Consider the following 55,801-nt stretch of genomic DNA (forward strand, 5'->3'; position numbering starts at 1 on the left):
CGCTCCGCGGCGGCCATAAAAGAACCGTCCATCTTCGTTCCGGCGCGGCCCTTCAGCCAAAGCAGCCATGTTCTCGTAGAGGTGCGTGCTGGCGCGCCAGACCGGCGGGTTAACAACGGGACCGGTCCACTCCGGCCTGCGTCCGGCGGCTACGATCCGGGTCGCGGACGCCAGCCCCAGGTCTTCGACTTTCCGGTCCTTCAAATTCCGCTCCGTGGGTGCCTCTTGCACGAGAGACTAGCCGTGCGCTCGCACAGGGTCGAGCGCGAAGCCGCGTGCTGCCTCGATCTCACGCGCGTCGAGCTCACGCAGGTTCCGAGGACCGGCATCCAGACGTACCGAAGCGAGAGCCCCGGAGCCGTTCGGATTGTGCTGGCCCACTGTGAAGACACGTCGGACGGCCTCCCCTTCGGGAGAGCAAAAGCAAAATCTCGCGAGGGGCACGAAAAACTGCGCATTGCCTTTCATCAACCGCCGGATCTGTTGCAAGGGGATGCGAATCTCGCCTTTCAGATGCATAGTCTCGCCAACAGGGAGAGCAGGCACGGTATGCTTAACTTCGAGCTGTCCCGGCGATGGGGCGAGCTGCTCGCGCGTGTCGATGGAAGCATGCGCGGAGGAAAGGTCGGCGTGGACCTGCAACTCCGGCAAGCGCTCGGCACCTGAATTGACTACTTCCAGCTCGTACTGAAGCGTGGCGTAGACGAGCGAGAGGCGAATAGCCTGCGGGGCGAAAGCCATGGAGAGCGACAGGGGCTCTTCCGGCGAGAATGTCGTGGTGGCCGGCGCGGGGGGCGGCGGCGGCGCAGGTGAGGGCTTCTGTGCGGCCGCTTTGGGCGGCACGGCGCCACCCGCGCGGGTGCGTGCGGGCGGCGAGGGTTGCGGCTGCGCATCCTGGGGTAGGCTGGCGGAGATTTCCGCTGCCTCTTGCTCTCCTGAGGCAACGGCCCGGCGTCGGCGCAGAAGCAGCAACGCGCCTGCGGCGATCGCAGCGGCCAAGACTCCGCCGATCAGCCAGAGGTTCGTTCCCGGGCTGTCTTGTGTCGAAGTCAACGGCGTGGTCGGCGCAGTGGCGTCTACAGCTGGCGCGCTTTCGGCTGCCGGCGGCGAGGGCGCGAGGAAAGGCTCGGGCGCCGGCGTTGCGGTGCTTGCCGGAGCCGCAGTGGTTGCAGCGGGAGTGGGCGAGGCGGTGGTTGGCACGCTCGGTGCGGGCGTTTCGCGGCGAGGAGTTGCTCGTGGCGTGGCTGCAGGCGCTGGAGTTGGAGCAGGAAGCGTGACGCGCGGTGCTGCGGTCGGCGTAGGTGCAGGCGACCGGGTCTCCCGCTGCTCGCTCGTCGGGGAGGAGGGCGCAACCCAGGGATTGTCCGGATCGACGGGGCCTTGCGTCTGCGGCCGTGCAGGTTGATTCGGCTCCGGCAGGCGGTAGTCGCTCACCGACCCGGTATCTTGCGCCAGCGCGGGATACGCCACGGCGAGAGCGGCCGTAAGCGCGACTGATGACTTCAACGATGCCTTGCCGAATGCCGCTCGCATGTGCCTATTCCCCGTGCCAGCGGGCCGCTGCCCGGCTGCGACTGAACACCGACTTAATTTCCCGAACGTACACGGCAGGTTGCTTGCCCGCCGGGTTGGCGGCATTGGCACATGCATGAGTGAATCTCCAGCGTCTCCGCCAACCGCCTCTCCGCCTTCTACTGCGCCGCTGCACCTCGGTCAGCAGAGCGCGTTGCCGAGCTCACCCGAACAGGCGCAGCTCGACTATGTCCCGAATCCCCGCAAAGGCGCCCTTTACCTCGTGCGCTTCGCGGCTCCTGAATTCACCTCGCTTTGCCCGGTAACGGGGCAGCCCGACTTTGCGCACATCGTGATCGATTATGCGCCGGGTGAAACAATTGTCGAATCGAAGAGCCTCAAGCTCTTCCTCGGCTCGTTCCGGAACCACTGTGGGTTTCACGAAGATGTGACGGTCGGAATTGGAGAGCGGCTGTTCGCCGAGATGGCGCCGAGCTGGTTGCGGATTGGCGGCTATTGGTATCCACGGGGCGGGATCCCGATCGACGTGTTCTGGCAGTCCGCTTCAGCACCTGAAGGGTTGTGGGTGCCTGATCAAGGCGTAGCTTCATACCGCGGCCGCGGCTGACATCTTTTGCCTTGACTGGCCTCTCGAGGCGTTGAACTTAGTAGCCCGCAGCGGCGAAGGCGACGCCCACCTTGCGCAAGTCGACCGAGTTTTTGCCAAGCTGCGTCAGCTGGGTCTTCGTCATGCAATGCGCAAAGACGCTCGGGTGATCGGCTGAGGACGCAACGCGGCTATCTAGCGCTTTAGGCTGCGATGCCATGCACTCGACACGGCTTTCGTAAGTCTGCTCGGGAGCTGCCAGGCGTTCGCACGCGGAGCCGTCATCGGAGCAGCCAAACAGTGCGAGGGCAAACAACATTCCACTCATTCGCAATCACCTTTCAGGGACTTAACGCATTAGGGGGTAAAGGTATCCCGCCATCTGTGCAGTTTGTGGGATGAGCGGAAAATTTGCTTGAGCGTGCCGCCCAGCGGGGCCGGCATGAAGCCGTGCCTTTCGGGCCAGTCGAGGGAGCCGAGCGCGGCGCTGGTGCTGTCGTTTCCCCACGCTCGGCGGACGTTTTCGCGGCACGTAGAACTCGATGGTCTCTCCAGGCGCATCCCCTCCCAGCTCCGCCAGCCGCGCAACATCGTCAGACGCGAGTGCAGCGTTGGATGCGCGCGCAAGACGAATCACACGGATCATGTCTGCTCCCGACTCCCCGGCCAGTGTCCGAGAGAGTTGGTGGTTGCCGCCTTTGCGCCGGGCCGCTCCAAGCTGCCTCCTAGCGCTTGGATGCGCGACAGCGCCTGTTATGGGGACGGCATGATCTTCGATGGCGCCTTTCCGATCCGATGCGGAGACCGGATGATTGGAGTGAGTGCGTCAGCCACGGAACCCTGCTGCGCGCTCGCCATTGTCTCCCTCAGGGGGAGCATCGCTTTGTGAGACGTCTTAAGGCTCTGCAATTGCCGCCGGCTGGCATTCGGCCGCCGTCGCACGCGGATCTCGATACGCGCGGGACGGCGCTTGGTCGTGAGGTCGAAAGTCGCGGACCGCAAGGCGTGGGGCTCACCGGCCATAAGCTGCTGAGCGAGGGTAAGGACGCGTTCGCTGCCCGGGTCCTGCTGGCGCGCTCGGCGGAGCGCACTCTCGATGTGCAATACTACATCTGGCACGACGATCTCTCCGGATCGCTGTTGCTGGACGAACTGGAGGCAGCCGCCCAACGAGGCGTGCGTGTTCGGTTGTTGCTGGATGATGTTGGCACCAGCCGTCTCGATGCGCGGCTGGCCTGCCTTGCCGAGCAGCCCAACTTCGAAGTGCGACTCTACAACCCCTGCGTGATCCGCTTTCCCAAGACGATCAATTACCTCTTCGACTTTCCTCGCCTGAACCGCCGTATGCATGCGAAGAGCTTCACGGTGGACAGCCAGGCTACGATCCTTGGGGGGCGCAATATCGGCGACGAGTACTTCGCTGCTCGCAGGAGCGGGCTGTTCGTCGATCTGGACGTTCTTGCGGTGGGCGCGATCGTGGTGGAAGTGTCGAAGGCGTTCGACAAGTGCTGGAATGGGCCGGATGTTCGCTCTGTCGAGAGCCTCATCGGCAAGGTGCCCAAGTGGCGGCGTCGCAGGATGGAGCGAGCGCGGGTCAGCCTCGCGACAAGCGAGCGGGCAGAGCGGTTTCGCGAGGCCGTACGCTCACGACGCCTGTTTGGCGAGTTGATCGACGGCACGATGAGCATGGTCTGGGCGCCTGCACGCCTCGTCAGCCACGACTACTCTGACGGGGACGGCCGGGAGGAGCAGACCGATTTGCCCACTCTCCTGCCTGGCGATCTCTATTTGCCGGAAGAGCGGCTCGACCTGATCTCCGGTTACTTCGTCCCGACCCAGCAGGGTGCGGCCGATCTGATTGCCCTTGCGCAGAAGGGCGTGCGCGTACGGGTGCTCACGAATTCGTATGCGGCGACCGACGTCGGTTTCGTCCACGCCGGCTACGTGCCGTGGCGCCGCGCACTCCTCGCCGCTGGGGTGCAGCTTTTCGAGATGCCAGCTCCCGACGACAAACCCAAGACTGCGCGCAAGTTCGTTCGCACCAGTTCGGCGCGTTCGCGTACATTCCGAGGTGAAGGCCGCAGCCTTCACGCCAAAGTGTTCGGAGTTGATGAGCGGGAGATCTATGTCGGTTCCGCGAATTTCGATCCGCGCTCTGCCCATCTCAACACCGAACTCGGTCTGATTATCGAGGCGCCGCAACTCGCATCTGATCTTGCTGAGACCTTCGATCAGGATATCGCAGCAAGCGTATACCGCCTGGGCCTTTCAGAAGACGGACGCATGTACTGGATCGATGCGCGCGACGATTACCCTGTTCGCGAGTTCGTCGAGCCGGGCACCGGGCTGTTCAGCCGCGCCTTGGTGGCTTTGCTGTCCCGCCTCCCCATCGAGCGACAACTTTGAAATCCTGAGTTCGCCGCATTCATGACAAGGCCGGCTGTGGCGGTTGCCCAGCCGGCCTTTGACCTGCCTACGCTCCAGGCGTTCAGGCGTTCGGCTTCAGCTTTTGCACCATTTGCAGATGGTTCTCGATCTTGGGGGCGATCTCGCCAGCCAAAGTCTTCAAGGCCGGATTATCGCCATCCTGAGCAAAGCCCCGGTGAAGCTTCAGGGCTTCCTCGTGCGCGGCAGTCTGCTGCTCAAGGTAGGCCTTGTCGAACTCCGCACCCGAAAGCCCCTTCAGGTTGTCCAACATGCCCTGGCGACGAGAGTCGAGCGTCGTCGGCGGCGTCAGATTGAGGTTGGCCGACGCGATGGTCGATTTCAGCTGCTCGGTCGTCGCTGTGTGATCATCAATCATCTTCTGGGCGAATGTCTTCACCTCAGCCGACTGCGCCTTTTCCAGCGCGAGTTGGCTCGATTGGACCTCATACATATCGCTGATGGCGGCATTGGTGACATAGCCGTCAGCCGTGTTCACCATGGGCGCGGTGACTGCGCCAACCGCACCCGCCGCAGTATCCTGCACTTCATTGACGGCCGAATTCGCAGTCTCGCCTACATCGCCAGCGGTCTCGTTGTTGCCGCAGGCAGCAAGGGCCAGCGTAGATGCAGCGATCAGAATGAGTTTCTTCATGGCACTTTCTCCGTGTGGTGCTTTGGACAGGGTTGTTCGAGCGCTAGTGCCGACACCCTGCTTCCGCATGCGGTCTCTGAACGGGAAGGGATCGTAATTGTTTCGGGGGATTGCGCCGCTCGGCGCGCAGGATTGCTCCTAAGGGCGTTTCGCGTCTTCGTCGGGCTAAACGACCCGCGCGCTTCAAAGTTCCACGCGTGTCGTGCGGGGAAGCGTTTTTCATTCTGCTTGAGCCGGAGCGAAGCAGCCAAAGGATTAAATTGGATAAGCGTGTGTTGCCTGTCTTGCCACCTTCCGCGATGCCGTGAATTGCGGATTGAACGCAGGCCCGTCGATCAATTAGGAGCTTCTCCATCTCGCACCCTCTCTCACCCATCCTGGACGAGTACAGCGCCTACATTGGCCTCGTGCTGCTGGTGGGATTGCTGATCGCCTTTGCGCTCGAACGCCTTCCTCCGGTGGTGATCGCGATCGTTGCCGGCGTCTTGATGATGGTTCTGGGATTCCTCCCACCAGCGGAGCTACTGCAGGTTTTCAGCAATACCGCGCCTATCACCATTGGCGCCATGTTCGTGCTGTCGGGCGCACTCTTGCGAACGGGTGTGCTGGAGGAAATCTCCGGCTGGGTGCTGCGGCGTTCCTTGCGCCGGCCGCGGCTGGCAATGGCGGAGATTGGCGTAGGCACGTTCACCGCATCCGCTTTCATGAACAACACCCCGGTCGTGATCGTGATGATCCCCATCATCAAACGCCTTGCCAAAGTGATGGGGACGCGCGCGACGCGCCTGCTGATGCCGCTCTCCTATGTGACGGTCCTTGGCGGCACGCTGACTCTAATCGGCACGTCAACCAATCTACTGGTAAACGGTGTGGCGCAAGAGCAGGGACAGCCTGGTTTCGGCATGTTCGAGATCACGGGCGTCGGGCTGGTCACGGCGGTGGCCGGCATCGCATTCCTGGGTCTGATCGGCCCGTGGCTACTGCCCGATCGCGAGGAGCTTTCAGGGGGCGAGCACGGCGAAAGCGATAACTTCCTTTCCCACCTGGTCCTGCTCGCGAGCAGTCGTCTGGTCGGGCAGGAACTGGCCGCAACGGGTCTCAGTCGCCGACAAGGCGTGCAAGTCACCGCGATCCGCCGTGGCACCACCACTTTGCGTAAAAGGCTCGAGGAGGTCGAGTTGCAGGCGGGCGACCAGCTCATCGTGGCAGCGAGCCCGGCCGAACTGGCGTCCCTTGCTGAAGAGCTGGACTTCCGCGTGGGGCTGACCGGCATCGGCGGGGGAATTCCCACCGCAGGATCCGACCGGCCCGAGGATGCTCGCCTGGTGGAGGCGGTTATCTCGCCATCGCATCCCGTGATCGGGCGCCGTCTTGCGGATATCCCGATGCTGTCTCGGTTACGCGTCAGAGTGCTCGGCATATCACGCCCGCGGCACTTGCCAGGGCCGGACCTTGCGAACGTCCGGGTGCGGGCAGCGGACCGCCTGCTCATCGCAGCAGGGGAGGACGCTGCAACCGCGCTTTCAAGCAACATCGGTCTGGCGCAAGTCGCCGAAGCGCCGGCGCGAGCGTTCAAGCGGCAGAAGGCGCCGATTGCTGCGGCCGTGCTCGGTTTCGTGGTGGTGGGCGCAGCCTTGTTCAACTTACCCATCGAAGCGATGGCTCTGGTGGGCGTGGCGGTGGTGCTGATTACGCGCTGTATTGAACCGGAGGAAGCCTGGAGCGCGATCGACGGTAATACGCTCGTGCTCATCTTCGGCATGCTTGCCTTCGGCGCCGGGTTGCAAGCGGCGGGCACGGTTCAGCTCATCGTGGATGCGATGCGGCCAGCGCTGGCTTACGCCTCGCCGCTGGTTCTGTTGTTCGCGATATACGCGCTGACGAGCGCATTGACAGAGACTGTGACGAACAACGCGGTGGCCGTGATCATGACTCCGCTGGTGGTGGGGCTCAGCGAGGCGATGGGGTCCGACCCAAGGCCGCTGATCGTCGCCATCATGTTCGGCGCAAGCGCAAGCTTCGCAACCCCCATCGGCTATCAGACGAACACCCTGGTCTACGGCGCGGCGAATTATCGCTTTACCGACTTCGTGAAGGTTGGTCTGCCCATGAACATCGTCGTGGGGGTCGCAGCCTGCCTGGCGATCAACTGGATGTTCTAGGATGCCTGCCCGCGGGCCTTGTACCCGCGGGCAACGGCACCAAGGTGTGGCTCCGGCGTTTCTTGCGCGAACGGGGCGCACCCGTACCATCGAACAAGGAGAGAACCATGCCGCTCAGAGCCATCGCGCTGAACTGCACGCTGAAAGCCGACACCAGCGAGGCGTCGTCGACCGATGCGATGGTCGCAGTGCTGGAGGACGCCTTCGCCAAACATGGGGTTGAGGTGACAGAGACCGTGCGTGTAGCTGCGCTCGACATCAAGCCCGGCGTAACATCCGATGAAGGGCTGGGCGACGATTGGCCCGCCTTGCGGGAAAAGATACTGGCGCACGACATCCTGATCTTTGGCGGGCCGATCTGGCTGGGTCAGCTTGGTAGCGTCGCCAAGCGCGTGCTGGAGCGGATGGACGCCTTCATCTCCGAAACCGACGACCAAGGGCGCATGCCCAGTTACGGCAAGGTTGCAGTTACCGCGATCGTTGGCAATGAGGATGGAGCGCACGTCTCTTCGGCGCAGCTGTTCCAGGCGCTGAATGATGTTGGCTGGACCATCCCTGCCGTCGCTGCGTGCTACTGGGTGGGCGAAGCTATGAGCTCGACCGACTTCAAGGATCTGCCCAGCACGCCCGACAAGGTGACGAAGACCGCCGGGATGGTCGCATCGAATGCGGCGCACCTTGCAGGTCTGCTGAAGGCAGCACCTTATCCCGGCTAACCGGCAACGCGCCGGGGCCGCTCCGGCGATCTAAGTTGTCGTACACTGACGGGAATTGCGGTGCGGTCGAGAGACAGCACCGGTGGCTGCGTAGCCTACTCCGGCTCGCCCACCCGCAGGCTGATGGGCGCCAGACCATCGATCCCGCTTTCCAGCAGGTCTTTGGGCGCAATGGGGCCTACCCCGGCGGGAGTGCCGGTGTAGATGAGGTCTCCTGGCGCCAGATGGTACATGCCTGAGAGATCGGCGACCAGTTCAGCCACGCTCCAGATCATGTCCGAAAGCACCGCGTCCTGCCTGATCGTGCCATTCTGCTTGAGCCAGATCCGCTGGGCCGCGGGTATGCCGAAGTCGGCTGCTCGGGTGATGGGGCCGATCACTGCGGCATTCTCGAAGTCCTTGCCGGTGTCCCAGGGGAAGCCCTTTGCCTTGGCGGCATTCTGAAGATCGCGCCGTGTAAGGTCGAGCCCGCAAGCATATCCGAAGACTAGCGCCATGGCGTCAGCCGCATCCACGCGGAAGCCGGAGCCGGCGATCGCCACCACGAACTCCATTTCATAGTGGCAGTTCCGTGTGCCCGGGGGGTAAGGGATCATTCCACCGGCAGCGCAGAGTGCGGCGGGTGACTTGGTGAACCAGATCGGCGCTTCGCGTTCCGGTGCGAAGCCCATCTCCCGTGCGTGGGCCTCATAGTTGCGGCCGACGCAGAAGATGCGGCGGACCGGGAAGAGGCTGTCTCCCCGGATCACGGGCACGGCAGGGGTGGCGGGCGGATCGAACAGCATGGTCATGCGGCGGCAATCTCCGTAAAGGGCGAGCCGGCATAAGCTGCGCTTCCGACAGAGAAAACCCTCGATGTGCGATGGCGGCGAGCGGAGCCGTCTTCCCGCCCGGCCGCCTTGCTCTGCGCCCACAATGGCCTACATTCGCGCGGTGACAGAGGAACTTTACCTGTCGGGAAGACTGCTGCTTGCAATGCCAGGCATGTTCGACCCGCGCTTTGAACGATCAGTCAACGTCATCTGCGTGCATGACCAGCATGGGGCGCTGGGGATTGGCATCGGTCATGTGCGCGAGGGGGTGCGCTTTCACGAGGTGCTGGAGGAAGTCGGCATTGATCCCGGTGACGCTCCTGACCGCGAGGTTCTGCATGGCGGCCCCGTGGAGCCCGGCCGCGGCTTTGTGCTCCATTCGACCGACTGGGGCGGCCAGGACACGATCGCGGTCGACCCGCTCTGCGCCTTGTCGGCCTCGTTGGACGTTCTGCGCGCGATTGCCGAGGGAAGAGGGCCCAAGCAGTGGCTGATCGCGCTCGGCTATGCGGGTTGGGGGAGCGGGCAGCTTGAGGGAGAAATGCGCCAGCATGGCTGGTATGCGGCCACCGGGCATCGCAGCGTCGTGTTCGATACTCCGGCCGAGGGGCGCTGGGCCGCGACATGGCGAGCGGAGGGCATCGACCCCTCGTTTCTGGCCAATACGACCGGGCGGGCCTGACCAGCAGCCTCAAGCTACGACATCGTGCAACTTGATTTCGATATCGGCAATGATCGGCTTGAGCGTGGCTAGCGACGTCTGCAGGCTGGCGCTGCTGATGTGGCGATCCATGGCAGCGCGGTCAGCGTAGGCTTCGATAATGCGGTAGATATTCTCTTCCTCGCGGCACCGGCCCGCATGATAGAAGAGAATGCCGGGGTTCGCCGCGCGTACTTTCGGCATGATGTCGGCCAGTGCCGCTTCGTACTCGACGTGAAGGCGGGGCACGACGCGAACCGTCGCGATGACCAGGATCATCGCAGTCAGTAGGTGCGCTCAAGGATTTTGTTGTCGCTCGACGCGCCGCCTTCGAAGTAGCCGAGGCCGTAGTCGCCCTTGATCGTGGTGCGCTGCATGCGGCGACTGTACTGCGGATCGTGACCGCTGACGGCGTGGAGCACTCGCCAGTTATCCCAGATCAACATGTCGGTCGGCTTCCATGCATGCCAGTAGGATAGCGCTTTGGCACGCGCGAAGACCTCGCGGCTGACCTCCTCAAGAAGAGCATTCCCTTCTGGCGTTTCATCGCCCTCGATACCCTCGGCCATCCAGGGCGACACATGGAGCACCTTTTCTCCGCTTTCGCGCGTCCACACGGCGGGGTGGACGGCGCGGGGTACGTCGCGCGCTGCCTCCATCACTGCATGCGTGTGCGGGTTTTCAGCCAAGCACTTGTAGCTGTCAGGCGCGCCGAAGTGGAAGTCCTTCATGATCACGTTCATGCGGTAGAGGATGTTGCGCCCCTCGATCTGCTTACGCAGTTTGGGGGAGAGCGTCTCGTACAGCTCGATTCCGTCGACGAAGCCAGTCAGCCCACCCTCAGGCGGAATGTCTAGTGCGCGCAGAACGCCGGCGCGGTTGAGCTCGTTGTTGTAGGCATGATCGAAATGCCAGGGCAGCCACTGCGTGACTTCCTTCCCCTCGATCTCGATGCGCCCCTCGGGATAGGGCTTGCAGGTCATGTCGATGACGCCGGGCATCGTATCCTGGTCGACGCGGGGCACTGCCTTGCTCGGATGATCCTTCATGGGCCCGAAGATATCCGAAAGCGCCACGTGCATCCGCGCGGATGCCTCGACATCTTCGAACATGATCATGCCGTGCCGCTCGAACAGCGCATTCACCTGTGTGCGGATTTCGGGATCGCTGGTCTGTTCGAATGTGATGCCGCTTAGGCGTACGCCAAAGTCGCGACCTTCGATGAGCGGACGGATGTTCAGGTCACTCATGGATGCATCCTCTGGTTATTCTTCTTATTTTTCGATCTCAAGCAGCATCGCGCCATGCGGATTCGCTCCCGGCGTCCCGTGATCGCGGTGCCACTGATCCGCTGCATCATAGCATGCTTCCACAACGCCAGAATAGGTGCGTCGGAATTGCTCGCGCTGATCGGGATGATCGAACACGAACGCGCGATCGTGCCGCACAGCATCGAGCACCATCGGGGCGATTGCGTCGGGTGTGTAGAAGTCGTGGGCGTGCGCCACGGCCGAGGCTTCGCTCACGTGCACCATACCCTCGGTGGGACCACCGAACCGCAGCGGGCGATAGCGCGAGTTGTTGGCCTTCATCCCGGTGGCGACCCCGCCGGGGCAGTAGGAGGTGGTGTGGATGTTGTACTCGGTCAGTTCGAGGGACAGGTTCATCATCAGTCCGATGATGCCCGCCTTCGCAGCCGAATAGGGAGCATGCTCGGGTATCCAGCCCGGCAGCAGTCCCGCCATCGAGGCCGTGGCGCAGACGTGCCCCTCGCGCGCCGCTATCATGTCGGGCAGGAAGGCGCGGGTCGTGTTCATGACGCCGTGCAGGTTGACCTGCAGGATCCAGTCCACGTCTTCGTCAGACATCTCCATCAGCTGGTCGAATGACGTCGCCCCGGCATTGGCGAAAAGGAGTTGTACGGGGCCGTAAGCCGCGTGCACCGCATCGCGCATGGCGCCGATGGCCGAGCGCTCGCACACGTCGCAGTCGACGGCGATGGCCTCACCGCCCTGGGACCGGATCCCGTCAACGACCTTTTGCGCGTTGCTGGGCATGATGTCGGCAACGGCGACGCGCGCACCTTCACGTGCAAGAGCTTTGGCGAGGCCCATGCCGATGCCGCTGCCTCCGCCGGTGACCACTGCGGTGCGGCCCGAGATCTCCGTCATGCTCTCCCTCCAGTTCGTTGTTTTCTGTGGTCCCGTGTCAACTTCGCGGGCCGGGCTGCTCCTCAGGCCGGTACCGGCTCTTCAGCCTTGAGCCGGGGCATGACCTTGTCGGCAAAAAGTTTCATCTGCTCGTAGACGTCCTCGTAAGGCATTCCGCCGAAGCTGAAGTTGGCGATAATCTCGTAATCGCCGACCATCGACTTGCGCATGAGATGCTTGTCGTAAAGCTCCTCGGGTGTGCCGATCAGGTTGCCGTCGACATAGTCTTTGTAGGCCTTGTCAGGCCCGCCGCGGGCGGCCGCCATGTCACCCATGTAGGCGTAAGTGGCGTAGCTCGGCAGTTCCTTGAAGTGCGAGCTCATGAACTCGTAGTGGTTGGCGACCTGCAGGAACTGCGCGGCAAAGTACTTGTCGGTGTAAGCGGTTACCTTCGCTCTGTCCGCGAAGCAGACTATGAAATCAGAGATGATGAAGGGCGGCGCGGCTTTGCCGTGTTTCTCGCGGAACGTGGTGCGGTATTTATCGATCTCGGGCATCGCCTTCGACCAGTCGCCTTGGCTGAAGCGCAGCGCTTTCAGGCCATAGTCCGCCGCCACTTCGCACGACGAAGGCGACATGGACACCATCACGCAGCGCTCGCGGCTCCACCCTTGCGGCCTCGGCCGGATTTCAGCGCGAGGCTGCTTGTACCATTTGGTGTCCGCCTCGACATACCCGCGCTCGAGGCCGTCCATGATGATGACCGCCGCTTCGTCGAACATTTCGCGTGAGTCGTGTAGGGAGACGCCGAACTTGTCGAACTCGCGCCTCGCGGCTCCTCGGCCCATTCCCAGGTAGAGGCGCCCCTCGCACAAGGCGTCCAGCATCGCCGTCTTCTCGACCACGCGCAGCGGATCGTTCCAGGGCAGGATAACGGCGGCTGGCATCAGCTTGATCGTCTTGGTCTTGGCTGCCACGTAGCTCAGCGCCTGCAACGGATCGGGGCATGCGGCATAATCTGTGAAGTGATGCTCGACCATGGCCGCAAAGTCGAAGCCCATGGCTTCCGCCTCGACCGCCAGTTGCGTTTCCTTGCGGAAGAACTCGTAGTCGGGAAGGCCGTGCAGGTTCTGGTAGCCCAGGTGAACGCCCACTTGCATATGTCTCTCCTCTCGCGGAACCCGGTGTCAGGCGCTCTCGGCCTGTTGACGGGTCAATTGGCCTGCAGGTGCGGTGATTGGCTCTTCGCCGTTCAGGGTGCAGCGGTGGAATTCGCGCCTGCTGCCCTCCTCGAAGGGCATGGCACGATGCATGACGCCGGTATTGTCCCAGATCGCCAGGTCGCCTTCGCGCCACTTGTGGCGATAGGTGTACTTGTCCTGCGTCGTGTGGATCATGAGGCGCTGGAGCAGATCGTGGCTCTCTGCCGCGTGCATGCCCTCGACGTATGCTGCCGAGGTGCTGAGCACGAGCGAATTGCGACCGGACTTGTGCTGCCAGACAAGTGGGTGCGAGCGCTGCGGGTAGCTCGACCACACCGCGAACTCTTCGGGAGTGCAGTTGCGCTTGGCGGGAAACAGGGCCGCTTGCATCGTGTGGACCACGCGCAACGTGTCGAGATAAGCCTGCTCGTCTGTCGGCAGATCCTCGTAGGCGGCGTACGTGCTGGCGAACATAGTGTCTCCGCCTTGCGCCGAGAGGCGATGAGGCGTGAACAGCGTAGCGAATGGCGGCACCGGCTCATACGTGCCGTCCATGTGCCAGAGCAGATTGCCGAACAGGAAGCGCGCGTAGTCGGGGTTCACCTTCGGGTCGAGGCTGACCTTGAGCACGCCGCCATCGCCCTCGTTCAGAACCTTGCCGTCCGCGCCTCGCTTGGCCGAGCCGATACGCAGATCGCCAAGGGTGCGGGCCGCTTCTCGCAATTCTTCATCTTCGAGATACAGGCCACGGATCACGAGCGCGCCACGTTCTACCAAAAGCGTCCGGATGTCTTCGGCATAGGCGCCGCCAAGAAGCTCCACCTTACCAATCTTCAGCTCCGATCCGACTCGCGGAGCGAGTGGTGTCGTGTTCAGTGCCATCCTCGCGTTCTCCCGACTTGAGGTGGTGATCTATCCGACCACATTCTGCCGCAATTGTCACCTTGACCGTTTCAATATCACTGCGACCCGGTTATGTCACTCAGCAAAAGCGGCTAATGAACCATGATTTCCACCGAAAGCGTTTCAAACGTGTTTGCCCCCTTCGAGGGTATCGGCTAGCCTGCCCGATACGATGGCGCATGTTGTTGAGAACAGTCTGGCGGTAGAGTGCTGGGGAGACCTGAAGGATCAAACCGCGCTAAAGCAGTCGAGGCGACGACGCCCTGGACGTCCTTCACTCAGCAACGAGGCGCTGCTCGATAAAGCACTCGATCTGTTTCTCGAGAAGGGCTTCGAGGGGACGAGTATCGAAGCCATCACCGCGTCGGCCGGCATGGCGAAACGCACCGTGTACGCCCGCTACGGGGACAAGACTCGCCTGTTCAAGGCCGCGCTGTCGCGCGCCATCGACGAGTGGATCGTGCCGGTGGAGCGACTTCGGGCACTGGAAGAAGTGGATCTTGAGCGAACCCTGGTGGGGATAGGCGACGCACTGGTTGCCAATGTGCTCAGCCCCGCCGGCTTGCGACTCTTGCGGCTTACGAACGCGGAATCGGTCCGCACGCCGGAGATCAGCGTCGAGAACGTGCGACTGGGGACCGCGCCGACCCTCGAGTATTTGGCGGACTTGTTTGCCCGCCGCATAAATCTCGATCCATCACGAGCGGAGGAGGCTGCGCAGGCATTCCTGAACCTGATCGTTGCTGGTCCCGCGAACAGCGCCGCGTGGGGTGCGACCCTCGATATGGGAGCTGTACAGCGTCAAACCCGCTTCGGCGTGCGCCTGTTCCTGCACGGCACCCTCGGCGGCGATGAGCCGCGCGAGGACCAGTTGCGCGAGGCCATTGCCGATGCTCGCGGACACCTCGACGAAGCGTGCGACCGCCTGAGGGCTCTTGAAGCGCTTGCTGCACGCGAGTGAGTGCCGCTCCAGATCCAGCGTCCGCCGTTGGTCCTTGGCGCACGGTCTCGTTCTATTCGCGTTCCCGACCATGGCTCGCCAGCCAACCGAGATCATCGGGGCGGTCCACGTCCAGATGAACAAGCGGATCTGGACAGTCCTCAAATACTACGTCGTCCCTCCCGCGCAGCAGCTTGCCAGCGCCGGCATCGCCTTTGAGCTTGAGCACGTCGGCAAACGCGCGCTGCGACAGCAGCACGGGATGGCCTGGCCGTCCATCATGGCTTGGCATGACGGCGTAGTGATCGCCCAGCCGCTCGGCCAAGCGCCCGGCGATATCGTGCGGTACTAGCGGCATATCGCCGAGGAAGACGAAGAGCCCATCCACATCGCCACTGGCACACACCCCGGCGCGAAGTGAATCGGAGAGGGCGCTGCTCGCAAGGCGGATAACTTCGGTGCAGGGCTTATCTGGCCATGATCCGAGGTCGAGCGCCGGGTGAGCTACAACGATCACTCGTCCCACCGGAGCGGCGCGAGCAGCCCGGATTGCATGGAAGACTAGCGGTTCATGCTGGAACGATGCGGAAAGCTTGTCGCTGCCGAAGCGCCGCCCCGAGCCGGCAGCGAGTACCACCGCAGCCAGCCTCATGCCCGCTCACGCGCCGGATTGAGGCTTTGCATTACTTCCGCGAGAATGCCTGTCGCAACCTCCCATGGTGCTTTGCCCAGGCCCGGAATGCCCGGCGAAAGCCGCAGGCGCTCCAGTTCTTCGCTGGTCGCACCGGCCGCTTCGAGTGCAGCCAACCGGCCATGCGCGCGCGACCTGGCGCCGATCATTGCGACGTAGCCGGCCCTGCCACGCAGCGCCGCGAGGCAGCCGCCGAGATCGTGCTCGTCCTCATGCGTGGCTCCAACGTAAGCGGTCCAGCGATCGAGTCCGAGTTGTTCCAGAGCGGCATTGACCGGTTCGCGCAGGTACTGTGCGACCGGGAAAGGGGGAGGGGTGTGCGGGCCGCCGGGGCGGACCAGAACCGTCTCGAAGCCGGCTTCGCTCGCCAGTCGAGCCAAGGCAAGTGCGCCGGGGTCCCCACCTGTTACGATGAGACGCCGTGACGGATCGTAGCGCCGGGAAAGGCTGAAAGGCTCTTCCGAGAACGAGAGCAAGGGCGCCTCACCCCCAATCACGTCTTGCGCCCGGCCGTCGCTGCGCCATGTGCAGACCTGCCTTGCCTGCGCCTTCGCGATCAGGTCTGTCGCCGCTGCGGTGCCTGGAAGCACGCGTTCCACCAACACGTGCAACGCGCCTCCGCAGCGCAAACGGATATCGATCCACGGGCTGCCCATGCCGTAGTGCAGCCGCTGCGGTTGACCATCGGCGAGCACTTGCCGTGCATGGCCGGCGACGTCTCCTTCGATGCAATCGCCCGAGAAGTAGCCACTGGCCGAGTTGCCGACGAACAGCATCTGTGCGCCGGGCCCCCGCGGCGCGCTGCCTTCGACTTTGTAGAGTGTCGCCAGCGCGGCCGGTCTGTTCGCCGCCACTGCAAGGGCGAGGGCAGGGCGCACATCGTCGGCCCAGCCGAACGTCGGCCAGTCGGCGCCGGACAGAAGACTATCGTCCTCTTGAGGAGCATTATCGTGCAGCATCGGCTACGACATAGGCCGGATCAAGGCGGCCAACCTGCCGCCGCCTGAGCTCGCGTATAGCGCGAAACCGCTCAGGACCGCACCTTGGAGTCTCCCACGAGAGGAGCGATGATCAGGCGGTGGGCGATCCCCGCGAACTCCTCGGACGAATACGCGTCCCCCACGGTAAGCCACCACGCGAGCGCGTCGATCAGGGAGCCGGTGCCATGGACAACCCCTAGATCATGCGGCAGCCAGCCGACCGGGCGCTGCAGCTCGCTGGGTAGCGCACGCGCCTGGCGGATGAATTCGTTCCGCACGATTCCGGCCGCTCCACCTGCAAGCAGTGCAGACCACAGCTTGCGGTGCTCACCGACGTAGCGGCACAGCGCCAGCGTGGACTCATAGCTGTTGGCCTCGCGCAGGATCGGCACTGACATCGCCAGCAAGCCTGCGATTTCCTCCGAAGCGACATCGCCCAGCAGCGCTTCCTTGGTTTCGTAGTGGCGGAAGAACGTGGCGTAGCCGGTGCCCGCACGGCCGCTGATCTCGCGGATGGTGAGTTGGTCGAACGCCTTCTCTTCCAGCAGCGCCAGCAAAGCCCCGTGCAGGGACTTTCGCGACCGTACTTGACGCGCGTCCGTAGGTTCGGCCAGCTTGGCCCCGCTCAGTGATGATCCCATGTCTGCTGCGTAACACCGGCTTAAGGCGGTGTCGATGCCGTCAGCGGTGCGACACCTCAGGCAACACGGTCGGCGAAAAGCAGGCGGCCGCCGGACAAGTGCCACAGAGCTTCTCTGAAGTCGGGCTGGCTCATGGCGAAACAGCCTTCACTCCTGCCGATCTTGCCCCACTTGTCGATCATTGCAGTGTCCACGTACCATGCGGAGTGCATGACGATCGCGCGTTGCAGCGCGGTTGCGTTGTCTTGATCGAGGCCGACGAGGCGGATCGAGGTGCCGTACTTGCCGCTGTACCACTCGCAGGTGAGATAGGCTCCGCGCGAGGTGGCCTCCGATCCTGGAAGGTCGGAGAAGTTCTGCAGCCAACCGCTGTGGTTCCGATCGGAGCCCTTGCCGTGGGCCAGCAGGAAGGACCGGACAGTTCCGTTCTCCAGATTGGCGAAGTGCAGTCGCGGCTCCCAGGAGGGTCGCGAGAAGTCTGCGATGCCAACCACGTCGGTGCGCCAAAGCTTGGTGCCCACCCGCTCTGCCTGCGTTTTGGCCGCCGCCAGGATGCGGCGGCTGTACTCGGGCGTTCCCACCGGTGACGCCGATGCCTGGCTGACCGGCGCGGTGCCGGCGGGTACAAGGGGACGGGCGTCCGGTGCAGCGATCGAGGCAGTGGGTTGGGCCGACTGCGCCCAGCCGGGCGCCGCCCAGCCTGAGGCTGCCAGCCCCGCGCCCAAAGCCACAGTACCTCTCAGGACATCTCGTCTACCCAGCACGTCGTTCATAGCGACAGACTAGCGGCGATTTCCGATGTTCGCCACCACAGCTTGTCGCGCTGACATCCTGAAGTGTTTGATTTTGCGACGAAGGGCGCAGCGTGCATGGTCAGGCAGCCTTCACCCTCGCTTTGCTGTGAGCCGCAATCCACTCCTCCAGCACGGGCGCGATCCGATTGCGCCACTTGCTGCCATTGAAGATGCCATAATGCCCCACGTCCTGCGCGAGGTGATACTTCTTGCGCGATTCCGGGAGGTGGGTCGCCAAGTGCAGGGCTGCGCGAGTCTGGCCGATGCCGGAGATGTCGTCCTTCTCGCCCTCGATCGCGAGGAGTGCGGTATCCTTGATAGCTCCCAGATCGATTCGCTGCCCCCGGTGGACGAACTCGCCCTTTGGCAGGGAATGCCGCTGGAACACGTGCTCGATCGTTTGGAGGTAGAAATCGGCGGTAAGGTCACAGACGGAGCGATACTCGTCGTAGAAGGCTTTGCTTGCGTCTGCGCTGTCGCCATCACCCGCAACAAGGTGCTTGAACATGGCCCAGTGACTCCTGAGATGGGAGCCAAGGTTCATCGACATAAATCCTGCAAGCTGCAGAAACCCTGGATAGACCTTACGTCCGGCTCCGGGATAAGTCAGTGGCACCGTCGCGATGACGTTGTTCTCGAACCAGCTCAGGGGTTGCTGCATCGCGAGGTCATTGACGCTTGTGGGCGCCTCGCGCGTATCGACCGGTCCACCCATCATGGTGAGAGTGGCAGGGCGGCAAGGATTGTCATTTGACGACATCACGGCTGTCGCAGCGATAGCGGGTACGGAGGGCTGGCACACCGCCAACACGTGCGTGCCGGGGCCGATGTGCTCGAGAAAGCCGATGACGTAATCGATGTAGTCGTCGAGGTCGAAAACCCCGGCTTCGATCGGCACCATCTTCGCATCGGCCCAATCGGTGATGTAGACGCGGCTCGATTCCACCATGCGGGCCACGGTGCCGCGCAGCAGGGTGGCAAAGTGCCCGCTCATCGGAGCGACGATCAGCAGGTTCGGCGCGTCCTCTGCCAATCCCTCGTGCTCGAACCGAAGCAGATTGCCGAATGGTCGGTGCAGAACGATCGATTCCGTGACAGCGTACGTGCGTCCATCCACAGCTACCTCTTCGATGTCGAAGGTGGGCTTGCCACGGGGGGACGCTGCATGTGCGAACACATCGAGAGCGGAAGCCATCACGGGGCCAAAGCCGAAGTACCCCACCGGTAGTGCCGGATTGGATAGAACTTCGGAGCCGATGGATGCCCAGGCGGCAGCACCGCTGAGCATAGTGCGCTGAAGTTCGTAGGCATTATAAAGCACGGCACAGATCTCCTTGGCCGAGACACGCGGCCACGATATCGTTCTAGTGTGGTGATGATTTCTAAATTGTGCAACGCGGCATACGCGCAAGACGTCGTGGGCCGCGCCGGACTGTCGAGAGCATCTGCCTTAGAAGCGGGGCTTCCCCTTGCCTCCAGGCGGTTGTAAGCGCCTCCGCATGAGAGCCGCCGCCGGCAAGACCGCGCCCCCGCTGGGCGAAACATCGAACCTGTCCGACAACGAGCCGCGCCGTCGCAGCTTGTCTCCGCTCGTAATGGTCTGGCGCCAGTTGCTTCGGTATCCCGGCCGCCTCGTGACCGCGGGTCTCGCCCTCATCGTCACGGCTAGCGCGACTTTGGCGATCCCGGCAGGCTTTCGTCTCGTTATTGATCGCGGCTTTACGGAAGGCGGCGGGGCGGAGGATATCGGGCGCTGGTTCCAGTACCTGCTGCTGATCGTCGCGGTGCTGGCGATCGGAACTGCGGTGCGCTTCTACAGCGTTTCGTGGCTGGCCGAGCGCGTCGTGGCCGACCTGCGCCTGGCAGTGCAGTCGAACCTCCTGCGCCTGTCGCCCAGCTTCTTCGAGGAGAATAGCCCCAAGGAAATCTCATCGCGGCTGACCTCCGACACGGCCATCGTCGAACAGGTCGTGGGCTCTACCGTGTCTGTCGCATTGCGTAACGCGATCATGGCAGTGGGAGGCGTGATTTACCTTTTCGCCCTAGCACCGCGACTGACTTTGGGACTGATCGTTGCCATCCCCGTCGTCATCCTGCCGATCGCCTTCTTTGGACGGCGGCTGCGGGTGGTGTCGCGCACCAGCCAGGATCGCGTGGCGGACATCGGCGCGCTGGTATCGGAAGTGCTTGGCGCTCTGCGTATCGTTCAGGCGTTCAACCAGGAAGGGCGGGAAGCGGGGCGCTTCGGTACGGCGGTTGAACGCACCTTCGATACCGCCAAACGGCGGATCATGATCCGCGCGATCATGACGGCGGTCATCATGTTCCTCATCTTCGGCTCGATCACGCTGCTGATGTGGCGGGGCGCGATCGATGTCGCGAACGGCACGATTACCGGCGGCACCATCGCCGCCTTCGTGGTGACCGGCGGGATCGTGGCGGGTGCGTTCGGTTCCTTGACCGAAGTCTATGGCGATCTGGTCCGCGGCGCCGGTGCCGCAAGCCGCTTGGCCGAACTGCTGGATGAGCGCCCGGTTATCGCGCCACCGCCGCGCCCACAGGCATTGCCGCAGCCACCGCGCGGACAGCTCTCCTTCGAACGCGTGACCTTCCGCTATCCGGCTCGTCCGCAGCAGGCCTCGGTCCGCGAGTTTTCGCTGATGGTCGAGCCGGGGGAGACGGTGGCAATCGTCGGCCCCTCGGGCGCGGGAAAGTCGACGCTATTCCTGCTGGCCGAGCGGTTCTACGATCCGCAAAGCGGCACGATCAAGATCGACGGCGTGCCGCTGACCTCGGCCGACCCCGCCGACATCCGCCGCCGCATGGCGCTGGTGCCTCAGGAGGGCGTCCTCTTCGCCGCCAGCGCACGCGACAATTTGCGTTATGGCGAGTGGGGCGCCAGCGACGACGCCATCTGGGAAGCTGCGCGCGCGGCGAACGCTGAACGGTTCTTGCGCGACTTGCCGCAGGGCCTCGATACCTTCCTGGGAGAAGGCGGCGCCCGTCTGTCCGGCGGCCAGCGGCAGCGCGTGGCGATCGCGCGTGCCATTCTGCGCGATGCGCCGATCCTGCTGCTGGACGAGGCGACGAGCGCGCTGGACGCGGAAAGCGAGCGACTGGTGCAGGACGCGCTGGAGCGACTAATGGAGAACCGCACCACGCTGGTGATCGCGCACCGCCTCGCCACCGTGCGCAAGGCCGATCGCATCATCGTCATGGATGAAGGGCGTATTGTCGAGGAAGGTTCGCATGAGCAGCTCAGCCGAGCCAGCGGACTGTACGCCCGCCTCGCCGCGCTCCAGTTCGAGGCGCCCCAGCCACCTGCTTGAGCGTGAAGCTTGCGCCACGTGGCGCAAGCGAGGGACTGGATTGTCAGGCCATTACGCTTAGATGACATCTATCCCACGTGAGCCTTTGGCCTCACGTACTGCGCACTTTGTTGCTCTTCTTGAAAAGAAGGACCCAGGTCTTGGCTATTCGCTTTTCATCGCTTCTTGCAGCCGCCTCGCTTTCGGCTGTCGCTATGACTTCTGCGCCGCTGCTGGCGCAACAAGCTCCCACTCCGCAGCAGGCCGGGGCCAGAACGGAGAAGCCCGAAGGCGATTGGGGTGCGTTCGGAGTCCAGACGCGCTACGTCGACAACAGCGCCAAGCCTGGCGATGACTTCAACCAGTACGTCAACGGCAAGTGGCTGGCCGAGACGGAAATTCCGTCTGACAAGGCCCGCTTCGGTTCCTTCATCATCCTGGACGATCTTTCCGTCGAACGCACGCGCATGATTCTGGACGAACTGACCGCGGCTAGGCCGGCAGCCGGCACCCAAGAGGCGCGGCTGGCCAATGCCTACAAGGCCTTCACAGACGTCGAGACGATCAATGCCAAGGGGCTGGCCCCCCTTCAGCCGCACTTCGCGAAGATATACGCGGCCGACACGCCGATGAAGCTGATGTCGCTGTTCGCGCAGCCGGGTTACGCATCGCCCCTCGAAGTGGAAGTGGACGCGGATTCAAAGCAGAGCGGGATCTACGCGCTTTACCTGAAGCAGGGCGGTCTCGGCCTGCCCGACCGGGACTACTACCTGAAGCAGGACGAGCAATCGCAGACGATACGCACCAAGTATCTGGATTACCTGACGCTCGTTCTCGGGAAGCTGAACTATGCCGATCCGGCGGCAGCGGCGAAGTCCGTCCTCGCGCTGGAGACCCGCATGGCGCAGGCGAAGTGGGATCGCGCCGCGCAGCGCAATCGCGATCTCACGTACAACAAGCTCTCGCGCCAGGAAGCCGAGGCGCTTGCCCAGCCCAGCCAGATGTCTGCGTTCTTCCAGTCGCTTGGCGTCGCACCGGACTACGTGATCGGCTACCAGATGCCGCCCACCGCCGATGAGCTTAAGGAAGCTGGCATCGACGCTGCCAAGGCCGCAACGCTGTTCGGTGGGGGGCTACCCGCCACCATGAAGCTTGTTCAGGACGTTCCTCCCGCCACCTGGCAGGCATGGCTGGCGGCTCGCTTCGTGATGGGGCATGCTTCGTTCTTGCCGAAGGAGATCGATGAAGCCAACTTCGATTTCTACGGCAAAGTCCTGAGCGGACAGCCCGAGCAGCGCCCGCGTTGGAAGCGTGGCATCTCTGCGGTCGAAGACCAACTCGGCGAACAGCTCGGCAAGATCTACGCCGCCCGGTACTATCCGCCCGAAGAGAAGGCGGCGATGGAGGATCTGGTTGCCAACTTGCGTAAGGCAATGGCGGCAAACCTCCAGGATCTCGCCTGGATGAGTGCTGATACGCGCAAGGAAGCACAGGCCAAGCTCGACTCCTTCGTCACCAAGATCGGTGCGCCTGAGGAGTACAAGATCTACGAGGGCTTGCAGGTTTCGGCGGACGACGCACTTGGCAATGCCCTGGCAGCGGCGGCGTGGCAGCAGGAGGATCAGATGCGGCGCATCGGCAAGCCGGTGGACCGCAAGGAGTGGTTCATGCTGCCCCAGACGGTCAACGCCTACTACAATCCGCCAATGAACGAGATCGTGTTCCCCGCCGCGATTCTGCAGCCGCCATTCTTCAATCTCTCGGCTGATCCCGCCGTCAACTATGGTGCGATCGGTGCCGTGATCGGTCACGAGATGGGCCACGGCTTTGACGATCAGGGCGCGAAGTCGGACGGGGAAGGCAACCTGCGGGACTGGTGGACGCCCCAGGACAAGGCCAACTTCCAGAAACTCCAGGATAAGCTTGCCGCGCAGTATGAGAACTTCTGTCCGTTCGACGAGGGCAAGACTTGCGTCAATGGCGGCCTGACGATGGGTGAGAACATCGGCGATGTCGGCGGGCTCAGCCTTGCTTACCGGGCCTACAAGCTCTCGCTGAACGGCAAGGAGGCGCCGGTCATCAACGGCACGACCGGAGACCAGCGCTTCTTCATGGCCTGGGCGCAGGTCTGGCGCCAGAAGATCCGCGACCAGCAGGCCCGCCAGTATCTCATCACTGACCCGCACTCCCCTAACGACGTTCGGGTCAACGGTGTCGTGCGCAACTTTGACGAATGGTACCGCGCCTTTGATGTGAAGCCCGGCGATGCGCTTTACCTGCCGCCTGCCGAGCGCGTTCGCATCTGGTAAGAGAGTGACTGCGGCAACCTGCTCTTCGCTGTGAGAGCGGGTTGCCGACAGCATTATTGTGCACTGCCGCATTTGTGGAGTTGACTTGGTGGGGCGCGGCGGCATGTCTGTGCAGCGATGAACCTTACCCTCACCGCCATTCTCCTCGGTATCGTCGAGGGCCTCACAGAGTTCCTTCCGGTCTCGTCCACGGGTCACCTGATCCTCGCGACAGAGCTTTTCGGCTACAATGCCGAGACCTGGAAGGTGTTCAACATTGTCATCCAGTTGGGCGCGATCCTCGCTGTGGTCGTGCAGTTCTGGCGCACGTTCTGGGCTGTCGGGGCGGGCTTGCTGGTGCTCAATCCGGTCAGCATCAGGTTCGTGCGCAATGTGCTGCTTGCCTTCCTGCCTTCGGCGGTGCTCGGCGTGCTGCTCAAGAGCTACATCGACATCCTGCTGGGTGCGCCTGTCGTGGTCGGTTACGCGCTGATCCTGGGAGGCATCGCGATCCTCGCGATCGAGAGGATCGCCAAGCCTGGGCCGCTCACCGGTGTGGCGGAGCTGCCGGCGAAGCAGTGCCTTGGCGTCGGCCTCGCGCAGTGTCTCGCGATGGTGCCGGGCGTGAGCCGGTCCGGCGCCACGATCATGGGAGCCCTGGCGATGGGGATCGAGCGGCGCACGGCTGCCGAGTTCAGCTTCTTCCTGGCGGTGCCCACGATGATGGGGGCAACGACGCTTGAACTGCTTGATTCGCGCGAGGCTCTGGCTGCGGGAGCCGGTCCGGTGGGGTGGAGCGAAATCGCGATCGGTTTCTTTGTCTCGTTCATCGTCGCGCTGGTGGTTATCAAGGCCTTCATGGCCTTCGTCAGCCGCTCCGGCTTCGGTCCCTTCGCCTGGTACCGCATCGTGGCAGGCGCGATCGCCATCTACGTGTTGAGCAACTGATGGCCGAGCCCGGCAAGCTCAAGCGCAGAGACTACGAGGCCGCGCTGGAGCCGCTCGAGCTCGAGCTCGTCTCGATGGCGCGTTGGGCCGCCGCCACTGGATCACGCATCGTGGTTGTGTTCGAAGGGCGCGACACAGCCGGCAAGGGTGGTGCCATCGCCGCGATTTCCAACGTGCTCAATCCTCGCCAGTGCCACACTGTCGCGCTGTCTGCGCCGAGCGAGCGGGAGAAGGGGGAATGGTACTTCCAGCGCTACATCGCGCATCTCCCCACCTGCGGCGAAATCGTGCTGTTTGACCGCAGCTGGTATAATCGCGCGGGCGTGGAGCGGGTGATGGGCTATGCCGCACCCGCGCAAGTCGAAGCGTTCCTTGCGCACGCGCCTGCGTTCGAGAAGCTACTGGTCGATGATGGCATCCTCCTGTTCAAGTACTGGCTCACTTGCGATCAGGAGAAGCAGGAGGAGCGTTTGCAGGAGCGGCTGTGCGATCCGCTCAAGCGATGGAAGTTGTCGCCGGTCGATCTGGCTGCGCGTGAGAAGTACACCGCCTACACGGCCGCGCGCGAGGCGATGCTCGCCGCCACTCACACCCCGCACGCGCCGTGGACGCTGGTGAACTTCAATGACCAGCGCCGAGGACGCCTCACGCTGATTCGCAACCTGCTGGATCGGTTACCTGAGACGCATATCGATCCACCCGAGATCGACTTTCGTCCACTGGACCATCCTCCAGTGGTGGAGGAGTACAGCGTGCTTCGGCCAATCGCGCCTTATCAAGAGGACTGAGCCGGCGCCCGCCGCTTGACTTCAGGGCTAGGTTACGTCATGGGCCGCAGCCTTGCGGGGCGGCGCTTCTGGGCCGCCCTCATCATTTGCAAACTAGATTGAGCGGCCGCCGGGGCGCGGCTGAAAAGGAACAGGACAAGCGCCATGGCGAAGCCCGCAACCGTCAAGATCCGGCTGGTCTCGACCGCCGACACCGGCTTCTTCTACGTCACGAAGAAGAATCCCCGGAACACGACCGAGAAAATGGTTTTCAAGAAGTATGATCCCGTCGTGCGCAAGCACGTCGAGTTCAAGGAAGCCAAGATCAAGTAAGGGTTCACGGCCGGTTCAAGGCTGCGGACCCACAAGGGAAGCCATGAACCGTATCGTAAAGACTCTTGGTAACTATGCGGGCGCGGCTGCTTTAGCCGCGCTTTGCGTTCCTGCCCTCGCACCGCTTGCCGGTTCGTCCGGGGCTGCCCTGGCACAGTCGGGAGACCAGCTGAACCAGGTCGTGGAGGCCCTGCGCGGCATCAGTACGCTGAAGGCGGACTTCACGCAGACCGATCGCTCCGGCCAGACTGTCAGCGGCGTCCTCACGATGAAGCGCCCTGGGCGAATTCGTTTCCAGTACGAAAAAGGCGTGCCGCTGTTGATCGTGGGTGACGGAAAGTCGCTCACCTTGATCGATTACGAAGTGCGCCAGGTGCAGCGCTGGCCGATCGGCAACAACCCGTTGGGCGCCATCCTCGACCCCAAGCGCGACGTGGCGAGTTTCGGCACGCTCAAGCCGACCGGCAGTCCAGACGTGATCAGCGTCGAAGTGCGGGATCCCAAGCATCCCGAGTACGGCGTGATCACGCTCATCTTTGTGCGCAAGGCCTCGGCGCCGGGCGGCTTGGAGCTGTCGCACTGGGTGGCGCTCGATTCGCAGAATAAGCGTACCACCGTGAGGCTCAGCAACCAGCGCTATGGGATGGCTGTTCCTGACTCCGAATTTCGCTGGACAGACCCCCGCCCTCGGACTCGTCGATAGGCAAGAACGTTTTGTCGGCGCAAGTTGTTCTGTTGCGACAAGCCGCGACAGAATCTTGCAAACCGTTCACTTGGCAGCAAGGCAGGTTCGCCTACATAGGAGTTGTCAGCAAGGCTTGAGGCGGGTTTCCCCCCTGTTGCCCGACCTCCTGGTGAGCTAGCTGGCAAGCGTGACGAACGCTCAAATGGAACCCTCGAGCCTCTGCCCCCGGCTCGAGGGTTTTCCATTTGGAAGCGCACATGCCTCATCACGGATAGGCTCGCTGTAGCCGGGTGGGTCGCCAGCGCGGCTTCAAGCCGCGGCACTGGCAATTCCCCCTCTACGCTTCTAAAGCCCCGGCATGGTCAGCATAGCCACCTGGAACATCAACTCGGTTCGTCTGCGCATAGATCAAGTCGCCCGCTTCCTCACCGAGCAGGCTCCTGACGTGTTGTGCCTGCAGGAGATCAAGTGCGCCGAGCACCTGTTCCCGCATGAGGCTTTCGAGAAGTTGGGCTACACCCATCGCGCGGTGCACGGCCAGAAGGGCTATCACGGCGTCGCGACAGTGAGCCGCGTCCCGTTCCGCGAGTTCTCCAAGCACGACTGGCAGGACAACGGCGAGGCTCGCCACATCGGCGTCGAACTGCTCGGCCCCGGACAGGGCGTTGTTCTCGAGAATGTCTACATCCCTGCCGGCGGTGATGTTCCGGACCGCGAGCAAAACGCGAAGTTCGGCCAGAAACTGGATTTTCTGGGCCGCATGACTCAGTGGGCGCAGGCCATTGACCGGCCGACGCTGATCGTGGGTGATTTCAACGTCGCTCCGCTCGACTGCGACGTTTACGACCACAAGGCGCTGCTTAAGGTAGTCAGCCATACGCCAATCGAGGTGGAGACGCTGCGCACCTTTCGCGATGCCCATGGCTGGGTGGATCTGGGCCGGGAGTTCATTCCCGCGCCTGAGCGCAATTACTCCTGGTGGTCCTATCGCAGCTACTGGCGCCAGAAGGACCAGGGTCGACGTCTGGACCACATGTGGGCTTCGCCCTCGCTGGCACAGCAGGCACTTTCGCACCGCTTCGTGGAAGAGACGCGCCGATGGGAGCAGCCGAGCGACCACGTACCGTTGGTCACGGAGTTCTCCCTCTGAATGAGGACAACCCCTCGTCGGCCGCGCGTCGAGTAGCGCTGGCGATCGACGCCCTTCGTCACGGCTGGCCGATCCGTGTGGACGGCGCGTTCACGCTTGTGCCTGCGGAGACCGGCTTCGCTCCCGGCGTGACGGCTCCCTGTATGCTTATATCGGCGGCGCGAGCGGTGACGCTGAAGCTCGCGAACCAGCGGGAAGCCGCGGTACCCGAGGCGCCCGTATTGATCCGCGCTGCCGAACCTTTCGACTTCGAAGCGGCACGCGCGGTCGCTGACCCGGCGCTCGATCTCGTCTATCCCATGAAGGGCCCGTTCGTGGCCGAGCACATCGAGGCGATGGATGCGGCGCGCGCCGCGATGGAATTTGCACGTCTTGCCGGCATTCTGCCCGCCTTCCTGTTCGATCCGGCAACTGACGACGATGTGCAAGCCGTCCTTTCCCCAGACCTCGCGCACTGGAAGGACACAGCGCATCTCGTCATCGCCTCGCGCGCACGGCTGCCCGTGGCTGCGTGCGACGAGACCGAGATCGTCGCCTTCCGTTCGCGTGACGATACCCGCGAGCATGTGGCGCTGGTGATCGGCACCCAGAATGGGGAGCAGGCACCGCTGGTGCGGCTCCATTCCGAATGCCTGACGGGGGATATCCTAGGCTCGTTGAAGTGTGACTGCGGTCCGCAACTCGACGCGGCCATGCGGGCCATGGCGCACGAGGCACAGCAGGGCGGCTGGGGGGTACTCCTTTACTTGCGTCAGGAGGGGCGCGGCATCGGGTTGATCAACAAGCTGCGCGCCTACCGGCTGCAGGACCAGGGGTTCGACACTGTCGATGCCAACAATCGCCTGGGCCTGCCCACCGAAGCGCGCGACTTTCCCGTGGCTGCGCGGATGCTTGAGCTTCTTGGCGTGCACGCCGTAAGGCTCATGACCAATAACCCTGCCAAAGTGGCGGCGCTGGAGGCGCTCGGCGTGACGATTTCGGAGCGTGTCCCTCACCAGCTTCCACCCAATCCGCACAACGCGCAGTACCTCGCGACGAAGAGAGACCGCACGGGGCATCTTCTCTAGGCTCCATGCGAGCTTCAGTGGGGAACGACTGGCCTCAGGGGCAATCGGTTTGGCGGGACCGATCCCACCACTTGTTCGTTCCTGTGGTATGCTGAGCAAGCCGCCGCTCCCGAGCCGCCTGAAGAACGTCATCCGCCGACAGGTTGTGGGCTTGTTCAACGATGTTGACGGGGGCGAGGCGCCAGTCGTGCGCAGCGACAATTCGCTGTTTGCCCGCGATTCCGTGGTGTGGCGCGTTCATGGGGACATCGGTTCGATGATGGTGGGCGGCGTGGCCAGCCTGCTGATGCAGATGCTGCACCCTTCCGTGCTTGCAGGGGTGTGGGATCATTCGAACTTCCGCGCGGACATGCACGGCCGCCTGCGCAGGACCGCCCGCTTCATTGCCAGGACGACGTATGCGCAGCGCTGCGAAGCGGAGGCTGCGATAGCCACGGTGCGTAGGGTGCACGATCAGGTGAACGGCCGTTTGCCGGATGGAACGCTGTACGAGGCGAACGACCCGAAGCTGCTCGCGTGGGTTCACGTGACGGAGACCACCAGCTTCCTTGATGCCTGGATCCGCTACAGCGAGCCGCTGATGTCCCGGAGTGATCAGGATAGCTACTTCGCACAAGTGGCGCGTATCGGCGAAGCTCTCGGGGCTGATCCGGTGCCACGCTCGAGGGCCGAGGCGAAGCAGATCATCGACGCCATGCGACCTGAGTTGAGGGTGGACGGGCGCACGCGCGAAGTCGCAGGTCTGATCATGGAAGGACGGACGTCGGCCACATTGCCCGAAGCTCCGCGCAAGCTTGCCATGCATGCCGCCGTCGATCTGCTCTCGCCTTGGGCGCGTGCGATGCACGGCCTTGATCTCTCACCGTTTAGGCGGCCCTTCGTGCGGGCTGGCACGCTTGGCGTGGCCCAGACGCTGCGCTGGGCCTTCCGCTGATCGCACGGCTTTCGTGTCAAATCGTGTCGCGGCGCCGGATCGACTTGTGTCCCACCGCCGCCGATCTTAAATCAAGTAGGCGGACCGGGCCCCTCTGGCGCGGCGCTTCTCAAGAGCGCTGCGTGATGTCGGACCGCATCGGGTAGACCGATGCTGGGGGCCAGGGCCTTTTCCCCCCAAATTCTTCGGCTCTGGTGCCTACGTCGGCTTACCCGATCGAACCAACATCTGTTCGATAGGGATTTTGGCATGAACACCCGCTTCTTCCTATTGCTGGAACGTCAGCAAAAGCTCGACGCACGCCTGCGGCTTGCGCAATCTCTCCGCGATGCGGATCCACTCGAAATTGCGCGGCTACATGCTGGCAAGCGCACGCTGCGCCAGCGGCTGGCGCAGTTGATGGGTCGTTCCGCTCCGCGCCTCGCCTGACCCAGGGGCGGGCACATGGACTTTCTGACTGCTGACTGGCTGGGGACACCGGCCTGGTTCTGGCTCGCCTTTGCAGCGATCGTCCTGCTTTTGACGGCCTTCGATCTCGGCGTCCTTCACAAGGAGGATAAGGAGATGGGGGTGGCGGAGTCGCTGCGCCTCTCGGTGTTCTACATCGCCGTGGCCATGCTCTTCGGCGGATGGGTATGGTTCGCCAAGGGCGCGACGGCTGGTGTCGAGTACTACACCGGCTACTTCATTGAGAAGGCGCTCTCGATCGACAACGTCTTCGTCATATCGATGATCTTTGGTTTCTTCGCGATCGCGCCCAAGTATCAGTACCGCGCTCTGCTCTGGGGCATCCTGGCCGTTATCATCCTTCGCGGCCTGATGATCGCCGGCGGAGCCGCGCTGGTGGCCGAAGCGGAATGGGTCATGTGGATATTCGCCGCATTCCTTGTCTTCAGCGGCTTCAAGATGATGTTCACAAGCGCTCACGATCCAGACATCGGCAACAATCCCGCGGTGCGCTGGATCTCGCGGCACATGCGCGTGACGCGCGAGCATCATGAGCATCACTTTTTCGTCAGGGTGACGGATGCTGCCGGTAAGATCGGCTGGGCGGCGACGCCCTTGTTCCTGGCGCTGGTCGTCATCAACGTGGCCGATCTTGTGTTCGCGATTGACTCGGTGCCGGCGATCTTCTCGATCACGACGGACACGTTCATCGTCTACACGTCGAATATCATGGCAATTCTGGGGCTGCGCGCGCTCTATTTCGCGCTCGCGGCGATGGTGCACCGCTTCTATTATCTGAAGTATGCGCTGGCGATGGTGCTGGTCTTCATCGGAGCCAAGATTCTGGTGGCGGACTTCGTACTGGGTGGCGCCAAGTTCCCGCCGTTGGCGAGCCTTGGCATCACTGTCGCGCTGATTGCCGGCGGTGTGTTCTACTCGATGTGGAAGACGCGGGCGAAGAGCACGCATCCGCTGCCTTGACCGGCCACGACTGCGGCTTTGCGCGTGCAACGCCGCAGTCGTGGAGTTAATGCGCCGCGATGACAGGCGTTCTTTCGCAAGCCGAGCCCTCGGTTCCACCAGCGCGGCGATGGAGCCCGGCGCACCTCGCCGCCCTTCTGGGAGCCAACTTTGCGCTGGCGCTTGGCCCCTGGCTGGTGCGGCTGGCGGATACCGGCCCTGTCGCTGCGGGGTTCTGGCGCCTGACGATCGCGCTCCCGGTGATCCTCGCACTGTCGCTGCGCGAGCCGCCTAGCAGACGCCATGTGGCAGGGGGTACGCTGGCTCTCGTCGCGGGAGCGGGGGCGTTCTTCGCGCTCGACCTTGCAAGCTGGCATATAGGCATCGCCACGACCAAGCTGGGCAACGCCTCGCTGTTCGGCAACTCAGGCAGTGTGATCCTGATGGCCTGGGGCTTGATCGCAGCCCGGCGCGCTCCACGAGCTTTGGAGGTGGCGGCGATCGTGGCTGCGCTCGCAGGTGCGGCGCTGCTGATGGGCGGGTCTCTTGAGGTCAGCCACGCAAGCTTCGTGGGTGACTTGTTTTGCCTGCTCGCGGGGTTCTTCTACGCCTTCTATATCCTGATGCTTCGTCCCGCGCGGGAGCGGCTGGGCCAGTTCTCGCTGTTGCTCTGGTCGACGCTGACGGGTGCGCCGATCCTGCTCGTGGTTGCGACGATGCTGGGCGAGCCGATCCTGCCGGATGACTGGCGCCCGCTGCTGATGCTCGCGATGAGCAGCCAGGTTATCGGGCAGGGCTTGCTGATCTATTCGTTAAAGAATTTCGCGCCGCTGGTCATTGGTCTGGCCCTGCTTACGCAACCCGCCATATCCGCTCTGACGGGCTGGCTGGCTTTTGGCGAGGTGCTGAGCGCTGGAGACCTGCTGGGCATGTTGCTTCTGGCCGGTGCGCTGACGATGGCGCGAGCGGGAGACAAGCCCGCCTAGTGCTGGCAGGCTTGCTCCACTTTTACGTGACGCGACCTCAGCGGGCGCCCAGGTCGCCCTTGCCGATCGTGCCGCTGGCCATCTCGAGCATGCGGTCGAGGCTCTTCTTCGCAGCGAGGCGCAGCCCTTCCTCGATCTCGATCCGCGGCTGCAGATCGCGCAGCGCGACGTAGAGCTTCTCCATGGTGTTGAGCGCCATGTAGGGGCAGATGTTGCAGTTGCAGTTGCCGTCTGCTCCGGGCGCACCGATGAAGGTCTTGTCGGGGATTGCAAGCTGCATCTGGTGGATGATGTGCGGCTCGGTGGCCACGATCAGCGTGTCGCCCTCCAACGTCTTGGCGTACTGCAGAATGCCGCTGGTGGAGCCTACGTAATCCGCGTGGTCGACGATGTGCGGCGGACACTCCGGATGGGCCGCGATCGGAGCACCGGGATGCCGCGCATGCAGCTTAAGCAGTTCCGTTTCGCTGAAAGCTTCGTGGACGATGCATACGCCTGGCCACAGCAGCATGTCGCGCCCGAACTTGCGGTTGAGATAGCCGCCCAAGTGTCGGTCCGGGCCGAAGATGATCGGCTGGTCTTTGGGAATCTGCTGCAGGATGGTCTCGGCGCTGGAGCTTGTCACGATCACGTCGGACAGCGCTTTCACCTCAGTCGAGCAATTGATGTAGGTCAGCGCGATGTGGTCGGGGTGTGCTTCGCGAAAAGCCTTGAACTTTTCTGGCGGGCACGAGTCCTCCAGGCTGCAGCCTGCGTCCATATCGGGCAGCACGACGATCTTGTTTGGCGACAGGATCTTGGCCGTATCGGCCATGAACTTCACGCCGCAAAAGGCAATAACCTCTGCATCGGTCTCTGCCGCCTTGCGGCTTAATTCCAACGAGTCTCCCACGAAGTCCGCAAGGTCCTGCAGCTCGGGCTTCTGGTAGTAGTGCGCGAGGATGACGGCGTTGCGCCCACGGCGCAGCCGTTCGATTTCGGCCCGCAGGTCAAGGCCGGTCAGGTTCGTGGGCAGTGCAGTCATGGTATCCCCTGGGATCTTTGGTCGCTCATGTAGGTACAGAGCGGCCCGACCCCAAGGGCTTTCGTATCAGGCAGAAACGATCATCTCGCCGGCTGAGGCTGCTGGGCTTCGCCATCGAACCTGGCATTCACGGTCACATCACCGAAACCGGCGACCTGCAGTGGGATGGATAGGTTCTGCCGGATGACGTCCTTTGCCGCAGAGCGAGCGAGATTCATCAAGACTGGATTGGATGCCTGCTGCGTTGCCTGCTGTTCTGCAAGACGCGTATTGGCACGGCTGAGAGAGTCCTGCGCCTCGCGGGTGATCCAGATCCCTTCGCGTAGATACTGCGCGCGCGCTTCGTCGAGGTTTGGCTTGCCCACCGCCAGCGGGGGAAGCAGCACATCCATGGTGCGTGTCTCGCCGTTCCAGATCAGGCGATTGCGATCCATCTTCGAGAGGTCGAGCGTGTAGTCGACTCGCGACGGTATCACCGCCACTTGGCGGGACTTGACCAGTCCCAACAGCCGGCTGTCCTCGGCGGCAACAACTGGCGCCAGTTGCGCACTGAAAACCGTCAGGCGGTTTTGCTTTTCGAAGGCAACAATGGTCGTGCCGACCGGATCGCCCAGTGTCTTGGGCCAAAATGCGCGATACGCGAACCAGGCAGCGAGCGCGAGCACCACGATGAACAGCAGCCAGGGGAGCCATTGCGCGCGAGCGAGCGAGCGGGTGTCTTCGCGCGGGGCGCTAGGCGAAGGATCGGGTTCGGTCGTCTTCATTACAGCGAAACGCAGGGACCAGCGATGCTGTTCCGGTACTTGCCTAGTGGTGTAATGCTGATCTTGAGTCCGGCTTCAGGCTGCGAGACTCCAGTCCTCTCCGCACTGCGCAACGAGGCCGCGCTGAGCAAGGTCGATGAGATGGGCATGGACGGAGCGGCCAGCGGCGGGCCAGAGGCGCTCATCGACGCCCTTGTACATTTGCGGCACCATCTGCCCAATACGGGTGCGACCTTCACCGATCTGACGCAGGATCTGCCTCTCACGCTGACGACGATGGCCGATCATGCCGCGCACAAGCTGGCGCGGCTTGTCGACCGCTGGCCCGTGAGCCGGGAAGTAGACGCGATCGTCTCGCTCGTAGAGTTTTTGCAAGCTCGCCATGTAGGCGGTCATGTCGCCGTCGGGGGGTGAGACGACACTGGTCGACCAACCCATCACGTGGTCGCCGGTGAACAGAACCCCGCTTTCGGGCAGCGCGAAGCACAAGTGGTTGGACGTATGCCCAGGGGTGGCCACTGCGATCAGCGTCCACTCGTCGCCTGAAATCGTCTCGCCATCGGTCAAAACCCGATCTGGGCGGTAGGCGGGATCGAACGCAGCGTCGGAGCGAGGCCCGTCGTCCGCCAATGTCAGCGGCGCGCAGCCGATCACCGGCGCGCCCGTCAGCGCCGCGAGAGGCGCAGCGGCGGGGGAGTGGTCGCGGTGCGTGTGCGTGCAGCAAATGGCGACGACGCGGGCGTCTCCAATCGCATCGATGAGGGCGGCGATATGCTCGGGCTCGTCAGGCCCGGGGTCGATGACCGCAACTTCGGCTCGCGAGCCAACAATATAGCTTTGCGTACCAGTGAAGGTGAATGGCGACGGGTTTCGGGCCAGCATTCGCCGTACCAGCGGGTCCACCTGTTCGGGGCTTGCATAAGGACGGAGGTTGATGGCGGGATCCATACCAGCGGATATGGGGCGCTGCGCCGGATCTGTCGAGCCGCCGGCTGCTCCCGTGCGTTTTACCCGTTCAGGCGGCGCTCAAGCCGCTCGCGCAAGCTTGCGATGGCGCTCGGCGCGTTCTCATCCATTTGGCGCCAGCTGCGGTCGAGGCGTAGCAAACGGTCGTAGAAGCGCAGCGTCGCTGTCACCAAAGCCTTGGTCTCGGGAGCGAGGAGCGCGAGGTGATCAGGGTCGGAACGGCACATGTCGGTTGTGAGGCGGCCGTGGCGGCGAAGCTGGAACTCCGAAAGCTCCCCCAAGAAGTACGCACGATGATTGAGGAGCCAGGCCACAGCATGCATCATCCGCGTGGTGGTGCGCAGCCCCTCGCAAGACAGGGCGATGCGAGCACGATCCTCCTCGCCTGCGTTGCTCGTGTCATCGGAACCCAGGCGACCCGATAGCGAGAAGGCATGGCGCACTTCGTCTGACAGGACGAGCGCCTCACAGTACAGTCCTTCGACAATCCTGGGGTTGATTGTGAGAGCTTGGCCCATCGCCTGCTGATATGACCGATGACAGAGGCACGGCAACCGTTATGCGAAACTTTTCTTCGCCTCTTTCGGGCATGTCCGAAAAGGGTACGGCGGCGGAATCGCGCGAGTCGCTCGGCTAGCGCACCTTTGATAGGCGCTGCGCGAAAGAGATTTCAGGCGATGATGTCGGGGATCAGATAGTCCTCGACCATGCTGATCTGATCCTTCAGCCGGAGCTTGCGCTTCTTTAATCGTGCAATTTGCAACTGGTCCGTCGAGCCGGCGGCACCAAGCGCGTCGATCGCGGCATCGAGGTCGCGATGTTCAATCTTCAGCACTTCGAGACGCTTGCGCATTTCCTCTTCGGTCACGCGATTCCTTCCGCCGATAGTCCCCAGAAGACCCCATCCGGTTCGACGCAGCCGGACGACGGCTCACCGATATGGGTCTGCAACAGGGTTCGCAAGGTCCCTCTATTATGGTTCGATGACAATTGTGTCGCACCCGCATGATGCCGAGTCGGCAGCCACGGGTCCGACCCCATGAGAGGAGGACCATTCATGGAGACTTCGCATGTCAGCGCCCTACAGCTCAAGCACGCCGGGATCGAGCGCCAGCTTCACGAGGAAATGAACCGGCCCATGCCTGATGCAGTGCTGGTACAGGCCCTCAAGAAGCGAAAGCTTCGGATCAAAGAAGAGATTGCGCGGCACTGACCGGCACTTTGATGCAGCCAATACGATAAACCCGGCGTTTCGGCGGCTCCCGTGCGTTCCCAAGGCGATCGCTTTGCGTTACGCATCAAACCATGAGCATCGGAGCCGTCGAAGCAGCCCGGAACATCCTCACCCGCCTTCACGATGTGATGGCGTCGCGCAGTCACGCGCAGGCCAAGCTCAACACCGTGGTGGAGGTGATTGGCGAGTGTCTCGATAGCGAGGTCTGCTCGATCTATCTCCTGCGCGAGGGGATGCTGGAACTGTTTGCCACCCGCGGATTGGCGCAGGAGGCCGTTCACGTCACGCGTATGGCCGTGGGCGAAGGCCTCGTCGGCACGATTGCCGAGGATATCGAAAGCCTTAACCTCGCCGAAGCGACCGCGCATCCAGACTTCTCCTATCGGCCGGAGACGGGCGAAGAGAAGTTCCACTCGTTTGCGGGCGTGCCCATCGTGCGGCGCGAGCGAGCGGTTGGGGTGTTGAGTGTCCAGCACGTGGAGCCAAGGCGGTACGATGATATCGAGGTCGAGGCACTGCAGACGGTGGCGATGGTTCTAGCCGAGCTTATCACCAATGCAGACCTGATCGACGAGGTCGACGTGCTTTCAGCGAGCGGGGGCCAGACGGGACCCGAGCAGTTACGCGGGCTTACCTTGGTAAAGGGGCTGGCAAGCGGCGTGGCCGTCTACCACCAGCCGCGCATCACCATCGAACATGTCGTGGCCGAAGATACCGAGGCCGAGCGCCAGCGCGTGATCCTCGCTTTCGACAAGATGCGCGAGCAGATCGAGCGCATGGCGAGCCAGGCCGAATTCGGCGTTGGCGGCGAGCATGAGGAGGTCCTCGCGACCTACAAGATGTTCGCTTACGACGAAGGCTGGACACGCCGCATCAACGAGGCGATCGACTCTGGCCTTACGGCAGAAGCTGCCATTGAACGGGTACAGCAGCGTACGCGTATGCGCATGCGCCAGATCGACGACCCGCTCCTGGCGGATCGGATGCATGATCTGGAGGATTTGTCGAACCGCCTGCTGCGGATCGTTTCGGGCCAGCTTGGCACGGCGGCGACGATGGGGCTCAGGAACGATGCGATTCTCATTGCTCGCAATCTTGGGCCTGCCGAACTACTCGAGTATGATCGACGCAGGCTCAAGGGGGTGATCCTGGAAGAGGGTTCGCTCACCAGCCATGTGGTGATCGTTGCCAGGGCGATGGGTGTCCCGGTGCTCGGGCGCGTGCGGGGGCTGCGCGGCAAAGTGCGTGACGGTGAACTGCTGCTGCTCGACAGCGATCAGGCGACCGTCACCATACGTCCCTCAGCGGGCTTGATAGAGGCGTTCGAAGGGCGGTTCGCCCGTAATCGTGAGCGCCAGGCAGTCTATGCGGCGCTGCGCGACGTGGTGCCCGTCAGCGCCGACGGTAAGCGGATCGCGGTGATGATCAACGCCGGTTTGAGGGACGATCTGGCGAACCTCAGCCTGACGGGGGCGGACGGTATCGGGCTGTTCCGTACCGAGTTCCAGTTCCTTGTTTCCGCAACGCTCCCCGCGCGCGAACGCCAGACTCGTCTCTATCGCGACGTTCTGGAAGCGGCCGGAAACAAGCCGGTCCTGTTCCGCACGGTGGACATCGGTGGAGACAAGACGCTCCCTTACTTGCGCCACGACGACGGTGACAGCGAGGAGAACCCGGCGATGGGCTGGCGGGCCTTGCGGGTTGCCCTGGAACGCGATGGTTTGCTCAAGGCGCAGGCACGCGCCCTCCTTGAGGCTGCGCCGGATCGCACGCTCAACGTCATGTTCCCCATGGTGAGCGAACCGTGGGAATTCGACGCGGCCAAGGCGGTGTTTGACGGCCAGCTCGCGTTCCTTCGCCGCCGGAAGAAGCGCGTTCCCGAGGCAATCCGCTACGGCGTGATGCTGGAAGTGCCAGCTCTGGCGGAGCAACTCGACCTAATCGCACCCAAGATCCAGTTCCTATCGATCGGCACCAACGACCTGACTCAGTTTCTGTTCGCCGCCGATCGCTCCAACCCGAAGCTTGCCGAGCGCTACGATTGGTTGAGTCCGGCGATCCTGCGTTTCTTGCGTCGCGTCGTGCGCACCCTGGATGGGCAGCCGATCGATATCACCGTGTGCGGAGAGATGGGCGGGCGCCAATTGGAGGCGCTCGCGCTGATTGGCGTCGGGATAGAGCGTCTCTCGATCACTCCCGCTTCCGTCGGCCCGATCAAGGCGTTGATCGGCAAGCTTGAGGTGGCCGCTATCCGTGCGGCGATGGAGGAGTGGCTAGCGGCGCCTCCTGTCAGCATGCGCGAGGCGCTGACAAGCTGGGCGACCGAGCGAGGCATCGTGCTCGACTAGTGGTTCGTGCCTCCCCAGAGGCGTAGGCAGGCCAGGGGCGAAAAACTTAACCACCGATAATCCGCCCTGGCGCGCCGCGCACACGGTTGACTTCGCGGCGGCGACAGCGTTGTTTCGTGGGGCGCGCCTATCAACCCCTTCCGGCGGGAGCGGAATGGAAGACCATAACGATATTCAGAGCACGGCACCGACATCGCAACGCGTCGGTGAACAGTTACGTGCCGCACGTGAGCAGCAAGGCCTGAGCCGCGGCGACATTGCCGCGCGGACACGCGTTGCCGAGCGCCATCTGATCGCGATTGAGGAGGATAACTTCTCCGATCTGGCCGCGCCGACGTATGCCGTCGGCTTTTCGCGTGCTTATGCCCGTGCGGTCGGTCTGGACGAGGCGGACGTCGCACGGCGGGTGCGGCAGAACATCGACGCGCAGGCGCATACCCGGCCCGCCCCTGTTCCCAGCTTCGAGCCCGGCGATCCTGCGCGCGTTCCGCCATCACTGTTTGCATGGATCGCGGGCATCGTGGCGGCCGTGCTAGTCGTTGCGGCGCTTGTCTACTGGAGCGATCTCCTCGCTCCACAAGGCGAGTTGCCGGATCTGGCTCCGGCAGAAACGCAGGCCGTGCAACAACCCGCTGCGGCGCCTGCACCCGTAGTGCAGCCACAGCCCGCAGCCCCCACGGGGCCTGTGGTCTTGACCGCTGCGGCGCCTGCGGTCTGGATCAAGGTGACCGACGCGGCTGGCAATCAGGTCTTCCAGAAAGAATTGGCGCAAGGCGAAAGCTACACGGTACCGGCCGATGTCCAGGGACCGCAATTGCGTACGGGCAGGCCCGACGTGCTGCAGATCACCGTTGGCGGTCGAGCCGTGCCTCCGCTTGGAGATAGCCCGCAAGTTATCAGCGGGGTTCTACTCACGCCTGAGGCGCTTCTGGAGCGCTCAAGGACACCGGCGCCTGCAACAGCAGCACCTCCGTCCGTCAGCTCCGCCACCGGTGCTGGGGTCAGAGGGGCGCAGCCGTCGGTATCGCTTGGCCGGGTGGGCAACACTGGCGGCATCGGGCCGGCGACGGCGGGCAGCGCTCCGCAAAATTCGCTATCCACCACTCAGCAGTAACGCCCGCTCGACAGCTACAGAAGCTTGAGGCAAATCAGCCTTGGAATGGGCTAGTTAATCTCCCATTCCGTCGCGTGCCGCCAATCGGGCGGCAAGCGTTCCCAAGGGAGATACTCAGGCAATGCTACGTTCGCCATCGCGACCGGTCATGTTGCGAGAAGTTGCGCGGGTCGTACTCGCGCTTGTGCTAGCAACGGGCGCCGCACCGGCTCTTGCCCAGAACGCCAACGCCGAAGTCCGCCTTAACAAGGTGGAGGCCGAAGTTCGCGCGTTGCAGCGCAAGGTCTTCCCCGGCGGCGGAGACAAGTACTTCACGCCGGAGATTTCCGCTCCGACGCCGACGCCTGCAACCGGGCTGCCCCCTGCGACCAGTGCTCTGACCGATGTGCTCACCCGCATGCAAGCGCTCGAGGCGCAACTGGCGAGGCTGACCGGCCAAGTTGAGCAGAACACCAATCGCATCGCCCAGCTGGAGGCAAAGATGGCATTTGCCGGGAGTGCCTCACCGGTGAGCGCATCGCCTGCCGGCACTGCCGTAGCGGCCCCAGCAGCGGCGCAGTCCAATCTCAACGCCATGACGGATGGGGCCGCCCCGTCTTCTGCACCGGCTCCGGTCGCAGCGGCTGCCTCCAAGCCTTCCACCCCGCCCTCATCGTCGCGCGTCGAAGCTGTCAGCGCCATCGTCAAGCCCAGCACTGACGATGCCGGCGATGACGAGTACAGCTATGGGTTCCGTCTGTGGGATGCCAAGTTCTACCCCGAGGCGCAGCAGCAGCTGAAGCTGTTTCTGGAGAAGTACCCCAAGCACGCGCGGGCTAGCTGGGCTCGCAATCTGCTGGGGCGGGCGTATCTCGACGATGGCAATGCGCTGGAAGCGGCCAAGTGGTTTGTCCAGAACTACCAAGCCGACAAGCGCGGCGAGCGTGCGCCCGACAGCCTTCTTTATCTGGCAGTGGCGATGAAGCAGCTGAAAGACACCAAACGCGCCTGCATCGCGTTGGCCGAGTTCGGAACGACTTACGCCAGCGAAGCGGCAGGACGGCTCAAGAGCCTCTATGACTCGACGCGCAATGGGCTCAAATGCAGCGCTTGAGCTAGTGGTTCCGTCGGTCGCCGCAGTCACGCGCTTCAGGGCCGGGCTGCAGGTGGTTTGGCCCGAAGGTGCAGGCGAGAGGCACTCGGGCGGTGGGCCGCGGCTGGGGCTCGCTGTCTCCGGTGGTCCTGACAGCACTGCCCTGCTGCTCCTGGCGGCAGCGGCGCTGCCGGGTCGTGTGGAGGCAGCCACTGTCGACCATGGTCTGCGGGCTGAGAACGCTCGTGAGGCAGAAGCTGTGGCGCAACTCTGTGCCCAGTTGAACCTGGCGCATGCCACCTTGCCGGTCTCGCTGGAGCCCGGCAATGTGCAGGATGCCGCCCGTCGTGCCCGCTACGCCGCCTTGGGCGAATGGGCAAAGGATCGCAATCTCGGCGCATTGGCAAGCGGCCATCACGCGGACGATCAGGCGGAGACCCTGATCATGCGGCTTAATCGGGCAAGCGGGGTCTCGGGGCTTGCCGGTGCCCGCGCGCGCGGCCGCGTGCCCGGCACCGATCTCCTGCTCCTTCGGCCTCTGCTAGGCTGGCGGCGCGCGGAGCTTTGTCAGACGGTGCTGCAGGCGGGTATTACTCCCGCCGACGACCCCAGCAACGCCGACGATCGGTTCGATCGTGCCCGGCTTCGCAAAGCCCTGGCGCAGGCAGAATGGCTTGATGTTCCCGCCGTGGCGCAGAGCGCGGCGCATCTTGCGGACGCGGATGCGGCGCTCGCCTGGTCCGCCGATCTGGAATACGGCGCCCGCGTCCGGCGGGATTCGTTCGGGATGACTTATCGGCCTCTTGCGCCGCGAGCGATCGCGCTGCGCGTGCTGACCCGGATCATCAGGGAACTGGACGGGACAGAGCCGCGCGGCAGTGCCGTTGCGCGCGTGTTCGATGCCATCGTTGCTGGTCAGCCCGCCTCGATTGGCGAGCTCGTGGTGCGCCCGAACGCCGGCGGGTGGAGCTTTACCCGTGCGCCTGCCCGCAAAGCGGCCCCCCGCCGTGCGGACGCTCCAGAAAGCTGAAGTTGTTGCAAAAAAAGCGGGCAAGCGAACCGGCGTTGCGTCAGGCGCACCGCACGAGTTCGCTTGCCCGATACTTCAGTGAGGACTGAAGCTTAGTGGTTCCGGCGCACAATACGGATCGCCGGACCCGGTGGCTGGTGAAGTATGCGGTATCTGCGGTCAGGACTCGACTAAAGAATCGCCCATGGTGAGCATCTTGCCGCGGGTAATAAACACTCGGTCGCCCACCTCGGCTTCGCCGAAGACTTTCGCCGCAAAGGGCTCGGGCATGCCCACGCAGCCATGGCTGGCATAGCCCCACTCGACCTTGGATCCGTGCAAGGTGATTCCGTCATTGGTCAGCCGCATCATGTAAGGCATCGGTGCGTCATAAAGGTTTGAAACGTGATGGCGCCGCTTTTGCGTGATGGGAAAGACACCCAGCGGCGTAGGCTTCTCTTCAGTGCCCAACAGCACCGCGGCGGCGCCAATTTCGTAGCCATTGCGGAATATCGAGAGAACGCGTGCGTCGAGATCCACCGTGATGACGATAGGACCGGAGGGCACGCCCTCTTCATCCCAATGCCATTCGCCATACTTGATTGGTCCGTCGATCGGGAGAATGCGCCTGATAACGAAAGCGTTTTCCTCTGCTGGGGAGACGGGCGATAGGTGCGAAGGTGAGGGCGCGAGCGATGGCTTTGCCGTCGTCAGTTGTGCCGATGCGGTCTGAGGTGTGGAGGAGGCCGTCGGAGCATGCGAAGGCTCCACGCCCCTCGCTGCAATCCAGATCACGCCAGCGATGGCGAGCAGCCCCGCAAGGCCGAATCCGAGAAGAATGCGTCCGTTCACGCGAGCCTTATCCTCTCGAATCCATGAAAATGTGCTGAAGGCCACACCGGCCGTTCAGGCTTACAATGCTGTCCCGGTCTCAAGCATGAGGTCGCAAGGCCACGTGCTAAAGCAGCGCGTCGGCTATCTTGCGTGACTCAGCCGTGGGCACCGAACTCGTTCGCGATTGCGGTCCCGATCCGCAGCGAGAGAGCGTAGCATCTGGCTATCGGGTCGATGAAGTCTCGATGTATTTGGGCGTAGCCCGTTGCGCTGGAGTCTGGATACGCGCTAGGCGCATCGACCTTGAAGTCGCCGATCGATGCGAGGTGCACCGGAAACGCGCGGCGAAGCTGAGCAAGCCCGTCTTCGACGCGCAAAGTAAAGAACATCTCCAGCACATCGTCACGGCTGATATCGTTTGCGCGGCTGAACTGCGGCACCATCACTGTGCGCAGGAACATGTGCTTGAATAGTGTCAGCCGTAATGCCTGCAACGCGCCGATATTGCGGCGAGTGGTTTCCCGATCCGGATGCGGCGCTTCGTCGGGAATAAGGGCGAGGAGGCGGTGGAGCTTCAGTGCGTCCACCCGCAGCCGCGAGGCCAAACGTCGATAAACGCCGGTACGGTCATCCTTCGTCAGGTATTCCGCAAGCCGCAGGCATCCATCGGAGATGTGCTGCTCGTCCCCTCGATAAGGGCGGCTTGCCCAGTACGCCGAGTTGAACAGCTCGCCGAACGCCGCGACCGTCTTGATCGAAGCAAGAGCATTCGCCGCGCGGACCAGCCGCACCAGGGCACGCCCGCGCTCGCTCTCGCGCAGGAGTGAAGCGATTTCTTCCTGATTGCCCTCGGCGGCGGTCCCCACGCCCGCGATCACATTGACGGGGTAGCCTAGCTGCTGGAGGACTGCGTTGTGCGGAATGGCCCGGATTTGCCGCAGACTCATTGTCCGGTCGCCCGCAAGGTCAGACTGCCGGCGCGACTTGCGGCTACCGGTGTCGTTAAGCAAGCCGAGGCCGAGAGCCGTGACCGCGCGGCTATAAGTGCGGCTTTCAAGGTGGCCGTGCTGGACCTCCCGAATCGCGCGATAGAAGTCGAGGCTCAGATCGGTGCGGCGGTAGAAGGGGTCGGTAATGGCTTCAGCGTCGGCCGCCCAAAGCGGCATCTCGGCAAACCGGGTGAGGGTCGCCAGCGCCAGCTCGTCCGAGCCAAACCAGAGATAGCCGTCGCCCCCTTGGAAGCTGACCTCCGGCTCAAGGCGAATGCTTGCCCGCAAGAAGCGTCGCCGCGCCCAAGGAGACATCTGCCAGTGCAGCCGGTCTTCCATGCTGGACGGGTGAGAGCCGCGGCCCATCGATTCGCCGCCCGTATTGAACACGAGCGCCGAGACGTCGGTCAGCCCGTTGGCGACCATCGCTTCTGCCAAACGTCCCTGAAGACGTTCGATCGCCAAGGTAGCAGAAATCTGGCCCACGAAGCGGCCTGCATCGGAGAAGCCGGTCTGGATTGCGATCCGGCCACGCCTTCGAGCGTATGCGCGGTAGGCGGGCTCCGCCAACACGGCATCGAGCAAGCGCCCGCCGTGCTCCAAGGCTGTCTCTGTCTCGAACAAGGGTGAGACGTCCACCTTGTCGGCGACCCCGAACATCTCGGCATAGTAGAGCGCCGCCAGGACGGTCGTGGGCTGCTCGCACTCGGCCACCAGCATGCGAATGGGCGAATCCGCGTCGATGTGCGCGAGGATCTGCGCCATCGCCAGGAACTGGCGCACCGCCGTCGAGTTCTCGATTGCTAGTGCCGCGAAATTCGATGTGAGCGGCTTCACTTCGGCCAGCAGCTCGCGCATCCGCACCAAGGCAGCCTGGCTCGCGAGATTGAGATTGGCCTTGGGGTCGATGCGCTGACGGATCGCATTCTGCAGCTGCGAGCTATTCACCCGGAAGTGAATTCCGCCCATTCCAAGCCCATCGGCGCGCATGGCGGCGGCAACTACCAGGAATGTGCGAGCCAACTCCGGATCGGCATGACGAGCCTCTTCCTCCAGTTCGGCGATGATGGCGGAGAGGCTGATGATCTTGTCGGGATGCTCAGCCGTTAGCGCATTGGCCGCCTTTGACAACGCTTCGGGCGCGGAGAGATCGCCCGCGAAGCGCTCGGCCATCGCAGCGGTGTGCGCCCGTGCGCGTTCGACCCGCTCTGCAAGTCCGGGCAGCGCCGTCTCGAGGGAGGCGGCGTAGCTTGCCAGCCGCAGCGCCTTTTCCTGGAGGCGGTAACGGATGGAGGTGGACCAGGAGATGTCGGTCCGCCCGTCCATGTCATAACCGACCCAGGTGGCGAAGCGGACCGGCATCGGTTGCAGGCTTTTCCACTTTTTCGGGAACCGGGCCGCCGCGATATCGAACAGCCGGGTGTTGATCCGGTCACGCGCAGCCTGGCCACGGGTGAGGGCGGCCATGGCCTCTTCATGCTCGTGGTCGAGAGTGATTGTGTCACGCTGAGGCGAGGCAACACAGACGCTCGCCTCGCTGAAGTCGCCGCTGGAGGCGGAGGTCGTCACGGCTTCGGATTGGGCGCGGCTGAGCAGAAACGTCGGGTGCGCCGTGAAGACGATGTGTGCGGCGGGCCGCTGCCAACGTACCGCAAAGGTTGTGAAGTCATCCTCGGCGGCGAGGGCGTCGATGCGCTGCTCGTTCTCGGCGGGAGCGATCGGTCCGGCTATGCGGTCGAGCCGGGCCGCACGAGCGCGCAGGCCCTCGCACTCCATTTCCGCGACGAGAGCCTCGATGTGATCGAGCGCCAGTTCGCCGAGTTCCAGCTTGCGGGATAGCTCCAGCGCAAGTTGAAATACGGGATTGAAGAGAGGGGTCTCGGCAGTGCGGCGGTGCAAGTCGGCCAGTCTAGCGTTCAGATCCGCAACACATGGTGCCCCCCCGGTCATTGGCGGAGCGCCGCCGCAGCGCGGGCCGCGGCCTCTATGGAGGCGGGATCGGGCTTGCCCTTAGGCAACATCCAACTGCCCCCGACGCAAAGCACTGCATCAAGTGCAAGCCACTCCGCTGCATTGTCCTGGGTGATGCCGCCTGTGGGGCAGAACTTCACTTGGCCGAAGGGACCCGAGATCGCCTTGAGCGCACCAATGCCGCCTGAGGCGACTGCCGGAAAGAACTTCAGTCGTGAGAACCCGAGTTCGAGAGCGAGCATGATATCCCCCGCGTTGGCAGTGCCGGGCAGGAAGGGGACACCGCTCTTCACCGCCGCCTCTCCGAGGGATGGCGTCAGGCCGGGTGAGACGATGAACTCGGCACCGGCATCCAGTGAGCGGTCGAGGTCATCGGGCGTGAGCACAGTACCAGCGCCGACGGTGGCTCCCGGAACCTGCTTCATCGCCCGGATCGCGTCCAGCGCGAAAGGTGTGCGCAACGTTACTTCAAGTGCGGGAAGGCCGCCGGCCACCAGTGCCTCGGCAATGGGGCGCGCGTGATCGACATCCTCGATGACCAACACCGGGATCACCGGAGCAAGCGTCATCACGCGTTCAACGGCGGACGGAGAAATCCCGGCATTGGTTGTCATCGAAGGTGCTCCCGGACGAAGGCGGCAGCGGCCCCAAACAGGCCGGGCTGCGAGTGGATGATGAGCTTGACCGGCATCGCGGCCATCATGCCGGAAAAGCGCCCCTTGGCGCAAAACCGGTCTGCGAAGGCCGAGTGCATGATCTTTTCGCGAATGCGATAGCCCAGCCCTCCGGCCACGACCACGCCTTTTGCGCCGTGGGCCAAGGCGAAGTCGCCCGCGGCACTGCCCAGAGCCATGCAGAAGCGGTCCACCGCTGCCGCCGCGAGGCTGTCGGAGCCGTCGGTACCGACGGTCCACAGATCGACGTCGCTACGCTCGAGCACAGCGCGCCCTTCGAGTGCCGCAAGCGTCTCGTACATATCGACGATGCCTGGACCAGAGACGACGCGCTCCAGCGAAACGCGCGTATGGCGCTTGCGCAGGCGGGCGAGGACAGCATCTTCGATGGAGTCTCGCGGAGCGAAGTCGATGTGTCCGCCCTCGGTCGCTTGAACGTGGTAGCCTGCCGCGTCACGCAGAAGGATGGCCACGCCGAGCCCGGTGCCCGGTCCTATCACCGTTATCGCGCCGGTTGAGGGCAGCGGTTCATCGGGGCCGCCGAGATGCAGGAGATGGTCGGCATCGGCGCGAGCCACGGCATGTGCAACGGCTTCGAAATCGTTGACGATGGTGAAGCGCTCGATTCCGATCTGCTCCGCCAGCGCGCCGGGACGAATGGTCCACGGGTTGTTGGTGAAGCGGATGGCCTCGCCACGGACCGGGCCTGCGATCGCCATCGCCACCGAATTCGGCACGCTCCCGCCTCGACGCGCCCGAAAGGCTTCCCAAGCAGTCTGAAAGCTGACGTGATCGGACGTGTGCAGAGTCTCGGGCTCGCCGACCGATATTCTGCCGTCAGCACGTACGGTGGCGATGGCAAAGCGGGCGTGAGTGCCACCGATGTCGATTGCCACGATCTCGGTCATAGACCGGCCATCTCCAGCATGGCCGAAGCGCCTTGCTCGGCGCCGCTGGCTCCCGCACGGAAGAGGGCGAAGAGCTCTCGACCCATGCCGGCTTGCGGCAGAGGAGCCGGTGCCGGCTCGCGCCCTGAGAAGTCCGCCGTGGTGGATAGCGAACCATCCTCGGCTGAGAGCCGCACCACGTCGCCGTCGCGCAAATAGGCGAGGGGGCCCCACACGTCGTCCTTGGCGAGCGCCTCGGGCGTGACATGGATTGCTGCTGGCACTTTGCCGCTTGCGCCGGACATGCGGCCGTCTGTGACCAGAGCGACCTTATGGCCGCGGTCCTGCAGCACACCCAGTGGCGGGGTCAGCTTGTGAAGCTCGGGCATTCCGTTGGCGCGCGGACCCTGAAAGCGGACTACCACCACGACATCGCGATCCAGTTCGCCAGCGGCAAAGGCGTGGGCGACCGCTTCCTGGGTGTCGAAAACGCGGCAGGGTGCCTCGATGGTCCAGCGCTCGCGCTCCACAGCGCTGGTCTTGAAGGTTGCCCGGCCCAAGTTGCCGGACACCAGACGCATCCCGCCGTCGGGAAGGAAGGGCGCGCTGACAGGGCGGAGCATGTTCGCGTCATGGCTCTCGGCAGGTGCATCGCGCCAGACCAGGCTTTCGCCATCCAGATGCGGCTCCCTAGCATAGTCGGTCATTCCGCCCTCAGACACGGTCAGGATATCGCCGTGCGCCAGCCCCTCGCCTAGCAGCTCGCGAACGACATAGCCGATGCCACCAGCGGCGTGGAAGTGGTTCACGTCGCCCGAGCCGTTCGGGTAGACGCGGGCGATCAGGGGAACGACAGACGAAAGTTCGTCCAGGTCTTCCCAGTCGAGCAGAATGCCGGCCGCACGCGCCATGGCCGGCAAGTGGATGGCGTGATTGGTAGAGCCCCCGGTCGCAAGCAAGCCGACGCAGGCATTCACGATCGCCCTTTCATCGACCACTTTTGCCATCGGCCGGAAGTCGTGGCCCTTGCGGCCGATCGCTGCAAGCCGGTGGACAGCGGCTCGGGTGAGCGCTTGCCGCAGCGGCGTGCCGGGATTGACGAAGGCGGAACCCGGCACGTGCAGGCCCATCATCTCCATCATCATCTGGTTGGAATTGGCAGTGCCGTAGAACGTGCAAGTGCCCGGCGAGTGGTAGCTTTTGCTCTCGCTTTCCAGAAGAGAATCTCGCCCTACCTTACCCTCGGCATAGAGCTGGCGGATCCTCTGCTTCTCCTTGTTGGCCAGCCCCGAGGGCATCGGCCCAGCAGGCACGAAGATTGCGGGGAGATGGCCGAAGCGCAGCGCTCCGATGACGAGGCCGGGCACGATCTTGTCGCAGATGCCGAGCAGCGCCATACCGTCGAACATCGCGTGGCTGAGAGCCACTGCTGTGGATAGCGCGATGGCGTCGCGGCTGAACAGCGACAGCTCCATACCGGCAAAACCTTGCGTCACCCCATCGCACATCGCCGCCACGCCGCCGGCGACTTGTGCGGTGGCTCCGACTTCGCGGGCAAAGAGCTTCATCTGCTCAGGGTAGCGACCGTACGGCTGATGAGCCGAAAGCATGTCGTTGTAAGCGGTCACGATGCCGATGTTCGGGCCGCTCTGGGTAGCGATGCTCGCCTTGTCCTCGCCCGCGGCGGCAAAGCCGTGCGCAAGGTTGGAGCACGAGAGAAAACCTCTGTCCGTGTAGCTCTCACTCTCGCGTTCGATCAGCGCGAGATAGCGTGCACGGCTCTCTCGCGAGCGGGCGACAATGCGCTCGGTAACGCGGGCGACGACGGCAGATAGTGGGCTCATTATTGGTGCTCGCGGTTGGTGGTTCCGTACTGCGGGCTTATTCGTGCCATGTCACGCCGTTACGCTCGGCCAAAGCGATGGCGGCGGAGGGTCCCCAGCTTCCGGCTGTATAAGTCCTGGGCTCCAATCCCTGTTCCCCCCATCCTGAACGGATCGCGTCGATCCACTCCCATTGCGCTTCCACTTCGTCGCGGCGCACGAACAGCGTCTGATCGCCTTCGATGAGGTCCAGCAACAGACGCTCATAAGCAATGCGCCGCTGCGGTCCCGAGAACGCTTCGGGCATCGCGATGTCGAGCGGGACCGGGCGGAGGCGCAAGCCATCGCGATCCAAGCCAGGGATCTTAGCCATTAGCGTGAGCTGGATGTTCTCGGACGGCTGGATGCCGATCACAAGGCGATTGGGAACGGACCGCGCGCCACGCCCTGAGAAGATCGAGTGGGGGATGGGCCGAAATTGGACGACAATCTCAGTCGTGCGCCGCGGCAGGCGCTTGCCGGTCCGCAGATAGAACGGCACTCCTTTCCAGCGCCAGCAGTCGAGGTAGGCCTTGATCGCGACGAACGTCTCGGTGTCGGACTGCTTGCCCAACTCTTCATCATAGCCGGGCACGGCCTTTCCACCGATGGCGCCCGCCCGGTATTGGCCAGTGACCACCTCGTCCGGCCCTACCGTGCGAAGACAGCGCAGCACTTTGACTTTCTCGTCTCGCACAGGCCCCGCTTCATAACGTACGGGCGGCTCCATCGCGACCAGCGCCAGAAGCTGGAGCATATGATTCTGGACCATGTCGCGCAGAGCGCCGGCATCGTCGTAGAACGCGACACGCCCTTCAAGGCCGACGGTCTCGGCAACGGTGATCTGCACGTGATCGATGTGGGCGGCGTTCCACAAAGGCTCGAACATCAGGTTGGCGAAGCGCAAGGCAAGCAGGTTCTGCACCGTCTCCTTGCCCAGGTAGTGGTCGATGCGAAACGTGCGGTCTTCCGGGAAAGCGCGGGCCACGGCGTCGTTTATAACGCGGCTGGAGGCAAGGTTCGTCCCTAGCGGTTTCTCCAGTGCGATCCGCGCGCGCCCGTTGGCCAGACCGCTGGCGACGAGGCCCTCGATAGTCGGTTCAAACAAGCTCGGCGCCGTCGAAAGGAAGACGGCGAGGCCCTCCCGCGGGGTGCCCACTTTCGCCGCCAACTCGTCGAAGCCCTCGGACTTGGAGGCGTCGAGAGGCTGAAAAACGAGACGGTTGAGAAATGTCGCCATGCCCCCACGGCGTTCAGCCGGGAGGAACTGTTCGAGCGCCTCACGGGCGAAATTGCGAAAACTGTGGTCGTCGAGGTCTGCGCGGGCCGTACCTACGATCTCGATGCGAGGGTCCAGCAGCCCCTCGGCATCGAGGGCGCAAAGCGACGGCAGAAGCATTCTTTTGGACAAGTCGCCGGTCGCACCGAACAGGAGCAGCCGGTCAGCGGTGAATCGGGTCATGCGAAGCGCAGCCTCATGGCTCGATTTCTCCTGCACTGTGATGTGGACGGAATGGGGATGCGACGCAGCCCATAGGTGCATTATAGGTCATACCGAAGGCAAGCGTCCGTTTGCGCGTTAGAGCGGTTGGTCTGGCAGACGGTTCCCGCGGGGCTATATTCGCATGCGCCTCCACGAGAGACTTTGCTAATGCGGCGCGGCAGATTAGGAGGCCGGGCATGGCAGTCGAAGGCGTACACCTTCTTGAGCATATCCAGACCCCGGCGGTTATCGTGTCGCGCGGGCAGGTGAGCTTTGCCAATGCGGCGGCAAAGGCGCTGCTGGGCATTCATATAGTGGGCCAGGATGTGCGTATCGCCATCCGCGACCCACGCGCCGTCGCAGTGATCCTGGGCGACGGCGGGGGCAACGCCAAGGTTGCCGGATTATCGGTCGGCGGAAGTGTCTGGGAGATCGACTGCAAGGTGATCGGCATCGGCGAACGGCTGGTGACGCTTTACGACTTGTCGGTCCAGGTCAGTGTCGCGCGAGCGCACGCGGACTTCGTTGCGAATGCCAGCCATGAATTGCGCACCCCGCTCGCCACGGTGCTCGGATATGTCGAGACGCTGATGAACCCGAAGGCGGGCGGAGATGAGGCCACGCGGGAGCGGTTCCTGAAGACGATCCGGCATGAAGCGCTGCGGATGCAGGCGCTTGTCTCGGATCTCATGTCGCTCTCGCGAATCGAAGCGGTGAAGCACGAAGTTCCGTCCGAGCGCATCGAGATGGTCTCCCTAGCACGCGAGGTCGGAGGCGAATTCCGCACCGGCGGCAGTGTTACCGTCTCCGCCAACTGCGAAGAGGCCCCGGTGCTTGGTGATCGGGGCCAACTTGCACAAGTGCTGCGTAACCTGGTCGATAATGCCCTGAAGTATGGCGGCAAGGACGGCGTCGTGCAGGTGTCGCTGGAGGCGACGAATACGGGCTGGCTTCTGCTGGCCGTCCACGACGACGGTGACGGAATCGCGCCCGAGCACTTGCCGCGCCTGACGGAACGTTTCTACCGCGCCGACACCAGCCGCAGCCGCGCTGCGGGCGGTACCGGGCTGGGGCTCTCGATCGTGAAGCACATAGTTGAGCGCCACCGTGGCCGCTTCGATATCACGAGCCGCCAGGGATCAGGAACGACCGCCTCGGTGATGCTGCCGCTTCGGCAGGACTGACGAGGCGATCCGGCTTCGCGAAACTGACCTAGAAGTCGAACTCGAAGCGCGTACCCAGCACTTGTACATCGTATGACCTGTCTCCCGACGGGAGCGCCACGGCGTTCCGATACGCGAGATAGGCATAGTTCAGGTTGAAACGCAGGTTCGCTAGGGGTGACCAGATGACCGCGGCGATGTAGCCGTCCTGCGTGCCGCCCACGACCGATCCGTCGTTCAGGTCCAGATAGTCGTAGCGAACTGTCAGCTGAACCGAACCAAGACCGCCCTTGTCGATTGGAGTGGCTGGATTGGTGGTGCCGAACTGGCCGTTCTTGTACGTGCGGCTGTCACGGGTAAGGAAGTAGCTGAGCTCTGCGTAACCACCCCAGAACGTCAGATCCGGCAAGCCATTGCGGATCGCTCTTTGGGTAAAGACTTCGCCCGCTGTCTGCCAGCGGCCGTGGATGGCCGCCACCTCCGCTCCGTATCCCAGTTCGCGGTTCACCAGCAGTGAGGGGGTTCCGATCAGGCGCGTGTTGCTGGCGTGCAGATAAGGGCGCTGGCGGTATCGGATGCCGCTTTCCGTAATGCGGCCAAGCCGTCGCCAGTGAGCGGAGGCCCCGAGGTGCAGCTGTGTGTTGCCAATCTCAGGGGCATAGACGACGCGGCCGTGCAAGCTGTAGCTGTTGTTCTCGTCGCCGCCAGAGGGTCCATCACTGGCATTCGCAAGTGCGGAGACGTCGTCGGTGAAGACGCCGGCTTGCCCGAGCACGGACCCAGCTGTGTACTGGGCGGTGAAGCCAAGGCGTCGCTCAAAGTTGAACGCATCAGTGAAGGCTGCACGCTCCATTACGTTGCCTGCGGTGTCGCCTGTCAGCTCATCCAGCGACCAAGGGGGATTCTGGTTGCCCAGGCGCAGCTGCAAACCGCCGGTCCTGTATGAAATGTACGTATCCACGAGGTCGACAGAGTTATCGGAAAGTTCCAGTTCCAGCTTGTATCCGACGCCGGCGCCGACGCTTCCCTCCGCGCCAAAACGGATCCGCCGGACTTCGTTGACGAAGCCCAGGCCTTGGTCGGACAAGCCGTCCGATTTGGAGACGTAGCCGGCATCCGCCTGGATGCGGCCTTTGACCTTGAAGCTCCGGTCACCCTCCACAATCTGAGGCGCACCCTTCCACTGAATGGCAACAGGGGAAGAGACTGCCAAAGTCGGATCGGGAGTCGCTATCGGCGCGGAACCAGGAGCCGAGCTGCCCGCCTCATTAGCAACTGTAGTCGTCGGGGAAGTATCCCTGCTCTTACCCAGCCGCTTCTCGAGCGCATCCAGTCGCGCACGCAACAGCTCGACTTCGGCGCGAATCGCGGCGTCGTCGAGGGTGGGGATTGGTTCGGCCGTCGCTGGTGTGCAGCAAAGGGCGGCCCCGGTCATGGCCAGGAAGGCGATGGAACGTTGAGCATTCATAGGGTCAGGTCCTCTCGCCCAACTGGCCGGGTGTCTGTGACAACTAGTTGACGCGGGTGCGACAATCGCATGCCGGACGCGCCATCAGCGAAACGGCCGAGCAATACAAGTGCAACACCCCCGACACGCAAAGAGGAGAAGATCCGTCGTTGCGTCCGAGTTGCAAGCCGGAGTAAGCGCACCAGCAAGACGCTGCGAAGGGTCAGCCTTGGTTGATGGCGATGCCGTTGCTGCGACGCAGCTAAACGGCTCAATACGCAGAGCGTCGACACCAAGGTTGACATATCTTAGTCATCAAAGTGTCACAGCGTCCGGATAGAGCGCCACCAGTTCCAAGGGGATCGCCCAAATGCGTAAGATTACCACGTTCGCGCTTGTCGCCGCCTCGTCGCTCGCCCTCGCGGCCTGCGGTGGTTCGGGTGGCTCAGGCGGTGGTTCGCGCGATTACATCCGTGCGGTCGGATCTTCCACTGTCTACCCGTTCGCCACAGCGGTGGCGGAAGAGTACGCGAAGACCGGCGGGAAATCGCCAGTCGTCGAATCGACCGGCACCGGCGCCGGTATTCGGCTGTTCTGCGCAGGTGTTGGCGCTTCGCACCCTGACATCGCGAACGCATCGCGCCGCATCAAGCAATCCGAATACGAGCTGTGCCAGAAGAACGGCGTGGCTGAAATCGTGGAGGTGCAAGTCGGCATAGACGGCATCGCCTTCGCCGAAGCGAAGGGCGGTCCCGGCATGGCGCTGACGCCGGCCGACGTTTACAAGGCCATCGCTGCCAATCCTTATGGAAAACCGAACACCGCCAAGTCGTGGAAGGACGTCAACCCGGCGCTCCCCGACATGCCGATCGTCGTCTACGGCCCTCCCTCGACCTCCGGAACTCGTGATGCGCTAGCAGAGCTGATCCTTACGCCGGGTTGCAAGGCGGATCCCGCGACCGCCGCGCTCGAGAAGACCGACGAAGACAAGTTCAAGGCCATCTGCACGCAGGTTCGCGAGGATGGCGCTTATGTCGACGCCGGCGAGAACGACAATCTGATCGTGCAGAAGATATCGCAGAACCCTCGCGCGGTCGGGATCTTTGGGTACTCGTTCCTGGAGGCTAATCCCGACACTCTGAAGGGCATCCCGATGTCGGGAGTTGAGCCTACCTATCAGACGATCTCCGATTTCTCCTATCCCGGCGCTCGGCCTTTGTATCTTTACGTGAAGAAGGCGCACGTCGGACCGATTCAGGGGCTGGCCGAGTACATGGGCACCTGGCCGAAGGTCTGGGGATCTGATGGCCTGCTCAAGAACAAGGGCATGGTTATTGCGCCTGAGGATGTGCGCTCAAGAAATGCCGAAGTCGTCGCCAACATGACCCCGCTCGATCCTTCCGAGTTGAAGTGACCCACCTAGCTGCAGTGATCCGCCGAGGCGAAGTGAACGGCACCGTCGCATCGTGAGCGCGCCCATCGTCCTGCTGCTGATACTGGCGCTTGGCCTTGTCGGGTGGTTCACGGCGCGCGCCCGCGCGCGCCTGCTCTACACTGGTCGTGGCTCGATGCACTCGATGCCCACCTATCATGCTTGGCACGTCGTTCTCTGGATTGTCGTTCCAGCTCTGCTGACGTGGGTGCTTTGGACCTCTGTCTCGCCAGAGCTCATCAACCAGGCCGTCCTTAACGATCCTGCCGCAGCAGCCCTGCCTGAAGAACCGATGCAGCGTGCTACGATCCTTTCGGAAGCGCGCAGCGTCGCTGCAGACCCAAGCTTCATCGGCTTCACCCCGCTGTCGACGCAGCTCGCAGAGCCGATGCGTGCGGCGCAACTGCGGTTCGGCCTGCTCGGCGCCGCGCTGGTGGGCATCGTGGCTCTGGCAGGAGGCGGCTACGCTTTTACACGGGTGCGTAGCAGGTTTCCTGCCCGCACCCGCGTGGAGCGAGGTGTCATGCTGCTGCTGCTGGGCGCATCGCTGCTGGCAGTGCTCACGACGGTGGGGATCATCGCCTCGTTGGTTTTCGAAGCAGGGTTGTTCTTTCGCGACGTGTCGCCGATCGCCTTCCTGACAGGCACGCACTGGGCGCCGGCGAATGCGGTCGGCAACGATCTTGACAGCAACTTCGGCGCCGTGCCTTTGTTCTGGGGCACGATCTACATCGGCGCCATTATCGCGATGATCGTCGCCATACCGCTGGGCCTCATGAGCGCGATCTACCTAACGCAGTACGCAGACGCACGCGCCAGGAAGGTGCTGAAGCCGATCCTGGAGATTCTCGCCGGCATCCCGACTGTGGTCTACGGCTACTTTGCAGCGCTCACAATGGCGCCAGCAATCCGCGACCTTGCAAGTTCGCTGGGCTATGCCAATCCTTCCACCGAGAGCGCGCTCGCCGCTGGCCTGGTCATGGGCGTGATGATCATCCCGTTCGTGTCCTCAATGGCGGATGACGCGATCGCCGCCGTGCCGCGCGCGATGGCCGATGGTTCGCTGGCGATGGGAGCGACGAAGTCCGAGACGATCAAGAAGGTCCTTCTGCCTGCCGCGCTTCCCGGTATCGTCGCTGGCGTCATGCTTGCGATCAGTCGCGCCATTGGCGAAACCATGATCGTCGTCATGGCCGCGGGTGCTGCGGCGCGCCTTTCCGCGGATCCGCTGGAATCCATGACCACGGTAACTTACCAGATCGTGCAACTGCTGACGGGCGATCAGGAATTCAACAGTCCCAAGACGCTGTCGGCCTTCGCCCTGGGTCTGGTTCTGTTCGTCGTCACGCTGATCCTCAACATCATCGCGCTTCGCGTGGTGAAGCGCTTCCGGGAAGCTTATGAGTAACACCTGGCAATCGCCGGCGATGATCAAGCGTATCGCCCGGCGTCACGCTGCGGAGCGACGCTTCAGACTGGTCGGCCTCGGCGCGATTGTGCTCTCGCTGCTGTTTCTGGCCGTCTTGCTGTTCATCATGTTGAAGAACGGTCTGGGCGGGCTCGACTGGGAGTTCCTGTCCGGCTCGGATGCGACCAACGCGGACGCAGCCGGTGTTTGGGGCGCGGTCAAAGGCTCGTTCCTTACCATGCTGGTGACGCTGCTGCTTTCCTTCCCGATGGGCGTGCTGGCAGCGATCTACCTTGAGGAGTTCGCCCCCCGGAACAAGTGGATCGACTGGGTCGAAGTCTCCATCAACAACCTTGCG

55 protein-coding genes (2 of these 55 running past the window's edge) are annotated in these 55,801 nt (G+C 63.3%); 28 read left to right on the forward strand and 27 right to left on the reverse strand.

Translation table 11 applies throughout. From position 1 onward, the window contains the following. A protein-coding gene (metC, locus tag ABVV53_RS07245) for a cystathionine beta-lyase (RefSeq protein ID WP_353983724.1) crosses the window boundary here: on the reverse strand, positions 1-204 show its 5' portion. It extends 1,014 nt beyond the left edge of the window; 204 of the gene's 1,218 nt are visible here — the first part of the coding sequence; it begins with the start codon at positions 202-204; the stop codon falls past the left edge of the window. A gap of 33 nt (positions 205-237) precedes the next feature. Then, entirely contained in the window at positions 238-741 is a 504-nt protein-coding gene (locus ABVV53_RS07250) for a hypothetical protein (protein ID WP_353983725.1), read from the reverse strand. Here ABVV53_RS07250 and ABVV53_RS07255 point away from each other — a divergent pair. Both ABVV53_RS07255 and queF read left to right on the forward strand, forming a co-directional pair. Then, positions 740-1,405 carry a hypothetical protein gene (locus tag ABVV53_RS07255; RefSeq protein WP_353983726.1) on the forward strand — a complete coding sequence of 222 codons (666 nt, stop codon included), beginning with the start codon at positions 740-742 and terminating at the stop codon, positions 1,403-1,405. The two genes, ABVV53_RS07250 and ABVV53_RS07255, sit on opposite strands and share 2 nt — an antisense overlap. A 243-nt stretch (positions 1,406-1,648) precedes the next feature. Further along, positions 1,649-2,140, forward strand: coding sequence for a preQ(1) synthase (gene queF, locus ABVV53_RS07260; RefSeq protein WP_353983727.1), 492 nt, complete (start codon positions 1,649-1,651; stop codon positions 2,138-2,140). A gap of 37 nt (positions 2,141-2,177) precedes the next feature. On the opposite strand, the gene ABVV53_RS07265 is transcribed toward queF, so the two are convergent. After that, a complete protein-coding gene (locus ABVV53_RS07265; protein WP_353983728.1) occupies positions 2,178-2,447 on the reverse strand; it encodes a hypothetical protein in 270 nt (89 codons plus the stop codon). Positions 2,448-3,004: 557 nt separating this feature from the next. Between ABVV53_RS07265 and ABVV53_RS07270 the strand changes: the two genes are divergently transcribed. Further along, positions 3,005-4,525, forward strand: coding sequence for a phospholipase D-like domain-containing protein (locus ABVV53_RS07270; RefSeq protein WP_353983729.1), 1,521 nt, complete (start codon positions 3,005-3,007; stop codon positions 4,523-4,525). An 82-nt stretch (positions 4,526-4,607) separates the two neighbouring features. Here ABVV53_RS07270 and ABVV53_RS07275 read toward each other — a convergent pair whose 3' ends face one another. Beyond that, the gene (locus ABVV53_RS07275; RefSeq protein ID WP_353983730.1) at positions 4,608-5,198 is read right to left on the reverse strand and encodes a DUF4142 domain-containing protein; all 591 of its coding nucleotides are present in this window, start codon (positions 5,196-5,198) and stop codon (positions 4,608-4,610) included. 407 nt (positions 5,199-5,605) lie between these two features. On the opposite strand from ABVV53_RS07275, the gene ABVV53_RS07280 reads away from it, so the two are divergent. Beyond that, on the forward strand, positions 5,606-7,360 hold the full coding sequence (locus ABVV53_RS07280) for an SLC13 family permease (RefSeq protein WP_353983731.1): 1,755 nt from the start codon (positions 5,606-5,608) through the stop codon (positions 7,358-7,360). A gap of 107 nt (positions 7,361-7,467) precedes the next feature. Beyond that, a complete protein-coding gene (locus ABVV53_RS07285; RefSeq protein WP_353983732.1) occupies positions 7,468-8,076 on the forward strand; it encodes a flavodoxin family protein in 609 nt (202 codons plus the stop codon). A gap of 95 nt (positions 8,077-8,171) precedes the next feature. Here ABVV53_RS07285 and ABVV53_RS07290 read toward each other — a convergent pair whose 3' ends face one another. Continuing rightward, complete coding sequence (locus ABVV53_RS07290; RefSeq protein ID WP_353983733.1) at positions 8,172-8,867, reverse strand: fumarylacetoacetate hydrolase family protein; 696 nt, start codon at positions 8,865-8,867, stop codon at positions 8,172-8,174. A gap of 124 nt (positions 8,868-8,991) precedes the next feature. On the opposite strand from ABVV53_RS07290, the gene ABVV53_RS07295 reads away from it, so the two are divergent. Then, entirely contained in the window at positions 8,992-9,570 is a 579-nt protein-coding gene (locus tag ABVV53_RS07295; protein ID WP_353983734.1) for a YqgE/AlgH family protein, read from the forward strand. 9 nt (positions 9,571-9,579) lie between these two features. Here the strand turns inward: ABVV53_RS07295 and ABVV53_RS07300 are convergent, their stop codons facing one another. The 5 genes from ABVV53_RS07300 to ABVV53_RS07320 form a co-directional block, all read right to left on the reverse strand. Beyond that, positions 9,580-9,867: a putative quinol monooxygenase gene (locus tag ABVV53_RS07300; RefSeq protein ID WP_353983735.1), complete on the reverse strand. Its 288-nt coding sequence runs from the start codon at positions 9,865-9,867 to the stop codon at positions 9,580-9,582. 5 nt (positions 9,868-9,872) lie between these two features. Continuing rightward, on the reverse strand, positions 9,873-10,838 hold the full coding sequence (locus tag ABVV53_RS07305; protein ID WP_353983736.1) for a TauD/TfdA dioxygenase family protein: 966 nt from the start codon (positions 10,836-10,838) through the stop codon (positions 9,873-9,875). Positions 10,839-10,862: 24 nt separating this feature from the next. After that, positions 10,863-11,759, reverse strand: coding sequence for an SDR family NAD(P)-dependent oxidoreductase (locus ABVV53_RS07310; protein WP_353983737.1), 897 nt, complete (start codon positions 11,757-11,759; stop codon positions 10,863-10,865). Positions 11,760-11,821: 62 nt separating this feature from the next. After that, on the reverse strand, positions 11,822-12,898 hold the full coding sequence (locus ABVV53_RS07315) for an LLM class flavin-dependent oxidoreductase (protein ID WP_353983738.1): 1,077 nt from the start codon (positions 12,896-12,898) through the stop codon (positions 11,822-11,824). A 27-nt stretch (positions 12,899-12,925) separates the two neighbouring features. Then, positions 12,926-13,822: a TauD/TfdA dioxygenase family protein gene (locus ABVV53_RS07320; protein WP_353983739.1), complete on the reverse strand. Its 897-nt coding sequence runs from the start codon at positions 13,820-13,822 to the stop codon at positions 12,926-12,928. 193 nt (positions 13,823-14,015) lie between these two features. On the opposite strand from ABVV53_RS07320, the gene ABVV53_RS07325 reads away from it, so the two are divergent. Continuing rightward, positions 14,016-14,804: a TetR/AcrR family transcriptional regulator gene (locus tag ABVV53_RS07325; protein ID WP_353983740.1), complete on the forward strand. Its 789-nt coding sequence runs from the start codon at positions 14,016-14,018 to the stop codon at positions 14,802-14,804. 52 nt (positions 14,805-14,856) lie between these two features. Here the strand turns inward: ABVV53_RS07325 and ABVV53_RS07330 are convergent, their stop codons facing one another. The 5 genes from ABVV53_RS07330 to ABVV53_RS07350 form a co-directional block, all read right to left on the reverse strand. Then, positions 14,857-15,435, reverse strand: a complete 579-nt coding sequence (locus ABVV53_RS07330) for a nucleotidyltransferase family protein (RefSeq protein WP_353983741.1) — start codon at positions 15,433-15,435, stop codon at positions 14,857-14,859. Continuing rightward, the gene (locus ABVV53_RS07335; protein WP_353983742.1) at positions 15,432-16,433 is read right to left on the reverse strand and encodes an XdhC family protein; all 1,002 of its coding nucleotides are present in this window, start codon (positions 16,431-16,433) and stop codon (positions 15,432-15,434) included. Before ABVV53_RS07335 ends, ABVV53_RS07330 begins: the two co-directional genes overlap by 4 nt. Positions 16,434-16,504: 71 nt before the next feature. Further along, positions 16,505-17,095, reverse strand: a complete 591-nt coding sequence (locus ABVV53_RS07340; RefSeq protein WP_353983743.1) for a TetR/AcrR family transcriptional regulator — start codon at positions 17,093-17,095, stop codon at positions 16,505-16,507. A 56-nt stretch (positions 17,096-17,151) separates the two neighbouring features. After that, entirely contained in the window at positions 17,152-17,868 is a 717-nt protein-coding gene (locus ABVV53_RS07345) for a murein L,D-transpeptidase catalytic domain-containing protein (RefSeq protein WP_419956759.1), read from the reverse strand. 100 nt (positions 17,869-17,968) lie between these two features. After that, complete coding sequence (locus ABVV53_RS07350; protein ID WP_353983744.1) at positions 17,969-19,210, reverse strand: polyhydroxyalkanoate depolymerase; 1,242 nt, start codon at positions 19,208-19,210, stop codon at positions 17,969-17,971. A gap of 178 nt (positions 19,211-19,388) precedes the next feature. Here ABVV53_RS07350 and ABVV53_RS07355 point away from each other — a divergent pair, with 178 nt between their 5' ends. The 12 genes from ABVV53_RS07355 to ABVV53_RS07410 all read left to right on the forward strand — a co-directional run bounded on the left by ABVV53_RS07355 (position 19,389) and on the right by ABVV53_RS07410 (position 31,762). Beyond that, on the forward strand, positions 19,389-21,218 hold the full coding sequence (locus ABVV53_RS07355; protein WP_353983745.1) for an ABC transporter transmembrane domain-containing protein: 1,830 nt from the start codon (positions 19,389-19,391) through the stop codon (positions 21,216-21,218). A gap of 194 nt (positions 21,219-21,412) precedes the next feature. Beyond that, on the forward strand, positions 21,413-23,506 hold the full coding sequence (locus tag ABVV53_RS07360; RefSeq protein WP_353984198.1) for a M13 family metallopeptidase: 2,094 nt from the start codon (positions 21,413-21,415) through the stop codon (positions 23,504-23,506). Positions 23,507-23,623: 117 nt separating this feature from the next. Next, entirely contained in the window at positions 23,624-24,433 is an 810-nt protein-coding gene (locus tag ABVV53_RS07365) for an undecaprenyl-diphosphate phosphatase (RefSeq protein ID WP_353983746.1), read from the forward strand. Further along, positions 24,433-25,221: a polyphosphate kinase 2 gene (ppk2, locus tag ABVV53_RS07370; protein WP_353983747.1), complete on the forward strand. Its 789-nt coding sequence runs from the start codon at positions 24,433-24,435 to the stop codon at positions 25,219-25,221. The genes ABVV53_RS07365 and ppk2 overlap by 1 nt, the downstream gene beginning before the upstream one ends. A gap of 144 nt (positions 25,222-25,365) precedes the next feature. After that, the gene (rpmG, locus tag ABVV53_RS07375) at positions 25,366-25,533 is read left to right on the forward strand and encodes a 50S ribosomal protein L33 (protein WP_147089455.1); all 168 of its coding nucleotides are present in this window, start codon (positions 25,366-25,368) and stop codon (positions 25,531-25,533) included. A gap of 43 nt (positions 25,534-25,576) precedes the next feature. Continuing rightward, positions 25,577-26,236, forward strand: a complete 660-nt coding sequence (locus tag ABVV53_RS07380; RefSeq protein WP_353983748.1) for a LolA family protein — start codon at positions 25,577-25,579, stop codon at positions 26,234-26,236. 340 nt (positions 26,237-26,576) lie between these two features. Next, entirely contained in the window at positions 26,577-27,368 is a 792-nt protein-coding gene (locus tag ABVV53_RS07385) for an exodeoxyribonuclease III (protein WP_353983749.1), read from the forward strand. Next, on the forward strand, positions 27,317-28,435 hold the full coding sequence (gene ribA, locus ABVV53_RS07390) for a GTP cyclohydrolase II (RefSeq protein WP_353983750.1): 1,119 nt from the start codon (positions 27,317-27,319) through the stop codon (positions 28,433-28,435). The genes ABVV53_RS07385 and ribA overlap by 52 nt, the downstream gene beginning before the upstream one ends. Before the next feature lie 88 nt (positions 28,436-28,523). Then, a complete protein-coding gene (locus ABVV53_RS07395; RefSeq protein ID WP_353984199.1) occupies positions 28,524-29,369 on the forward strand; it encodes an oxygenase MpaB family protein in 846 nt (281 codons plus the stop codon). A 249-nt stretch (positions 29,370-29,618) separates the two neighbouring features. After that, a complete protein-coding gene (locus ABVV53_RS07400) occupies positions 29,619-29,798 on the forward strand; it encodes a DUF465 domain-containing protein (protein WP_353983751.1) in 180 nt (59 codons plus the stop codon). A 15-nt stretch (positions 29,799-29,813) separates the two neighbouring features. Next, the gene (locus tag ABVV53_RS07405) at positions 29,814-30,797 is read left to right on the forward strand and encodes a TerC family protein (protein ID WP_353983752.1); all 984 of its coding nucleotides are present in this window, start codon (positions 29,814-29,816) and stop codon (positions 30,795-30,797) included. A 59-nt stretch (positions 30,798-30,856) separates the two neighbouring features. Then, the gene (locus tag ABVV53_RS07410) at positions 30,857-31,762 is read left to right on the forward strand and encodes a DMT family transporter (protein ID WP_353983753.1); all 906 of its coding nucleotides are present in this window, start codon (positions 30,857-30,859) and stop codon (positions 31,760-31,762) included. 37 nt (positions 31,763-31,799) lie between these two features. On the opposite strand, the gene nadA is transcribed toward ABVV53_RS07410, so the two are convergent. The 5 genes from nadA to ABVV53_RS07435 form a co-directional block, all read right to left on the reverse strand. Continuing rightward, positions 31,800-32,786 (reverse strand): quinolinate synthase NadA, encoded by a 987-nt coding sequence (nadA, locus tag ABVV53_RS07415; RefSeq protein WP_353983754.1) that lies wholly within the window; start codon positions 32,784-32,786, stop codon positions 31,800-31,802. Positions 32,787-32,866: 80 nt separating this feature from the next. Next, the gene (locus tag ABVV53_RS07420) at positions 32,867-33,550 is read right to left on the reverse strand and encodes a DUF4230 domain-containing protein (RefSeq protein ID WP_353983755.1); all 684 of its coding nucleotides are present in this window, start codon (positions 33,548-33,550) and stop codon (positions 32,867-32,869) included. 75 nt (positions 33,551-33,625) lie between these two features. Further along, positions 33,626-34,498, reverse strand: coding sequence for an MBL fold metallo-hydrolase (locus ABVV53_RS07425; protein ID WP_353983756.1), 873 nt, complete (start codon positions 34,496-34,498; stop codon positions 33,626-33,628). A 59-nt stretch (positions 34,499-34,557) separates the two neighbouring features. Further along, a complete protein-coding gene (locus ABVV53_RS07430; RefSeq protein WP_353983757.1) occupies positions 34,558-35,034 on the reverse strand; it encodes a DUF1465 family protein in 477 nt (158 codons plus the stop codon). A 152-nt stretch (positions 35,035-35,186) separates the two neighbouring features. Beyond that, the gene (locus ABVV53_RS07435) at positions 35,187-35,384 is read right to left on the reverse strand and encodes a YdcH family protein (RefSeq protein ID WP_353983758.1); all 198 of its coding nucleotides are present in this window, start codon (positions 35,382-35,384) and stop codon (positions 35,187-35,189) included. Between the two features lie 189 nt (positions 35,385-35,573). On the opposite strand from ABVV53_RS07435, the gene ABVV53_RS07440 reads away from it, so the two are divergent. The 5 genes from ABVV53_RS07440 (at position 35,574) to tilS (ending at position 41,314) form a co-directional block, all read left to right on the forward strand. Beyond that, positions 35,574-35,729: a YdcH family protein gene (locus ABVV53_RS07440; RefSeq protein WP_353983759.1), complete on the forward strand. Its 156-nt coding sequence runs from the start codon at positions 35,574-35,576 to the stop codon at positions 35,727-35,729. Between the two features lie 92 nt (positions 35,730-35,821). Next, on the forward strand, positions 35,822-38,098 hold the full coding sequence (ptsP, locus tag ABVV53_RS07445; RefSeq protein ID WP_353983760.1) for a phosphoenolpyruvate--protein phosphotransferase: 2,277 nt from the start codon (positions 35,822-35,824) through the stop codon (positions 38,096-38,098). Between the two features lie 154 nt (positions 38,099-38,252). After that, on the forward strand, positions 38,253-39,212 hold the full coding sequence (locus ABVV53_RS07450; RefSeq protein ID WP_353983761.1) for a helix-turn-helix domain-containing protein: 960 nt from the start codon (positions 38,253-38,255) through the stop codon (positions 39,210-39,212). 148 nt (positions 39,213-39,360) lie between these two features. Continuing rightward, positions 39,361-40,305 carry a tetratricopeptide repeat protein gene (locus ABVV53_RS07455; protein ID WP_353983762.1) on the forward strand — a complete coding sequence of 315 codons (945 nt, stop codon included), beginning with the start codon at positions 39,361-39,363 and terminating at the stop codon, positions 40,303-40,305. Then, positions 40,268-41,314, forward strand: a complete 1,047-nt coding sequence (tilS, locus tag ABVV53_RS07460; protein ID WP_353983763.1) for a tRNA lysidine(34) synthetase TilS — start codon at positions 40,268-40,270, stop codon at positions 41,312-41,314. The genes ABVV53_RS07455 and tilS overlap by 38 nt, the downstream gene beginning before the upstream one ends. Positions 41,315-41,473: 159 nt before the next feature. Here tilS and ABVV53_RS07465 read toward each other — a convergent pair whose 3' ends face one another. From ABVV53_RS07465 to zwf, 6 genes are all read right to left on the reverse strand, one after another. Beyond that, positions 41,474-42,145, reverse strand: a complete 672-nt coding sequence (locus ABVV53_RS07465; protein ID WP_353983764.1) for a L,D-transpeptidase family protein — start codon at positions 42,143-42,145, stop codon at positions 41,474-41,476. 137 nt (positions 42,146-42,282) lie between these two features. Next, complete coding sequence (locus tag ABVV53_RS07470) at positions 42,283-45,066, reverse strand: phosphoenolpyruvate carboxylase (protein ID WP_353983765.1); 2,784 nt, start codon at positions 45,064-45,066, stop codon at positions 42,283-42,285. Beyond that, complete coding sequence (gene eda / locus ABVV53_RS07475) at positions 45,063-45,701, reverse strand: bifunctional 4-hydroxy-2-oxoglutarate aldolase/2-dehydro-3-deoxy-phosphogluconate aldolase (protein WP_353983766.1); 639 nt, start codon at positions 45,699-45,701, stop codon at positions 45,063-45,065. Before eda ends, ABVV53_RS07470 begins: the two co-directional genes overlap by 4 nt. After that, on the reverse strand, positions 45,698-46,669 hold the full coding sequence (gene glk, locus ABVV53_RS07480; RefSeq protein WP_353983767.1) for a glucokinase: 972 nt from the start codon (positions 46,667-46,669) through the stop codon (positions 45,698-45,700). The genes eda and glk overlap by 4 nt, the downstream gene beginning before the upstream one ends. Then, entirely contained in the window at positions 46,666-48,492 is a 1,827-nt protein-coding gene (edd, locus tag ABVV53_RS07485; protein WP_353983768.1) for a phosphogluconate dehydratase, read from the reverse strand. Before edd ends, glk begins: the two co-directional genes overlap by 4 nt. Positions 48,493-48,529: 37 nt before the next feature. Further along, a complete protein-coding gene (gene zwf / locus ABVV53_RS07490; protein ID WP_353983769.1) occupies positions 48,530-49,972 on the reverse strand; it encodes a glucose-6-phosphate dehydrogenase in 1,443 nt (480 codons plus the stop codon). A gap of 218 nt (positions 49,973-50,190) precedes the next feature. On the opposite strand from zwf, the gene ABVV53_RS07495 reads away from it, so the two are divergent. Beyond that, the gene (locus ABVV53_RS07495) at positions 50,191-51,177 is read left to right on the forward strand and encodes a sensor histidine kinase (protein ID WP_353983770.1); all 987 of its coding nucleotides are present in this window, start codon (positions 50,191-50,193) and stop codon (positions 51,175-51,177) included. Positions 51,178-51,205: 28 nt separating this feature from the next. Here the strand turns inward: ABVV53_RS07495 and ABVV53_RS07500 are convergent, their stop codons facing one another. After that, positions 51,206-52,624 carry an OprO/OprP family phosphate-selective porin gene (locus ABVV53_RS07500; protein ID WP_353983771.1) on the reverse strand — a complete coding sequence of 473 codons (1,419 nt, stop codon included), beginning with the start codon at positions 52,622-52,624 and terminating at the stop codon, positions 51,206-51,208. A gap of 349 nt (positions 52,625-52,973) precedes the next feature. Between ABVV53_RS07500 and ABVV53_RS07505 the strand changes: the two genes are divergently transcribed. The 3 genes in view from ABVV53_RS07505 to pstA are tightly spaced (at most 52 nt apart) and all read left to right on the forward strand, a layout consistent with a single transcriptional unit that may run on beyond the window. Then, positions 52,974-54,017: a substrate-binding domain-containing protein gene (locus tag ABVV53_RS07505; RefSeq protein WP_353983772.1), complete on the forward strand. Its 1,044-nt coding sequence runs from the start codon at positions 52,974-52,976 to the stop codon at positions 54,015-54,017. Positions 54,018-54,069: 52 nt separating this feature from the next. Next, complete coding sequence (gene pstC, locus ABVV53_RS07510; protein WP_353983773.1) at positions 54,070-55,443, forward strand: phosphate ABC transporter permease subunit PstC; 1,374 nt, start codon at positions 54,070-54,072, stop codon at positions 55,441-55,443. Beyond that, positions 55,436-55,801: the 5' end (the start) of a phosphate ABC transporter permease PstA gene (gene pstA, locus ABVV53_RS07515; RefSeq protein WP_474100950.1), read on the forward strand. It continues 519 nt past the right edge of the window; 366 of the gene's 885 nt are visible here — the first part of the coding sequence; its start codon is at positions 55,436-55,438; its stop codon lies off the right edge, out of view. Before pstC ends, pstA begins: the two co-directional genes overlap by 8 nt.

The sequence above is a fragment of the Novosphingobium kalidii genome, from assembly GCF_040534015.1.
Lineage (GTDB): Bacteria > Pseudomonadota > Alphaproteobacteria > Sphingomonadales > Sphingomonadaceae > Novosphingobium > Novosphingobium kalidii.

Bases quoted from the DNA above. Each gene is read 5' to 3' on its own strand.
- ABVV53_RS07400 (WP_353983751.1), top strand. From the start codon at position 29,619: ATGAACACCCGCTTCTTCCTATTGCTGGAACGTCAGCAAAAGCTCGAC.
- ABVV53_RS07310 (WP_353983737.1), bottom strand. From the start codon at position 11,759: ATGACGGAGATCTCGGGCCGCACCGCAGTGGTCACCGGCGGAGGCAGC.
- ABVV53_RS07470 (WP_353983765.1), bottom strand. From the start codon at position 45,066: ATGACCGGGGGGGCACCATGTGTTGCGGATCTGAACGCTAGACTGGCC.
- ribA (WP_353983750.1), top strand. From the start codon at position 27,317: ATGGGAGCAGCCGAGCGACCACGTACCGTTGGTCACGGAGTTCTCCCT.
- eda (WP_353983766.1), bottom strand. From the start codon at position 45,701: ATGACAACCAATGCCGGGATTTCTCCGTCCGCCGTTGAACGCGTGATG.
- ABVV53_RS07265 (WP_353983728.1), bottom strand. From the start codon at position 2,447: ATGAGTGGAATGTTGTTTGCCCTCGCACTGTTTGGCTGCTCCGATGAC.
- ABVV53_RS07335 (WP_353983742.1), bottom strand. From the start codon at position 16,433: ATGCTGCACGATAATGCTCCTCAAGAGGACGATAGTCTTCTGTCCGGC.
- nadA (WP_353983754.1), bottom strand. From the start codon at position 32,786: ATGACTGCACTGCCCACGAACCTGACCGGCCTTGACCTGCGGGCCGAA.
- ptsP (WP_353983760.1), top strand. From the start codon at position 35,822: ATGAGCATCGGAGCCGTCGAAGCAGCCCGGAACATCCTCACCCGCCTT.
- ABVV53_RS07455 (WP_353983762.1), top strand. From the start codon at position 39,361: ATGTTGCGAGAAGTTGCGCGGGTCGTACTCGCGCTTGTGCTAGCAACG.
- ABVV53_RS07430 (WP_353983757.1), bottom strand. From the start codon at position 35,034: ATGGGCCAAGCTCTCACAATCAACCCCAGGATTGTCGAAGGACTGTAC.
- edd (WP_353983768.1), bottom strand. From the start codon at position 48,492: ATGAGCCCACTATCTGCCGTCGTCGCCCGCGTTACCGAGCGCATTGTC.
- ABVV53_RS07440 (WP_353983759.1), top strand. From the start codon at position 35,574: ATGGAGACTTCGCATGTCAGCGCCCTACAGCTCAAGCACGCCGGGATC.
- queF (WP_353983727.1), top strand. From the start codon at position 1,649: ATGAGTGAATCTCCAGCGTCTCCGCCAACCGCCTCTCCGCCTTCTACT.
- ABVV53_RS07425 (WP_353983756.1), bottom strand. From the start codon at position 34,498: ATGGATCCCGCCATCAACCTCCGTCCTTATGCAAGCCCCGAACAGGTG.
- rpmG (WP_147089455.1), top strand. From the start codon at position 25,366: ATGGCGAAGCCCGCAACCGTCAAGATCCGGCTGGTCTCGACCGCCGAC.
- ABVV53_RS07300 (WP_353983735.1), bottom strand. From the start codon at position 9,867: ATGATCCTGGTCATCGCGACGGTTCGCGTCGTGCCCCGCCTTCACGTC.
- ABVV53_RS07325 (WP_353983740.1), top strand. From the start codon at position 14,016: ATGGCGCATGTTGTTGAGAACAGTCTGGCGGTAGAGTGCTGGGGAGAC.
- ABVV53_RS07255 (WP_353983726.1), top strand. From the start codon at position 740: ATGGAGAGCGACAGGGGCTCTTCCGGCGAGAATGTCGTGGTGGCCGGC.
- ABVV53_RS07250 (WP_353983725.1), bottom strand. From the start codon at position 741: ATGGCTTTCGCCCCGCAGGCTATTCGCCTCTCGCTCGTCTACGCCACG.
- ABVV53_RS07315 (WP_353983738.1), bottom strand. From the start codon at position 12,898: ATGCAAGTGGGCGTTCACCTGGGCTACCAGAACCTGCACGGCCTTCCC.
- ABVV53_RS07365 (WP_353983746.1), top strand. From the start codon at position 23,624: ATGAACCTTACCCTCACCGCCATTCTCCTCGGTATCGTCGAGGGCCTC.
- ABVV53_RS07420 (WP_353983755.1), bottom strand. From the start codon at position 33,550: ATGAAGACGACCGAACCCGATCCTTCGCCTAGCGCCCCGCGCGAAGAC.
- ABVV53_RS07495 (WP_353983770.1), top strand. From the start codon at position 50,191: ATGGCAGTCGAAGGCGTACACCTTCTTGAGCATATCCAGACCCCGGCG.
- ABVV53_RS07405 (WP_353983752.1), top strand. From the start codon at position 29,814: ATGGACTTTCTGACTGCTGACTGGCTGGGGACACCGGCCTGGTTCTGG.
- ABVV53_RS07340 (WP_353983743.1), bottom strand. From the start codon at position 17,095: ATGGGATCATCACTGAGCGGGGCCAAGCTGGCCGAACCTACGGACGCG.
- zwf (WP_353983769.1), bottom strand. From the start codon at position 49,972: ATGACCCGATTCACCGCTGACCGGCTGCTCCTGTTCGGTGCGACCGGC.
- ABVV53_RS07295 (WP_353983734.1), top strand. From the start codon at position 8,992: ATGGCCTACATTCGCGCGGTGACAGAGGAACTTTACCTGTCGGGAAGA.
- ABVV53_RS07290 (WP_353983733.1), bottom strand. From the start codon at position 8,867: ATGACCATGCTGTTCGATCCGCCCGCCACCCCTGCCGTGCCCGTGATC.
- ABVV53_RS07320 (WP_353983739.1), bottom strand. From the start codon at position 13,822: ATGGCACTGAACACGACACCACTCGCTCCGCGAGTCGGATCGGAGCTG.
- ABVV53_RS07500 (WP_353983771.1), bottom strand. From the start codon at position 52,624: ATGAATGCTCAACGTTCCATCGCCTTCCTGGCCATGACCGGGGCCGCC.
- glk (WP_353983767.1), bottom strand. From the start codon at position 46,669: ATGACCGAGATCGTGGCAATCGACATCGGTGGCACTCACGCCCGCTTT.
- ABVV53_RS07330 (WP_353983741.1), bottom strand. From the start codon at position 15,435: ATGAGGCTGGCTGCGGTGGTACTCGCTGCCGGCTCGGGGCGGCGCTTC.
- ABVV53_RS07410 (WP_353983753.1), top strand. From the start codon at position 30,857: ATGACAGGCGTTCTTTCGCAAGCCGAGCCCTCGGTTCCACCAGCGCGG.
- ABVV53_RS07345 (WP_419956759.1), bottom strand. From the start codon at position 17,868: ATGAACGACGTGCTGGGTAGACGAGATGTCCTGAGAGGTACTGTGGCT.
- ABVV53_RS07285 (WP_353983732.1), top strand. From the start codon at position 7,468: ATGCCGCTCAGAGCCATCGCGCTGAACTGCACGCTGAAAGCCGACACC.
- ppk2 (WP_353983747.1), top strand. From the start codon at position 24,433: ATGGCCGAGCCCGGCAAGCTCAAGCGCAGAGACTACGAGGCCGCGCTG.
- ABVV53_RS07360 (WP_353984198.1), top strand. From the start codon at position 21,413: ATGACTTCTGCGCCGCTGCTGGCGCAACAAGCTCCCACTCCGCAGCAG.
- ABVV53_RS07450 (WP_353983761.1), top strand. From the start codon at position 38,253: ATGGAAGACCATAACGATATTCAGAGCACGGCACCGACATCGCAACGC.
- ABVV53_RS07395 (WP_353984199.1), top strand. From the start codon at position 28,524: ATGCTGAGCAAGCCGCCGCTCCCGAGCCGCCTGAAGAACGTCATCCGC.
- ABVV53_RS07380 (WP_353983748.1), top strand. From the start codon at position 25,577: ATGAACCGTATCGTAAAGACTCTTGGTAACTATGCGGGCGCGGCTGCT.
- tilS (WP_353983763.1), top strand. From the start codon at position 40,268: ATGACTCGACGCGCAATGGGCTCAAATGCAGCGCTTGAGCTAGTGGTT.
- ABVV53_RS07385 (WP_353983749.1), top strand. From the start codon at position 26,577: ATGGTCAGCATAGCCACCTGGAACATCAACTCGGTTCGTCTGCGCATA.
- ABVV53_RS07275 (WP_353983730.1), bottom strand. From the start codon at position 5,198: ATGAAGAAACTCATTCTGATCGCTGCATCTACGCTGGCCCTTGCTGCC.
- ABVV53_RS07305 (WP_353983736.1), bottom strand. From the start codon at position 10,838: ATGAGTGACCTGAACATCCGTCCGCTCATCGAAGGTCGCGACTTTGGC.
- ABVV53_RS07505 (WP_353983772.1), top strand. From the start codon at position 52,974: ATGCGTAAGATTACCACGTTCGCGCTTGTCGCCGCCTCGTCGCTCGCC.
- ABVV53_RS07355 (WP_353983745.1), top strand. From the start codon at position 19,389: ATGAGAGCCGCCGCCGGCAAGACCGCGCCCCCGCTGGGCGAAACATCG.